Source organism: Nocardia sp. NPDC058658 (assembly GCF_042716665.1).
In the GTDB taxonomy this organism is placed as follows: Bacteria; Actinomycetota; Actinomycetes; order Mycobacteriales; family Mycobacteriaceae; genus Nocardia.
Genome location: NZ_JBHXRR010000012.1, coordinates 55,407 through 112,483 on the forward strand (window position 1 = coordinate 55,407; position 57,077 = coordinate 112,483).

Genomic DNA, 57,077 nt, shown 5'->3' on the forward strand with positions numbered 1-57,077 from the left:
TTCCCCCTTCGGGGAAGTAGACGCCGAGGCAGGTGTCCATGTTCGGGATCGCACCGTAGATCGCCAGCGCGTCATCCGGCGACATCCCCGCGTACAGCGCCTGAAAGGTGAACAACCTGGTCAGCCGCTCGTCGCGCAGATAGGACCGCACCCGAGGCCCCAGCTTGCCGAACCCCCCGAGCTTGGCGAGCGCGACCAACGCGGCCCTGGCACGCGGCGTGCGCACCATATCGAGTGGCGAATCGAAGTCCGCGTTCATGAACTCGTCGAATTCGGCGTCGTAGATGCGACCGAGCCAGTCGCGCAGGCGCCGGTAGTTGCGTGCTTCCGCCGGTCCGCAAGCACTTTCGACCTCGGCCGCCATCTGCTCGGCATCGTCGAAGACGCGGATGTCGGAACCGTCGGCGAACCGCGCGTGATAGGCCGGGGTGAGACGGTGGATGCGCAGGTCGACGCTCTCGCGAGTGCGCCCCACGGCAGCGAGCGCGTCATCGATCACCTCGGGCAACGTGAGTACCGTTGCGCCACTGTCGATCTCGTAGTCTTCGAACCGATACCGTCCGACCCGCCCGCCCGGATGATCGGCTCGTTCCAGCACCGTCACCTCGTGCCCGGCGCCCCGCAGATGCAGCGCGGCCGCCAGACCCGCCAGCCCGGCACCGACTACGACGACCTGATTCGCTTGTCCCACAACACTTTTCCTGTCAGGCCGCGCGACGAGTGGCAGCCAGTGCCATGTCGTGCAACAACTGCTTGGCTTCCGGCGTCGCGGAACTGGTCGCGACGGCGGCGAGCCCGGTGTCGGTCAGCTCGGTGATCCGCCGCTCCACCTCGTCGACCGCGCCGAGCTCGTCGAGCACCGTGCGCAACCGGTCGACGGCGTCATCGTCGAGATCGGTCCCGAGCCCCGTCCGGATCAGCTCGGCCGATGCCGGATCGGCCCGGCGCAACGCCTCCGCGATCAACACCGTCCGCTTGCCTTCGCGCAGGTCATCGCCGGAAGGCTTGCCCGTCACCACCGGATCCCCGAACACCCCGAGCAGGTCGTCACGCAGCTGGAACGCGATCCCCACATCGGTCCCATAGATCCGCAGCGCCTCCACCAGCGCGTCGTCGGCCCCGGCCAGCGCCGCACCCAGGTGCAACGGCCGTTCGATCGTGTACGCGGCGGTTTTGTACCGGTTGATGCGCAGAGCGGCCTCGACCGACTCGTCCCCACCGGCCTCGCCGTTGATGTCGAGCAACTGCCCGCCGAGCACCTCGGTCCGCATCCGCGCCCACACCGGCGCGAACCGGGCCAGCGCGTCCGGGTGCAGTCCGGCCGCGTGGACCAGATCGTCGGCCCAGGCGAGCGCGAGATCGCCGATCAGGATCGCGACGGCCGAGCCATACGAGGCACCGTCGCCGGGCCAGCCCGCCGCCCGGTGCCGATCCTCGAAGTCGATGTGCACCGTCGGGAACCCGCGCCGCGTTCGCGAGGAGTCGATGATGTCGTCGTGCACGAGCGCGCACGCCTGCACCAGTTCCAGCGCCGAACAGGCGGTGAGCACCGCGGCCGCGTCGGGCCCGGCCGGATCGCCACCGGCACCGAGCCAGCCGGTCCACGCGAACCCCGGCCGCGTCCGCTTGCCGCCGCGGACCACGAACTCTTCCATCGCCTCGACGGCGTCGACGAACACCGGCCCCAGCGGTTCGACGATCTCACGTCGGGTAGCGAAGAAGCTGGTCAGCACCTGTTCGACCGCGGCGACGAAGGCCGGCGTGCCCGGTGTCAGCGCGACGAAGTCGACCGAGGATGCGGCGTCGGCGGCGAACCGGGAGAGCGGGGTACCGATTCCGGCGGACAGGGCGGCCTCCAGGTGACGAAGTGGGCAAACGGCAGGACCGGGGTTTCGCACGCGGGGAGTGCGGTCATCCAGCGTTGCGTCGAACGATACGCGGGCGCCACGACGCGATGGCCAGCGCACTTGGCCGCTGCGACGGAGCCCACACCTGGCGTTTCGGCAGGTCCGGCCGTCGTCGGTTGGTGTCGGTCGATATCTGCGCTGATCCGGCCTCGGCGCGTAGGCCGAGCGTTCACAGGACTTGACGTGCGACGTGCCTCGTCCACGGGTCGCGCGCACCCGGCGGCACCGGTCGGCGCAGCAACGCAGGGGTGTCCCACTAGACTGACACGGTGACTTTCGACAATGGACGGGGACGTTCGACCCCAGATCGACCCGCCCAACAGCCGTCGATCGTCTCGAACACTCCCTCGGTGGTGCAGAGCCTGCGCACCCACTCGGGCAACGGCGTGCCGTTCTCCGTGGAATTCAACCCTCCACGTGACGAGGCGGGCGAGGCCCGGCTGTGGCGCGCGGTCCGCGAGTTCGAACGCATGCACCCCGCCTTCGTCTCCATGACCTACGGCGCCGGCGGCTCCACCCGCGACCGCACCGTCCGCATCACCGGCGAACTCGCGCAGGAAACCACCCTGCTCCCGGTCGCCCACCTCACCGCCGTCGGCCACAGCATCGCCGAACTGCGCTCCCTGGTCGGCTCCTACGCCGACTCCGGCATCTGCAACATCCTGGTCCTGCGCGGCGACCCGCCCGGCGACCCCCTCGGCGAATGGGCCAAGCACCCCGGCGGTGTCGAATACGCCGAGGAACTTGTCCGCATCGTGCGCGACCTCGGCGACTTCCATGTCGGCGTCGCCTCGTTCCCCCAGGGCCACCACCGCTCACCCGACCTCGACCACGACACCCACCACCTGGCCGCGAAACTCCGTGCGGGAGCCGAGTATTCGATCACCCAGATGTTCTTCGACGTCGAGCACTACCTGCGCCTGCGCGACCGCGTGATCGCCATGGACCCCATCGAGGGCGCCAAGCCGATCATCCCCGAACTGATGCCCATCACCTCCCTGCGCACCGTCGCCCGCGCCGAAGAACTCAGCGGCCGCCCCATCCCCCGCGACGTCGTCGCCCGCCTCACCCGAGCAGCAGGCACCGGCCCGGAAGAAGACCGCGCCGCCGTCCGCGCCGAAGGCATCCAGATCGCCACCGAAATGGCCCAACGCCTCACCGAAGAAGGCGCCCCCTGCCTCCACTTCATCACCTTGAACTTCGCCAAAGCCACCAGCGAAGTCCTCACCAACCTCGGCTACGGAGTAACCGCCGCACCACTCAGCGCGTAGAGCCGAGGTCTCTAGTGCTACTTTTCGCGCGAAAAGTAGCACTACGGGCTGGCGGTGCTACTTAAGTAGCACTACCCTTCATCAGTGATACTTTTCGGCTGAAAAGTATCACTGAGATGTCGATCCGAGGGGTTGATCCGGTGCTTCTGGAAGACTTCACCGCCGCGCAGCAGGCGAACGTCGTGCGTGCGGACAATGGATACCGCGCGTTCGTGCCGCCACCGCTGCCGCCGCCGATCGTTCAGATGTCCCCGAAACTCGTTCGAAAACTGTCCAGCGCGGATCGGGCGGTCGGTGAGCTGGCCGGTCTCGGTCGCGGGCTGCCCAGCCCTGAGCTGTTCGGCCGGGCGCTCGTGCGTCGCGAGGCTGTGTTGTCGAGCCGAATCGAGGGCACTGTCGCGTCCTTGTCGGACGTAGCGATGTACGAGGTCGAACGTCCTGCCCACCCACGGGGTGACGTCCAGGAAGTGTTCAACTACATGAGCGCGATGGATCATGTTCTCGATCCCGGTCGGCGCTTGCCGTTGAGTTTGTCGCTGTTGCGGGAAGCGCATCGGATTTTGATGACGGGCGTTCGTGGCGACTACGCGACCCCCGGCGAATTCCGGCGAAGCCAGAACTGGATCGGCCCACCCGGCTCCACCATCGACACCGCGAAATACGTTCCACCGCCACCGGAATCGTTGTGGCAGGGTCTGGATGCCTTCGAGAAGTTCCTGCATGCGGACGGGGATCTGCCGCCGCTGTTGGCGATCGCCGCGGTGCACTATCAGTTCGAGGCGATCCATCCCTTTATCGACGGCAACGGCCGCATCGGCCGGTTGCTCGCGGTGATGCTCCTGGTCGAGTGGGGGCTGTTACCCGGTCCCTTGCTCGACCTGTCCTCCTATATCGAGCCACGGCGAGACCGGTACTACGAAGGCCTGCTGCGTGTTTCGACCGACGGCGACTGGCTCGGCTGGTTCGACTTCTTTCTCGAGGTCATCGAGGAGCAGGCCCGCGACAGCCTCGCCCGCGCCGTACGGTTGGACGCGCTGCGAACCGATCTCAGGCTGCGCGTCGCCAGGGCTCGCTCGTCCGGTCTGCTGCCGATCCTGATCGACGAGCTGTTCCGCTCGCCGATCATCGGCATCGCCAACGCGATGAAGGCCCTCGACGTCACCCACCGCTCCGCCACCTTGAATGTCGAAAAACTAGTGGAGGCAGGGATTCTCGTAGAAGTAACCCGAGCCCGAACCCGCTTCTTCGCCGCTCCGGATGTGCTCGCGGTGATGAACGGCACCTGATTCAGCGTTGATTGCCGGTCGGCGCGCGTATGGGGCGGGAGTTGCGCGCGCTGTTCGACGCTCAGTCGAGCGGGGCGTAGAGCTCGTCGAGGCTGATCAGACGAACATCAGGCGTGTTGTCGATCTCTCGGCGGAGGGCGTCGCTGAAGCCTGCTCCGCTGAACAGGGCCAGCTTGCAGGCCGAGGTGTCCCAGCCACGTTCGTTCAGCAGGGTTCGGGCTCGGGTCAGTCGTTCCAGGTGCTTCACGCCGATGGTCGTTCCCCATTTCGCTTCGCCCAGTAGGGAAATCGACGGGACGCGGCCGCCGTCGCCGGGTTCGGTGACGGCGGCGTCGACCTGGATTTGGGATCGCTCGAGTTGATCGGTGACTACGCCGCAGCCGACCGTGCCGAAATCGGTGTCCACTTCCAGTTGATCCACTCCGCCGGTCAGCAGGAACGTCCGGCACATCTGTTCGAAGTGGGGGCCTGCTACCTGGGCGTTGAACCGTTCCGCCGATCTGCGCCAGACCTGTTGTGCCTGACCGGTTTCCAGGCGTGCCCACGCTGGTCGCATCACGGCTTCGTAGAACGAGATCAGTGGTTCGGTGATGCGGTAGATCGAGCGGCCCGAGCGAAAAACGTCCAGTTCGCGGCTGATCAGATGGCAGTCTTCGAGCACTGTCAGTGGGTGGGAGATGTCGACCGATTTGCGGCCGATGTATCCGGCGATCCCACCGCGTGTGTTGTGTCCCTGGGCGACGGCCGCCAGTACCGAGTGATAGAGCGCGGTGTCGCGGATCTCGGCTTCCTCGGCGAGGAGGTAGCGGGCCTCCCGGAACAGTGGACTCAACGGCGACAACACAGTGCGGCACAGCCAGTCGTCGAGGTCGGCGGCGGAAGTGGGGACGTTGTCGGCGAGAAACTGCCTGCGATACGCGGGAGTTCCGCCGACGATGGCGTGTAGACGCGCCGCCAGCGCGGGGTCGTGCCCGGCATCCCAGAACTCGGCGGCGGCGCGATATCCGAAGGGTTGCACCAGAAGTTCGAGCTGGGCTCGACCGCGCAGTGGTGCGTTGGCGGCCAACAAGCCCCCCATCACCGACATGGCGGACCCGCACAGCAAGAGGCGAATACCGCTCGACTCGGTCTGGTATCGGTCGATCTCCCGCTGCACGAGCGAAGGCAACTCGGGCACCGACTTCACCAGGTACGGAAACTCGTCGAGCACGACGAGTAGGGGTTTGCCCGACTGCTCCCGCCCGCCGAGCGCGAACAGGTAGGTGATCGCGTGATCCCAATTGTCGAACGCGATGGACGCGCCCGCACCGGTGAACTCGCCCAGCGCCGCCCCGAACTGTCGCAAAGACTCGGTGCTGGTTGCGGTCGTCGCCCCGAAGTAGAAGCCGTTCCGCTGCTCGGCCAGCGCGCGCAGGAGATACGTCTTGCCCATCCGTCGCCGACCACTGACGATCCCGAGTGATGCAGCAGAGGTTGTCCGCGCTGCGAACGTGACCAGGGCGTTCCACTCGACGTCGCGGTCGAACAGGTAGGCCGGTTTCGCCACGGTTCTCCCTGAAATAGTTAGGAGTGTAGTTCTTAGGAGTGTACTCCTAACTATTGTGCGGCCATCGTGCTGTGACGAGGTCGTTCCTGGATCCGGGTCATCACTGGTTGTTGCGGGCTGCGCGTAGTAGCCGCAACTGGCCGATCTCGGTGACGTTCTTCATCAGTTCGCTGTTGACCCAGGCGAGGGTGTGGGCGACGGACTTGTCCGGGTCGTCCTGCCACGGAAAGGCGGCTGGGGCGACGAGATCGGCCTCGGTGATCTGGTCCAGAATCGTCAGCCATTCCTCGCGCAGGCCGCGCAGCCAGTCCACAGTCGCGGGTCCAGGTCCCGGCCAGCCGATCTCGGTGCGGTCGCGTGGTGTGCGTGCTCGCAGGTGATCGATGGTGACGCTCCACCACCACCCGATATGCCAGGTGACCCAACCGATGGTCGGAACCGGAATCGGATCAGGCTCGGTGTCCGCCCAGTCCGGCTCCCATGCGCCGCGCTCATCCAGGTGCAGTGTCCAGCACAAATCCGCAGGCTCCCACAGGAAGTCGTCGACCTCCAGCCGATCGATATGGAACTCGAACAAGGCCCAGGTCAGCTCGAACTGCCAGCGCGGCACGCCGGTACACGATGCATCCACGCGCCACATCTTGCTCGAATCCCCAGACCGCAACCATTGGTTTTGCCGACCAGAAGTCATTGAGTTGCCGTACGTTCTGAACAGGGGTCGGCTCAACTCGCAGACCATTATGGGGAGAGGCCAGTCATGACACCGAGCGGCCCCTTTCCTCGACTGCTGCCGGACTCGACATCGGATCCGGCGGCCATCGCGCGAAACGATTGGAACGCCTTCGCCGAGATCGAGGTCCTTCGCGACCACTGGGCGGTGAAGCAGTGGGCGCCGGGGCGCACGGGCTATTACTGGTATCTGACGTTCGATGATGCTGAGCTGGTCGAACTCGCGGCCGAATGTCAGGATGCGCTCGGTGCTGACGGAGTCGATCTGGTTCCGTTGGACGCCTTGCACATCACCCTGATGGGGATCGGCTCCACCGACGATGTCGTATCGGGTGAGATCGATGGGCTGATTTCGGCTGCACGCGAAAGACTTTCGGATGTGAAGCCGTTCGTTCTCGCAGTCGGTCCGCTGAGCGGATCGCGCAGTGCGATCAGATTCTCCGTCGCACCGTGGGACCCACTCTTCGATCTGCACCAGCTTCTGTCGATGTGTACCTCCGAGTTGTTGTCGAACTTGTCGGAGTCTGCCCAGGCGAAATCCGCGCGATTTCGTCCGCACCTCGGTATCGCCTACAACAACACCGACCGCGCCGCAGCGGAGGTCATCGACACGGTCTCGAGGCTGCGGGCTCGAAGCGTCAACGTCCGTGTGCGCCGAGTCGAGTTGGTTGTTCTCCGGCGGGAAGGCCACGCCTACCGCTGGGACACCCGCGTGATCCTCCCACTCGGAGGCGAATGAGTCGCCACAAAAGTTAGGAGTGTAGTTCTTAGGAGTGCGCTCCTAGCTTTTGTGTGGGTGGTTCAGGGGGTGACGGCGAGGTTGGTCCAGGTTCGTTCCCAGCTGCGGGTCATCGCGGGGTAGACGATGCCGTAGCGGAAGGGCTTGATCAGGGCCATGTAGAGGCGGCCCAGGCGGCCGTTGGGTTTCACCAGGACTGCCATTTGGAGGTGGTAGCCGGTGGGGTCGGGGACCCAGCCGAGGTGCATGATGCCGTGCATCGTGCCGTTGGCGATTTCGGCGGCGTATTCGTTGTCGAGGACGTAGAGGCTGGTGAGGGGGCTTTCGTCCATGGGGGTGGCGGTGTTGCGGAGGTCGGTGGGGAGGCGGTCGACGAGGGAAGGGACTCGGGTGCCGGTGCCTGCGGCTTCGCGGTCCCAGCCGAACCGTTCGCCCAGCTTCCAGCGGGCTTTGAACAGTAGGCCGCTGAGGCCGGTGGATTCGGAGGCACGTTCGGCTCGGAGGGCGGCGAGTAGGGCGGGGAAGTCGTGGGGGCCTGCGCCGGGGGTGCGGAATTTCCAGATGTCTTCGACGTCGAAGTCGGGGGCGATCTCGTGGATGCGCCAGGGTTGGTCGGTGTGGGCCGATTCGGGTAGTCGCATGACTGGAACCTCCATCTGTACGGCAGCGTATAGATCGAGAATACTGCTGATATACGGCTACGTATAGATGGATGAGGTGTGACGAATGCGGCGTGGCGGCCACGGGAGATTTCGTGGCCGCCACGTCGTGTGGGAACTATTGTGTCGCTGCTTGTTTCGCGGGTTTGACGAAGGCGGTTGTCGCCAAGGCGAGGACGAGAAGCCCGGCGCACAAGTAGCTCGCTACTTCGATGCCTGCCGCCATGGCTGCACGAGCCGCTTGCGCGACGGGGAGCGTTGCAGGGTTCTCGGCGAAGGCTGGGATCACCGAGCCCGCGCTGTCGGTGACGGTGGACGACAGCTGGTCGACCTCGGATTCGGGCAGGCCCGAGTCGGTCAGCCGGTCACTCAGGTCGGCGCCGAGGGTGCTGAAATACAGCGTGGTGAGGATGGCGATGCCCAGTGCCGAGCCGAGTTCGCGTGCGGCGCTTTGGATTCCCGAGCCCTGTCCCGCGCTCTCGGCGGGAACATCGGCGAGCACCACATTGGTGACCTGAGCGGTCGCGAAGCCGACGCCGATGCCGTAGACGAACAGGGCGAGCGCGATCGACCACCAACTGCTGTCCGCCGCGGCGAACAAGCCGAGCATCGCCAAGCCGAACGCCTCGAGGAGCAGCCCGATCCGCACCTGCCCCAGCGCCGAAACAGACGCTGTCAGTGAGAAACTCGCCCCACTGGCGACGAAACTGCCGATCGCCAGCGGCACCAGCGCGAGTCCGGCCTGGAATGCGGTGTAGTCGAGCGCGAACTGCATCCACAGTGGCAACACCGCGATGATCCCGAACTCGCCGAGTCCGACGATCAACGTCACCACATTGCCCTTGCGGAACGAGTCGATCGAGAACAACCGCACATCGACCAGGGGTTCGCCACCGGCGCGGCCGAGCATCGCCTGCCTGCGCCAGAACAATCCGAGCACGGCCGCGGCACCGAGGAGCGCGACGAGCACCGGCGAAGGTCCACTGCGCCAGACGAATTCACCGACCTGCAGCGGTTCGGTCACTATCAGCCAGCCGTAGTGCCGCCCCTCGATCATGGCGAAGGAGAGCAGGCCGAGGCCGAGCGCGGACTGGGCGGCACCGAGCCAATCGACACGACCCGTGGTGGTCGGTGTGGAAGGCAGGTAGACCAGCACGGCCACCATGATCAGCGCGACCGCGGGGATGTTGATGCCGAACGCCCAGCGCCACGAGAAGTCGGCGAGCCACCCGCCCAACAGTGGGCCCACTGCCGCGGCCGCGCCGATCGTGGAGCCCCAGATCGCGAAGGCCTGCCCGCGCGCCTTGCCGGTGAATGCCGCGTTCACCAGGGCGAGGGAGGTCGGCAGAATCATCGCGCCGCCGACGCCTTGCAGGAAGCGGGCCGCGATCAGCAGGCCGCCGTTCGGGGCGAGCGCGGCGAGCAGGCTGGTGGCGCCGAACACGACCAACCCGATCAGGAACAGCTTGCGCGCGCCGTAGAGGTCACTGAGTCGTCCGGTGGCCAGCAGTAATGCCGCGAAAACGATCGCATACGACTCCTGGATCCACTGCGCCTGAATCGAGGTGATCCCCAGGTCGTCGACGATCGGCGCCAGGATCACGTTCACGATCGTCAGGTCGACCACGATCAACGCGACGCCGAGCGAGACGGCGATCAACCCCAACCACAAGCGCAGCGATGGAGTCTCGGTTTCTGTCCGCACTGTACCTCCGTCGTAAAGTAACTTTACGATGAAGGTAAATGGCGGGCGGTAAGTTGTCAATCGAGCGGTCGACGAGAGGACGAGATGGTGGAGCAGACATCCGATGTCGCGGTGCGGCGGCAGCGGCTCGCCGCGGGCCTCATCGACTACGGCGCGAGCTTCACCGAATTGGGTCGCCGGTTCGCCGAAACCTTGGGCGTGCACTCCACCGACGCCTTCGCGCTGATGGAGATCGCGGCCGCCGAACAGTCCGCCGAGCCGCTCTCGCCTGCGCTGCTGAGCAAGCGGATCACGCTGACGTCGGGGGCGATGACGACCCTGCTGAACCGGCTGGAGCAGGCCGGATACATCACCCGCAGCCGCGAGCACACCGATCGCCGGGTGGTGACATTGCGGTGCAGTGAGAACGCGCGCCGGCTGGCCGACGAGTTCTTCCAGCCGATCAATGCCGAGCAGGACGCGATCCTGGCCGACTACGAGCCCGCCCAGCTCGCGGAGTTCGAGCGGTTGCTCGGGCGGTTGCGCACGGCGATGGACGGACAGACCGAGGGCGCCCCGTAATCGAGACGCCCTCGGGTTGTCAGGCGGCGCGGGCGGCGCGCAGGCCCCAGGCGTCGGCCAGGAGGCGGTGGGATTCGAGGCGGTCGGCGTGGTGGTGGGTGATGGTGGTGACGAGGAGTTCGTTTGCGCCGGTGACTTTTTGGAGCGCGTCGAGCCGCTCGACCGCAGTGGCGGGGGAGCCGACGATCTGGGAGGCCAGGCGGTCGTCGACCAGGCGGAGCTGGTCGGGGGTGAGCGGGGAAGCTGTTGCGGGGTCGGGGTATTCAGCCGCGCCGCCGCTGCGGATGCTGTGTACCCAGTGTCCGTAGGTGCTCGCGTGGTGGCGGGCGGTGTCGTCGTCGGCGGCGACTACGACGTCCGCCGACACGATGACGTGCGGTTCGGCGAGCACCGCCGACGGCTGGAACGCCGCCCGATACGCCGCGACCGCGTCCAGGGCGGTGCCCGGAGCGACGTGATAGGCCGCCGCGAACGGCAGACCCCATGCGCCGGCCAACTCCGCGCTCTCACCCGCCGAACTGCCGAACAACCACAGCTCGGTATCGATGCCTTCACCCGGAACAGCGTGCAGCGCAACGCCGTCGGAGGTGAAGTAGCGGCCTTCGAGCAGTGCCTGAACCTCGGCTACCTGATCCGCGAAGTCCAGCGATTCCGCGCCCGGTTGCTGCAGTGCCTCGATCGAGGCGAGGAACTTCGAACGGTCGGTGACCCGGCGCGGGTCGAACGGTGGCGGCACCACCACGCCGTCGCGGATGGCGGTGCGCCCGGTCACCGTGTCGAGAACCGGATGCCCGCCCTTGGTCGTGGCCGCGGCGGCGCCGAACTGGCTGCGTCGATGCCCTGACCGGCCCAGACCCAGATCGAGTCGCCCCGGATGCAGCGCGTCGACGGTGCCGAACGCCTCCACGATCGAGGCCGAGGTGTGGTGGCCAACCTGCACCGCACCGGTCCCGACCCGGATGCGCGAGGTGGCCGCGGCGACCAGCCCGAGCAGGGTCAGCGACGACGAACTCGCCACCGACACGAAATGGTGCTCGGCCAACCAGTATCGGCGGTACCCCCACTGCTCGGCATGGCGTGCCAGGTCGATGGTGTTGCGCAATGCCTGTGCGGCATTCGACCCTTCGCTGATCGGTGACAGGTCGAGGATCGACAGCGGCACGCTCATAGCTTCGGATCCTGTTCTCCCGCTTCGATCGCCACGCGCAGCCGGTTCTCGCGTGGCGCCACCGGGCAGGTGGCGAAGTCGGTGAACGCGCACGGTAGGTTCACGGCCCGGTTGAAGTCGAGGGTGACGGTGCCGTCGGCCCCGACTGCCCCGACGGCGAGCGAGCGGGCGGCCGGGTAGGTGGTGACGCCGCTGGTCGCGTCGGTGAACAGCACCTTCAGATCGTCGGGGGCGCCGAAGGCGAGCAGCGCCTCGTGGCTGTCGCCGATCCGGAATTCGATGATCCCCGCGGCGCTGTGGTGGTGTTCCAGCCCGTCGACCACGGCACCGGTGGTGACCGTGCGTGCCTGCTCGAAGGCGGTGAAACGCCCGGTCACGACCCAGCGCGGGTCGGCCGGATAGGCGGCGACCCCGGTGAACGCGGTGAGGGTCGGCGCGGCCGGATCGTGCACGCGCACCGCGTACTGCCCGGAGCGCCGGATCACTTCGAAGACCTTCTCCTCGTTGAGCACGCTCACCCCCGGCGCGCCCTCCTCGGGCGTCACGATCCGCACGCCGGCGATCCGCTCACCGTCCACATCGAGCCGGTCGGCGGGCTGGGCGGTGATGAACACCTTTTCGTCGGTCACCCACCAGGTACCGGGGACGCCGTCCAGGCGCTGCGGGCTGTCGGTGAGCCAGTGCAGCCCGGCCAGGCTGAGCCAACCGAGGGGATCGCGCAGGCCGTCCTCGCGGGCCTCGTGCCAACGCGACCACTCGTCGGCGAATGTGGCGGTTCTGCTGAGGTTTTCGACGGTGATGGTCATGATGCGCGTGCTCCTTCGGCGACGGTGTGGTTGGGGTGGCGCAGACCGAGATGGTCGCGCAGGGTGGGGCCGGTGTATTCGGTGCGGAAACTGCCGCGTTCCTGCAGCTCGGGGACCACCTTGTCGACGAATTTGTCGAGGCCGGCGGGGGTGAGGTGCGGGACGAGGATGAAACCGTCGGCAGCATCGGACTGCACGTAGTGGTCGATCTGCTCGGCGACCTGGGCGGGCGTGCCGACGAACTGCTGGCGGGCGGTGACCTCGATGATGAGTTCGCGGATGCTGAGGTTCTCGGCCTCGGCCTTCGCGCGCCACGCTTTCGCCACGGCCAGTGGATCTTTCGTGTGCCGGACCCGGCCGCGGGTGATCTCGGCGGCGGCGTCGGGTTCGACATCGGGCAGCGGGCCGTCGGGGTCGTAGCCGGAAAGGTCACGGCCCCAGACCTGTTCGAGGAAGGCGATCGCGGTCTGCGGGCTCACCTGCTGGTAGCGGATGGTGCGAGCCCGCTCGTGCGCGTCGTCGGCGGTGTCGCCGAGGACGAAGGTGGCCGCCGGCAGCACCAGCAGATCACCTTGCGCGCGACCATATTTCGTCAGACGGCCCTTCACGTCGGCGTAGAACTTCTGGCCCGCCTCGAGGGTGCCGTGCCCGGTGAAGATGGCATCGGCGGTTTTCGCGCCGAACTCGCGCCCTTCGTCGGAATCGCCCGCCTGCAACAACACCGGGTGACCCTGCGGGCTCGGCGGCACGACGAACGGCGCCGCGAAATCGAACTGTGAACTGCGGAACGATGTTTCGGGAACCTCGCGGGCGAAGACCCCACGCTCCCGATCGATCACCAGCGAGTCGGTGGGCCAGCTGTCCCACAGCGCCCTCGTCGCGGCCACTACCTCCTCCGCGCGCCGATACCGCTCGCTGTAGTCGAGGTAGCCGCCGCGCCGGAAGTTCTCACCCGTGAAGGCATCCGAGGACGTGACCACGTTCCACGCGGCCCGGCCACCGGAGAGATGATCGAGCGAGGCGAACTGCTTGGCCACCTCGAACGGTTCGTTGTAGGTGCTGTTGATGGTGCCCGCCAGCCCGAGCCGCTGGGTCACCGCCGCCACCGCGTTGAGCACGGTGAACGTGTCGGGCCTGCCCACCACATCCAGGTCGTGGATCCGGCCGCGATGCTCGCGCAACCGCAGGCCCTCGGCCAGGAAGAAGAAGTCGAACAGGCCACGTTCGGCGGTGCGCGCCAGATGTTCGAAGGAGGAGAAATCGACCTGCGATTTCGAGGCCGGGTCGGCCCAGACGGTGGTGTTGTTGACGCCGGGGAAGTGTGCGGCGAGGTGGACTTGCTTGCGTGGTTTCGAGGTCACAGCGCTGCTCCTGTCGTGGCGTATCGGCTGGCGGGGCGGGGTAGACCCAGGTGGTCGCGCAGGGTCGCGGGCGATCGGCCCGCGCTCGAGTCGTCGGCGGGATCGCGACGGGCAGCGGGCGAGCGGAGCGCGCCCGAGTCGTCGGCGGGATCGCGACGGGCAGCGAGCGGTCGGAGCGCGCTCGAGTCGTTCGCGGGATCGCGAGGGGCGGCGGGCTCGACCGGCGTGCCGTCGTAGGGCGTGGCCGTCCGCCAAGGGGCGGTGATCGTGCTCAGCGTGGCCGGGAGCGCCAGTGGGCGCAACACCACGCCATCGGCGATGGCGTTGCGCGAGATGTCGGCGAGCAGTTCGTCGAGTTCGGCGACAGTGCCCACATGCCGGAGCTGAGTGGGAGCGGCCTCGCTGGGTGTGGTGCCGGGCAGATGTGACGAGGGAGTCTCGGCGGTTCCGGCCCAGCGGTCGAGCTCGAGTACTTCAACCTGGGCCGCATCGGCCGAATCTGCCAGGTGCACAGGCAGATCCAGCAGAACCCGCACGGTGTCGGGATCGCGCCCCGCGCCGGCGATGGCGGCGCGCAAGGCGATGCGGCGTTCACGGGCGGTGGCGAGATCCGGGGCGGTGATACGGATGAGGTCGGCCCGGTGGACGGCGACCTCGGTCGACGCCTCGTCGTCGGCGTGGATCGTGACGATCGGCTGGCCCTGGGGCGAGCGGGGCGTGATCGACGGGCCTTTGACCGAGAAGTGTTCGCCGACGAAGTCGATGTAGTGCAGGCGGTCGCGGTCGATGAACCGGCCGGTGGGCACGTCGCGGATCTCGGCGTCGTCCTCCCAGCTGTCCCACAGCCGGGTGACCACCTCGACCGCTTCGTCGGCCTCCTGCCACAGCGATGTCGAATCCTGAATTGCCTTGCGCCCGAATGCTTTCGCCTCGCCCGTGGATACCGTAACCTCCCAGCCCGCACGACCGAGACTCGCGAAGTCGAGCGCGGTCACCGCCTTGGACACGTGGAACGGTTCGGTGTGGGTCACCGGCACCTGCGGGATCAGCCCGATGCGGCTGGTCAGTGGGGCGGTGCGGGCCGCGATGGCGACGGCGTCGAGCCTGCCGCGGGTCACGGCCGCGCCACCGGATTGGATGCCGAACGAGTCGGGCAGGAAGACGGCGTCGAACCCGAGCTGCTCGGCCTCGGTGACCACGCGGATCCAGTAGTCGGCGGTGAACAGGTCTTCGGCGCCGGAGTCGGCCCGCCGCCAGGACGCGGGATGTATTCCGGTGCCTGCTGTTTCGAGGCCGAGGAACAGGCTTGGCTCGCTCATCGGGTGAGGTCCTTTCCGTCGAGAGGGTCGATCCGGGTACCGGGCGTGGGGATCGCCGCGAGCAGCTCCCTGGTGTAGGGGTGCTGTGGATCGGTGAACAAGGTTGCGGTGGGGCCGGTTTCGACGATGCGGCCGTGGCGCATCACCGCGACCCGGTCGCTGATCCGGCGCACGACGGCCAGGTCGTGGGAGATGAACAGGTAGCCGAGGGCGAGTTCGGTTTGCAGATCGTCGAGCAGGTCCAGGATCTGTGCCTGTACCGAGGCGTCGAGCGCGGACACCGGCTCGTCGAGTACCAGGAGATCGGGACGCAGGGCCAGTGCGCGGGCGATCGCCACCCGTTGGCGTTGTCCGCCGGACAGTTCGGCGGGCTTGCGGGTGGTGAAAGCTGCTGGGAGCGCGACTTGTTCGAGTAGTTCGGTGACCCGTTTCGCGCGGTCGCCGACGCCGTAGGCGCGCAGTGGTTCGGCGATGATGTCGGCGACATCCCAGCGCGGATCGAGGGAGGAGTACGGGTTCTGATACACCACCTGGAACCGTTTGCGCAGGGCGCGCAGCTGCTTGCGGCGGACACTGGTGAGGTTGTGGCCGTCGAAGGTGACCGTTCCACTGTCGGCCTCGGTGAGTTTCACCGCGATGCGTGCGGTCGTCGACTTGCCCGAGCCAGATTCGCCTACCAGCGCGAGGGTTTCGCCACGGTCGAGGCTGAACTCGACGTCGTCGACCGCGGTGATGGTGCCCGATCCGGCGTGGAATCGTTTGTGCAGGGCACGAACTGACAGCAAAGGTGATTCCGCTCTGAATCGCTGCGGCCGGAACTCGGTAGGGGACAGGGCGGGAGAGGCTGCCAGCAGTCGCTGGGTGTAGGGCTGTGCCGGATGGTTCAGAACCTGTGCGGTGGAACCGGATTCGACGACCCGACCCTGTTCGAGCACCACCAGCCGGTCGGCCCGCTCGGCGGCGACGGCCAGGTCGTGGGTGATCAGCAGCACCGCCGTCCCGCGCGCCGCGGTCCGTTCGGCCAGCCGGTCCAATACCTGCCGCGCCACGGTCGCGTCGAGCGCGCTGGTGGGTTCGTCGGCGATGATCAATTCCGGGCCGCAGGCCAGCGCGATGGCGATCAGTACTCGCTGTCGCTGCCCACCGGACAACTCGTGCGGGTACTGCCTGGCCCGGACCTCCGGGCGATCCAGCCCGACCTCCTCGAGCAGATCCAGAGCCTGCAGTGCGGCCCCGCGCCGGTCGGCCAGCCGATGGACGAGCAGGGCCTCCGCCACCTGATCACCCACCCGCAGTACCGGATTCAGCGACAGGCCGGGATCCTGGGGCACGAACCCCACCCGCGCGCCCCGTAGTCGCCGCAACGTCTTCTCGTCGTCGGGATCGACCTGCTCGCCGCCGAATTCGATCCGGCCCGAGGTGAGGTGCGCCGACGCGCCGAGGAGCCCGATCACCGCGTGCGCCAACGTGGATTTGCCCGAGCCGGACTCCCCGACGAGGGCGACGACCTCCCCGCGGTCCACCGTGATCGACACGCCGTCGAGTGCGGTGACAGCGCCCGCGCCGACCCGATAGTCGATGTGCAGGTCGTCGACTCCAAGCAGAGGATCGCTCATCGTGACGTGGTCCTTCCTGCGAAGCGCCCGACACGCTGGGCCGACAGCACCACGGCGACGATGACCAGGCCGGGTAAGGTCGTCAGCCACCAGGCGGAGGCGAGGAAATTGCGGCCCTCCGAAATCAGCGAACCCCATTCGGGGGTGGGCGGTTTGGTGCCGTAGCCGAGGAAACTGAGCGAGGACACCGCCAGCACCGCCATACCGAATTCGACTGCGGCCAAGGCGAGTACGGGCTGGCACGAATTGGGCAGGATGTGCCGGACGAGCACCGCGTACCAGCGCACCCCCGATGCGTGCGCGGCCTCGACATACGGCGCGTGCCGCACCCGCAGCACCTCAGAACGCATCACTCGCGCGAAATTCGCGATCAGCGACACACCGACGGCGACAGCCACATTGCGGGTTCCGAAGCCCAACGCGGTGACCAGTGCCAGCGCGAGCAACAGCGACGGAATCGACAGCAGCACATCGACAACCCGCATGATCGCGGTGTCGACGATGCCGCCCGCCGCGCCGGACAGCAGCCCGAGCGCCGATCCGACGACCAGGGCGATCCCGACCGCGGTGAGCGTGGCGGTGAGCGAGAGGCCCGCACCGTGCACCATCCGCGTGTAGAGGTCGCGCCCGAGATTGTCGGTGCCGAACCAGTGCGCCACACTGGGCGCCTGGAACTTCTCGGCGGGTACCCCGGTCAGCGGATCGCCGGAGGCGAACACCGAGGGTGCCACCGCCCAGCCGACGGCGATCACGAGCACGACACCGGCGAACACGAGTCCGAGATGTCCGCGTGTCCAGCCGAGCACCTGGGCACTGCGAAATCGGCGCGAGGAGACGGATCTCGCGACGGGTCGATCAGCGACTGACTCACGTCGAACCAGAACGTCAACCATGTTCGCTCCCTTCGGAATCGGTGGCGGGGGTCCGGGTGGATCGCCGCGTTCCGGTGATGCGCGGATCGAGCAGCGGATAGAGCAGGTCGACCGCGAGGTTCACCGCCACGAAGATCAGCGCCGACAGCAGCACCACCCCCTGGACGACGGGGATGTCCTGATTGAGCACCGAAGTCTGGGTGAGCCGGCCGACGCCCGCGCGGGCGAACACCGACTCCACCACCACCGACCCGGCCAGCATGGTGCCCACCAGCACGCCGGCGATGGTGAACGCGGGCACGCTCGCCAACCGGGCGATATGGCGGCGCTGCACCCACCACCGCGACGCCCCCTTGGCCAGCGCCACCTCGGTGAACGGCTGGCGCCACGTCTGTTCGAGCCCGGCGGCCAGTACCTGGGCCAGCACCGCCCCGATCGGCAGGGCCAGGGTCAGCGCGGGCAGCAGGGTGCCGCGCAGGCCGGTGCCGCCGAAGGCGGGGAACCAGTGCAGGCGGAACGAGAACAGTTGCAGCAGGAGCAGGCCGGTCCAGAACGTCGGCACCGAAACGCCCAGTGGGGGAAGCGCGCTCAGGGTGTTGCGCAACCACGGGCGCCGCGTGTAGGTGGCGGCGAAGGCGAGCATTGTGCCGCCGATGACGGCGAAAAGCAGCGCCAGCGCGGCCAATCCGAGCGTGTGGGGGAGCGCGTCGCCGAGGGCTTCGGTGACCGGTTGCCCGGTGTTGATGGAGCGGCCCAGATCACCGGTGACCGCATTGCCCAGCGCGGTCACATATTGCTCCCACAGCGGCTTGTCCAACCCGTAGCGGGCCTGCATTTCGGCGACCGCCGCGTGGTCGACCGGCGTGCCGGTGCCTGCGCTGTCGGCCGCCATCGACACCGGATCTGCGGGCAGCAGGTACAGCACCACGAACGAGATCGTGAACGCCGCCCACAACACCCAGACCGCCTGCAACACACGCGAACCCAGGTACCGGGCGGTCCCACTGCCTGCCGAGTTGCGTCGGCCGACGCGCAGACCCCGGAAACCGCCGCGAATCCCCGCGTCCCGCGAATCCACGTCCGAGCCGCTCATCAGTGCCCGCTCAACCAGGTGTCGAAGAACTGCAGTCGGGCCGAGGCCTCGAACTTCAGATCCTGCGTGTGCGCGGCCGCGCCGATCGCCTGGGACAGCTCGATCGTGGGGATGTAGAGCCCGTTGTCGAGGATCAACCGCTGAGCGGTTTTGATGAGTTCCGCGCGTGCGGCCGGATCGCTGGTGGCGAGTTGTTTGTCGAGGGTCTCGTCGAGTGCCGGAATCGGGCCTCGCGCATTGAGATTGCGTCCGGTCAGCGAGAACAAGGTACGCAGGATGTCACCGTCGGCGCGGGTGTTGTTGCCATAATTCGAATCGAAGTCCTTGGCGTTCTGGCGCGCCGTCCATTCCGGCGTCGACACCAGATCGAGCTTCAGTTCGACGCCCACCTGCCGCAATTGCTGCTGCACCAGTTCCAGGATCGCCTGATTGCCTGCGAAAACCTGGCTGAATGTCACCGAAAAGCTCAGTCGCTCACCGGCTTTTGTCCTTATTCCGTCGGGACCGGGAACCCAGCCCGCCTGCTCGAAGATCGACTTCGCCTTGGCCGGGTCGTAGGCCAGCGCGGCCGACAGATCCGTGTAGCCGGGGGTCGTCGCGGCCAGGATCGATGTGGCCGTTTTGAACTGCGGCCCGAGGACCGTGTCGACGAGCTGCTGACGATCCAGTGCCGGAAGCAGCGCCTGGCGCACCGCCGGATCGCGCAGTGGACCGCGAGTCACGTTGAGGGAGAACCCGAATGGCGTGCCGGGGTTGGAGGTGGACAGCACCCGGCCACCGGTCGCTTCGATCTGTGGTGCGTCCTGTGGCAGCGCGTCGCTGATCGCGTCGAGCTGGCCTGACGCCAGGCTGCCGGTGCGCACCCCTGATTCCGGGACGACGGTGAACTCGATCCGATCCAGGTAGGACTCGCCCTCGTGTGCGAAAACCGCGGAACCCCAGTGGTATCCGGCGCGTTTCGTCAGCGTGGCGGAGGTGTCCTGCTTCCATTCGGCGTAGGTGAACGGTCCGCTGCCGATGGTGTCGCCGGCGCAGCGAGCTTCCACCGGTCTGGCATTGGTCGACTGGCTCAGGATGCCGAGCTGCGAAGTCGAGGAAGCCTGGAGGAACTGGGCGTTGGGCTGACTGAATTCGACTCGCGCGGTGAGCTTGTCGACCGCCGTGGTGCCGACGTAGTTGGTGAGGTAGCTCGTCCCGAGTGGAGCCTTCGCCCCGCCAAGCTTGATCACCGCGTCGAACGTGTCGCGCACCGAGTCGGCGGTCAGCGGGGTGCCGTCGCTGAAGCTCACCCCGTCGGCCAGCTTGAACGTGAACACCTTCGAATCCGGGCTGACCTCCCAGCTTTCGGCCAACCACGGAGTGATGGCCCCGGTCTTCGGATCCTGGTCGGTCAGCGAATCGACGATCTGGCGAGTCACATAGATGGTCTGGTTCGAGCCGGCCTGCGCCGGGTCCGAGCAGGTGGGCGCCTGCGAGAGCCCGTAGCGCAGGGTGCCGCCGGGCTGCGGCGGACCGGCCTGGTCACCCTGATCTCCGGTGCCGCTCCCGCACGCCACCACAGTGGTCGCGGCGGCGAACACACCGGCGAACGCGGCGAGACGATGTCGAATCACTTGATAGCTCCAGACAATTCACGGCCTGCGGCCAGCGGACGGCTCGGAATGCGGCGGCGCAGCTCGGGCGCCACCTCGGCCTGGAACAGCTCGAGACTGTCCAGGTAATCGGCTTCGGTGCGGCCGTCGCGTTCGGCGGACAGGTGGATCACCTCGTGGCCGAACTGCTCGTGATAGCGGCCGACCTTGTCGATCACCTGCTCCGGGCTGCCGACCAGCGCCGACGAGCGGGCGATGAAGTCCTCGACGGTCTCGAACACCACCGGATTGCCGACCTTGCGCTGCAACGCGGTTCGCGCCTCGAACAGCGGGCGGAACACCTCGACGGCCTCCTGCGAGGTCCGGGCGACATGGAAACCCGCCGTGCCCGCGCCGACCAGGGCGTCGGCCGGGGCGTGACCATAGTGCGCCCAACGTTCACGGTAGTGGTGGATCAGCTCGGCGTACGGCTCGATCGGGTTGGTGACATTGGCCGAGAACACCGGATCACCGTGGCGCGCGGCCAGTTCCACCGACTCCCGGCTCGTCGCACTGCCGTGCCAGATCCGCACACGCGGCTGCAACGGTCGCGGCAGCGCCTTGGCCGAGGTGAGTGACGGCCGGAACTGTCCCGACCACGTCACCTCTTCGCTGTCCCACAGTGCCCGGAACAGTTCGTACCCTTCACGATTGCGCTCCCACTGGTCCTCGGTGGTGACGTGATAGAGCTGCGCCTGCGCCGCCCCGTTGCCCTTGCCGATGATCAGCTCGAGCCTGCCCTCGGACAGGTTGTCGAGCGTGGAGTAGTCCTCGAACGCGCGCACCGGATCGAGCAGGCTCAAGGTGGTGACCGCGGTGAACAGGCTGATCCGCGACGTGACCGCGGCGATATGGCTCAGCACCACCGGGGGAGCGGCGGACAGGAACGGGTCCTCGTGGCGCTCGCCGACGGCGAATCCGTCGTAGCCGAATTCCTCGGCGCGCCTTGCCTGTTCGATCACCTCGTGCAGGCGCTCACGCGTTGTCGGGACCACGCCGGTGACCGGATCGGGTACCCGGGTGATCAGTGTCATCAGCAGGAATTTCATGCGCGGGCTCCTGACCTGGAGAACGAACTCATGCGGTGGGCTTCTTCGGCAGGCCGGGCGGATTGACGCGCGACTCGGTGACCTTCTCCGAATCCAGGCCCCAGCGGTCGAGGACCTTCTGGTAGTTGCCGTCGGCGATGGCGTCGACCAGGGCCTTGTGCACGGCGGTATTGAGGCCGCTGTTCTTCTTGGTGAGCACCGCGATCTCCCCCTGCAGGGCGTCGCCTGCACCGGAGAAGGTGGCGATGAGCTTGGTTTCGCCGGTGGTCGTGGAGTGATAGACGCCGGTGGGATTGGGGCCGATGTAGCCGTCGAGGCGTTTCGAGGCCAGCGCCAGGTAGTAGTCGGTGATCTGCTGGTAGTAGGCGATGTCGATCGGCGCGAGGCCCTCGGCGACGTTCTGCTCGTTCCACTTCACGAGCAACTGTTCCTGATTGGTGCCCGCGCCGACACCGATGCGCTTGCCCACCAGGCTCTTGCGGTCGGTGAAGACCAGCGAACTGTCCTTCGGCACCTCGAGCGCGACATTGTCCTTGCGGTAGGTCGCGAAGTCGTACTTCTCTTTGCGCTCCTCGGTGACGGTCACGTTCGAGATGAACGCGTCCACCTCACCGGAGTCGACACGCACGAAGTTCTGCGTCCAATCGGCCACCTGCACATCCAGTTTCAGCCCGAGCTTGTCGGCGACCAGGGAGGCGAAGTCGACTTCGGATCCGACGACCGTCTTGTTGTCGGTGGCGTAGAACCGCAGCGGCGGCGCCGACGTACCCGCGCCGGTCACCACGAGGGTGCCGCGATCCCGAATCGCCTGCGGCACTTCGGCGGCGATCGCGTCGACCTTCGCCGCACGCACCCGTCCCTCCTGGGTCGGCGAAAGATCGAAGGTGACCGCGCCCGCCTGCACGGTGTCAGCGGACTCGGGATCGGCGCAGCTCGCGGTCAGCAGGGTGGCCGCGGAAATGATGCCGATCAGTGTGGAGAGCTTCATCAGTGTCGAAACCTGTTCGTGGGAAGGGTTACTCAGCGCACGCGCGACAGGAATGCCTGCGTGCGTGGATGTTCGGGATGGTCGAGGACCGTGGCGGCGTCGCCCTGTTCCACGATCTGTCCCTCGTCGAGGAAGACGACCGTGTCGGCGACCTCACGGGCGAACCCGATTTCGTGGGTGACGATCACCAGGGCGGTGCCGGTGGAGGCGAGATCGCGGATCACGGCAAGGACCTCGCCGACCAGTTCCGGGTCGAGTGCGGAGGTGGGTTCGTCGAACAGGATCAGCTGCGGTTTCAGAGCCAGGGCCCGCGCGATGGCGACACGCTGCTGCTGTCCGCCGGAGAGCCTGCGGGGGTAGGCATCCGCGAAATCGGCGAGTCCCACCCGGTCGAGGAGCTGTTTCGCCTCGGTGACCACCTCAGCGCGCGGACGACCCTGCGACGCGACCGGGGCCAGCACGACATTGTCGAGCACCGTGAGATGCGGGAACAGGTTGAACTGCTGGAACACGAAGCCGATCCGGCTGCGCTGGGCGCGCACCGCGTGGTCGGGCAGCGGACGCAGTGTGTTGCCGCGCTGCCGGTAGCCGATCAGTGTGCCGTCGACGTGCACGGTGCCCGCGTCCTGCGCCTCGAGGTGGTTCAGCACCCGCAGCAAGGTGGACTTGCCCGACCCGGACGGCCCGATCAACGCCACCACCTCGCCGGTGCGCACCGCCAGATCGACACCGCGCAACACCTCGGCTCCGTTGTAGGACTTACGGATTCCCCGTGCCTGTACCGCGGCGGTCATCGGGTGGCTCCTCGGGGTGCGACGGCGATCTCGGTGACCTTGGCGCGAACCCGCTGCCACGGTGTCGGCGGCAACTCACGCTGCGCGCCCTTGGCGTAATGGCGTTCGATGTAGAACTGGACGATCGTCAGCGCGGTGGTGAGCACGATGTACCAGGCGGTGGCCACCATCAGCAGCGGCACCACCCGGCCGTTGCGGCCGAAGATCACCTGCACCTGGTAGAACAGCTCGGCGATCGCCATCACCGACACGATCGAGGTGCCCTTGAACAGGCTGATCACCTCGTTGGCCGCATTCGGCAGGATCGAGCGCATCGCCTGCGGCAACACGATGGTGCGGAACTGCCGCCAGCGCGGAATACCCAGCGCCGCAGCGGCTTCCAACTGCCCGCCGTCGACGGCGAGCAGACCGGCCCGGATCAATTCGGCCGAATACGCTGCCTGATGCAGGGCCAAGCCGATTACCGCCGCGGTGAAACCGCTGATCACGCCGTTGACTTCGAAGTCGAAGAACGCGGGCCCGAACGGAATGCCCACCGACAGCCGGGGGTACAGGTAGGCGATGTTGAACCAGAACAGCAGCTGCACGATCAGCGGGATCGAACGGAACGCCCAGATGTAGGTCCAGGCGATCACCCGCAGCACGGGATTGTTCGACACTCGCCCGATCGCGAGCAGGGTGCCGATCGCGAAACCGAGGACGGTGCCCCACAGCGTCAGCTCGAGGGTGACCTGGAGGGCGGCCAGCACCGACTTCGCGGTGAAGTACTGGGCGAAAGTGCCCCAGTCCCAGCCAGGATTGGTGATCAGGCCGTGAGCGAACTGTGCCACCAGCAGCAGCGCGATCACCGCTACGACCCACCGCCACGGGTGCCAGGATCCGGCGATCCGGGGTAGGTCGCCTGCGGATTCCAGCTCAGCGGGCGCGTCGCCAGGCGGGGCGGTCTCGGCGCCGGAGACAGTGGACGCGGTCAGCACGAAAAACTCCTCCATCGATCCCGGCAGAAGCACCCGCACCCTCGAAGGGCGGGTTGCTGCGACGTCGTAGAGCCGGGTCTCTCGGTCGCTCTGGATGGTTGTGCTCGCCGGCCTCGCGGCCCGAGCTGAATCAGCATGTGACACAGGTGTCGTGGTCGCAACGGTAGAAATCAGCGTGAGCGCAGGGGTTGGAACCGGCCGCCGGGGTGGCCACAATTGCCCCGGTTCGGTTCGCTGTGGGATTGCGACGCGCCGAACGGTCGGTTACTTCACCTCTCCTGATTCACCCATCGCAGGCGGTAGCGTCGGCCTTCTCTGCGTCGATGAGGAGTACGTCGTGAACATGGGGCGTCGTTGCACCACACTGACCGCGCTGACGGCCTGCGCCGCCGCGCTGCTGCTGACCGCGCCATCGGCCGCCGCTGAACCGGCCGCGCCGGTGACGCCCGCCGTCACCAGGGACGCGCCGAGCACCACTCCAGCCGCGGGTCCGGGCGATCTCCTCGGCGCCTACCAGACCGTCGTCGAGACGCTGAAAGCCATGGGTATTCAGCCGTTCCTCTATCCGACGGTCGCCGCGAACTGCACCGGTGACGGCGCGGGCCTCGTCCCGGCGGTCGCGGGTGCGGTGCCGGGTCCGTGGCCGACGAACACGCTGCCCATCCCAGGCCTCGACCTGTCGGCGGTGAAGTCCGGCCAGACGCTGTTCACCTTCCTGCCCTACGGACTCGCCCCCGACACGGCCGCCACGAAGACCTCCGGGATGCAGGTGGCCTGGCTCAACATCAGCACCGGCCGCGGCGGGATGGCTTCGATGGGGCCCATCGCCGACATCGTGCGGGCGATGGTTCCGCCCGAGGTTCCTGTCGAACTGCGGCCGCTGGCTGAAAACGCGATTCGCGACTTTCTCTTCGCCGCTGTTCCCGTCGGTGGCGTGCGTGCGGTGCCTGTGGACACTGGGCGTGGCACTGTGCTGGCTGCCGTCTTCGGAACCACTGACAACGCGGGGCGGTCGTGCTTCTTCTTTCCGACCGTCGGCATCACTGAGGTTCCTTGAAACCTGCCAGGCGCCGTCGCGCGGTTGAGGCACCCTCCGTGGCGACAGTCGTTCGCTTATGGAGCGGTGAAGATGTCGTGTGTGCCTATTCGCCGCCAGATCACAGGGGCCTCACCCGTCGTCACCGAGTCGCCGTAACTGAACGTCGCGCGCCCGTCCGGCGCCCACGTCATCTCCCAGATGTTGTCGTAGCCCTTCATCTTCTTGACGCGCAGTCCAGGGCGGAACCCGGCTCCGGCGCGCAGATCTTCGACCAGGATCGACACCGATCGTAGGTAGGCTACTTGCTGATCGCGAGTCAACTTTTGCCAATCTCGGGTGAAGAGCGTCAACCAGGCATAGGGGGGCATCAGTGCCGCTCGGGCTGGATCTCGGCCAGGTCGATGCCTGCGGAGGCGGCCAGTCCTCGCAAGAACGAGTCACCGTCTTCGAAGACCTCGTGCGGGACGCCCGCGGCCAGTTCCTGGTCAGCTTCTTGCTCTTTGCGCTGCCATTCCGGGGTAAAGAACCATGCCTGATCGACCGGGATCGACCGATAGCCGCGCACCGTGACATCACCAGCCTCGCTGACCGTGAATTCCAGTTCGTCATCCTCGCGAACATGCAGGACGGCACGGATTTCCTGAGGCAGAGTCACTTGATGGCGACTGCCTCGGATGCGTGCACGGACGCTCATCGCGGTCATGCCACAGGGTAGCGCGGTGCAACGGTGCTACAGAAGTCGACGGCCGCCAATTGTGTCGACAAGCTGGTACTCGGTCAGGCGCGGCGGGCGATGGCCTCGTCGGGAGCGACCAGGGGGCGCTGCTTCCAGCGGAGGCGGCCGGTTTGGTGGCGGTGGTGGGAGCGGGTCCACAGGGATAGGTAGTGGGCCACTGCTACCGGGTGGGCCAGGGCTGAGGCTAGGTCGGAAGGTGTTGGGGGGCGGCGGGTTTCGATGGTGCGGGCGGTGAGGCGGCTGGTGACTGCGGCCAGGTAGCCGAGGATTCCCGCGCGGCGGGTTCGGCCGCGGCCGAGTAGGGCGGCCAGTGGGGGGATCCAGTAGGCGAGGGCGGCGAGGATGCCGATGACGGTGCCGGTGTCGCGGCGGCCGCCGTAGGCGGACCAGAGCCAGCGGGTGTAGCCGTCGGTGAGTTCGGCGGGGCCGGTGTACATGCGGGTGCTGGCGGCCGGGCCGGCGGTGACCAGGGCGGTGCGGTGGCCTGCTCGGCGCATCGAGCGGGCCAGGTCGAGATCTTCGGTGGCGCTGGCGGCTACGGCCGCGTGCCCGCCCGCGGCGCGGTAGGCCTCGGCGTCGACGGCGAGGAACTGGCCGCAGGCGACGGCGGTCGAGGGGCGCAGGCTGTGGTTGGCGGGGCCGACGGGCAGGGTCGATGCCCATGACCAGGCGAGCAAGGGCTGGACCAGGCGTTCGGTGGTCGAACCCGCTTCTTGGATCGGCCAGGCCGAGACCAAACCCGCTCCGCGCCTGCGCAATTCGGTGACCGCTGCCGCGACGGCGTGGGGTGCCAGGCGCACATCGGCGTCGACGAAGACCAGGGCCGCCGCGTCGGTGCGGGCGGCCAGGCGCGCGCACGCGGCGGCCTTGCCGGTCCAGCCGGGAGCGGGATGGGCGGCCGAACGCAGGACAGTAAAACGTTCGTCACCGGCGATCGCGGCCAGGGCGGCGTCGTAGGTGCCGTCGGTGGAGGCGTCGTCGAGGATCAGCACGTGCAGGCGGGGGACGCCGGTCTGGGCCCGCAGGTCGGCGATCAGGGCGGGCAGGCGCTCGGCTTCGTCGCGGGCGGGCACGCAGACAGTGACCGGTTCGATCACGCCTGCGACGCCGCGCGGCAGGGTACGCAGGGTGAGCAGGTTGTAGGCGGCGGTGCTCGCGCCGAGCGCGGCAAGGCCGGTGCCTGCCCAGGTCAGGTAGCGGGCCGCCGCGCCCATGTCAGCGGCCCAGTCTGCGTTGGGAGATCTCGCGCCACATCTCCGAGGGGGAGAAACCGCCGCGGGGGGCGTGTGGTGGGGCGGGGTTGCGGTCGCGGAACGCCAGCCCGGCGATCAGCGCGGCCACGGCGAGGGTGATGCCGCCGACGATGCCCGCCCAGCCCGCGAACGAGCGGGTGTTGGGGTCGGCGTATTTGACCTCGGCGCGCAGGGTGGACACCTCACCGGCGGGCAGCTTCCACGACACGGTGTTCTCGCTGTTGGCGGTTTCGCGGGTGCCGTTGGTCTTGGCGACGCGCGCGGGGAACGCGATGGAGAACTGCACGTCCGAGCCGTGCGGCGGCACCGATTCCAGATTGACCCGGCCGGTGAGACTCACCAGGTCACCACTGCGCTGGAACTCGAGGGTGAACATGCCCTGCGTCTGATCCGACAGTCCACCGAGCTGGCCCACCTCGCCGAAGGACAGATCGTCGAAGAACACCTGGGTGCCGACGTAGCCGTCCTGGTTGTAGTTCTCCACCCGCACTTTCGACGACAACTGGTCCGGCGACTTCAGCTGTGGTCCCTTGTCCTCGGGCCCGGTCGGCACCACCGCGGCGACGATCCGCCCCGACACGCGGTCGTTCGACGACACCCCCATCGACACCTGCACGCGCAGGCACCCGGCCAGCGCGGGCACCAGCAGTGCCAGCAGGACGGCAACGGCCGCGACGCGCCGCGCGGGCACGGAACGGCGTGGCGAAGGAGTGGGCATGTCGGCGACGGGACTCGGCTGCACGGTTGACATCGTGCCAGGCTCAGGCCGCAGAGCCCACACGACGGGCCCACCGACCGCGCCGATCAGGCATTTTCGGGTCGATCCGAGGTGTGTCGGGGCGGGTTCGGGCGCGCACACCGCATCAACAGGGGGATTCCGAGCACGCCCAGACCGCAGAAACCCCAGACCGCCGACGCGGGCAGACCGAGGAACGCCGCGTGCGCGAGGGTCGAGCCGAGCCAGGTCCACGCGAACACCGCGACCGGGACTGCCACCGACCGGTCATGCGGTGGTGCGAGAACTCGATCGAGCAGGGTGAGCAGCACCCCCATGACAGCGGCGACGAGCGCCCAGCCCAGATAGTTCGTGTACGGGATCTGGGGCAGACCGGGAAGCCCGGCGTCGGTGACCGCCCAGGTCCACTGGCCATCGGCGACCATCTGCGGATCGAGGAACAGATCCCACCCGACCGCGCCGAGGGCGAACAGACCCACCCGTCGCACGAGCCTGTCGGACACGAGGATGCCCGCGACGATCCAGATCGGGTACAGCCCACCGGTCCAGGCGAGCGGCACCACCAGCGGAACTTCGGCGAGCGCGGGTCCGAGCCGATCGACGGCGTAGGCATAGCTACCGAACGGGAATCCGGTCGCGGTGCCGATGATCTCGGCGGTGAGCCCCAGGCCGGACACGATGACGAAAAACCCGGTAGCCCACCGCAATCCGCGCGTCGTAGCCGCGTGCAGCAACGCGGTCGCGGCCGACAGCACCACGACAGCCACCGTGATCCGGTCGCGCACCACGCCCGCGCTCAACGGGTACGTGATCTGCACGAACACCAGCGCCAGCGCGGTGGCGGCGGGAATCGCTCGGCAGGGATTTACGCGTAGCCAGTCGCGGATCTCGACGACACCGCGACGCAGTGTCCTCACCCGCCGATCGCGGGCGGTGTCAGTCACCGACGCCACCGAACGACCGACCCGGCGCCCGCGTGCCGAACCGGTGCGCACCGCTGCGGGCACGCGAAGTCGGCACTCTCGGTCGACGGAGTCTGCTGCGACGCGCTCATCGTTTGCGTGGCAGCGTGAACCGGGACTTTCGGCGATCGCCGAGAACCAATCGCGCCGCGCTGCGACCGCTGGCTCCCGACACACCACCGCCGGGATGGGTGGACGCGCCGGTCAGATACAGGCCGGGCGCGCCGGGGACACGCTGTCCCGACAACTCGGGCAGCGGTCGCCACAGCATCATCTGATCCAGGGACATCTCCACGTGCATCACATTGCCGCCGCGCAACCCCATCTCCCGCTCGAGATCGACCGGCGTCTGCACGAATCGATGACGCACCGACGATGCGAAACCCGGTGCGTACCGGTCGACTTCGGCGATGATCCGATCCGCCTCGTGCTCGGCGTGTGCTGCCCAGTCGCTGCCGTCGGCGAGCTCGTAGGGATGCCACTGCGCCCACAGCGACAGCTGATGTTCGCCGGCGGGGGCGAGGGACGGGTCGAGCGCGCTGAAACTCATCGCCAGCACCACCGGGCGCGGCGGCAGCGACCCGGCCAGTGCGGCGCCGTGCGCCAGCCGGAGCTGTCGCCGGTCGGAGACGAGGAACTGCAGCCCACGGGCGGATTCGGCGGGGGAGGCGCCGGGGTATTCGGGTAGCCGGTCGGTCGCCAGCCGCACCACCATGCCGATGCCGGGGCCGACCCGGATGCGCCGCTGCCAGTCGTCGAGGATCTCGGGGTCGAAATCGCCCGCGCGCAACAGGTCGAGCGTCGACAGGATGTGGGAGCCCGCGATCACCGTGTCGGCGTGCAGGGTCCGGCCCGACGCGGTCGTCACCTGCCACCCACTGCTGGACCGGCGTAGCGCGGTGACGGCGTCACCGGTGTGCAGCTCGCCGCCGTCGGCCCGCAGCCGCGCGATCAACGCCGCGCTGAGCGCCCCACTTCCCCCCACAGCACGGCCGGGCGGCAAGGTGTGCATGAGCGCGGCGAATCCGGCCATCGGCGCGGTCCCCGGTTCCGACATCGGCGGACCCGACTGCGCGCCGAACCACGCCAGCGACGCCTTGAGCCGTTCGTCGTCGAACCAGAAGTCCAACAGCGCGTCACCGGCCTGCAGGAACTCCCGCGACAGTGCCGATCCACCGGCCCGCGCGTCCAGCCCCCAGAACGAGCGAACGAGCCTGCCCGGCGTCGGCGGGCCACCGAACGAGCGCATCACCCGCGCGCTGCGCTCGCCCCACACCCCGACGAACCGGCGATATGCGTCAGCGTCCTTGACACCACACGCCGTCGCGATCGACGCGCACGTCTCGTCGAGATCACGGTGGAAGACGATCGGCGGGCGCACACCGTCGGACGGGGTGAACCCCCACGGATCACAGTCGAGATAACGCAATCCGAACCGCTCGAGCTCGAGCTCCTCGATGATCCCGGTGTGCCGGATCATGATGTGCGCCGAAGAACCGCGATCCACAAGATGGCCGGGAAACCGTTCCACCGTCGACACCGCGCCACCGGGCACCTCATCGCGTTCGAGCACCTGCACCCGGTGCCCGGCCCGCGCCAGATAGCAGGCCGCGACCAGCGCGTTGTGGCCGGACCCGACCACCACCGTCGTCATGGGTTCGACGGCGGCATCGGCAGCCTGCGCCCGAGAATGGCGAAGGGCCTTGTATCGCCCGCGAACACGAAATTGCGGATCACATCGGTGAATCCCGCCCGTCGGTACAGATTCCAGGCCCGGTTCGCCTCCTCCGGGACCTCTGGCGTCGACAGCAGCACGGCGGCCTCGGTGCGATCCGCCAGTAGTCGCTCGAGCAATCGCGCGCCGATCCCGCGTCCCTGCGCGGCGGGATGGACGTGCAGCTCGGTGAGCTCGAAGTAGTCGGCCAGCAGGTCGCGCGCGGCCGCATCGGGCCACCCGCACCGGCGCATCCCGGTCTGGACCTGCTGATGCCACCACTGTCGCGGGGCGCCGCTGTAGCCGTAGGCGATGGCCAGAATCGGCGCGGTGCGCAGGTCGACGCCACCGGCATCGTCGGGCAGCACCGCGGCGACGGCGCGCCAACCGGTCCTTGTGGTGTGCTCGGTCCACATCGGGGCGCGATGGTGTTCGGTGCCGCGCGGGTACTCCATGGCGGCCACATAGACCGAGAGTGCGTCGTGCAGGCGCGCGCGCAAGGCGGCGACGCTCAGGTCGACGACGACGGGTGCGGGGGTGTGATTCGGCTTGACGGCTGTCATGGCTCTCGTCGATGGCGCGCGGACGGGGAAAGTTGTCAGTGGGTGTCCCTATATTCAATCTCAATTCAAACGTTCGAATGCTAGTTCGATCAGTGCGAGGGGCGAAAGGGGCAGCAGATGGCTGGTCACAACGATGGTCGAGCACACGCGAGCCACGACGGGCGCGCCGGTGGACTACTACGCCAGGCCGACGCGCTGCTCACCGATTCCGCCTGGGAGCACGAACCGGGGGAGCGATTCCGTACCGCCTACCTGGCCGCGCTACGCGGTGCGGGTTCGATGATCGCGCTCACCGGAGCCGACCGGGCGCCACGTGCGCGCTCGCGCAGCGCCTGGGTGTTACTGCGACGCGCCAGCCCGGAGTTCGTGATGTGGGCCGACTACTTCGAGGCGCACTCGCAATTACGGGCCGCGTTGGAGGCCGGATTGGACCGTGCGATCACCGACACACAAGCAGATGAGTTCTGCTCACGGGTGGGCGCATTCCTCTACGACGTCGACGATGCGCTGGTAGCCGCGGCCAAGAGCCTCCCGCAGCCGAGTCGTGGCCGCGACATGACCGCTTAGTTATGACCGAGTAGGTGGTACGCCACCGATCGAACTCGTATCATGGGGAGCAGATAGCCGCCAAGGTCGGCTACCCGTCGCCTACCCGGAGGCGACCAGCCACGCCTAGTGCCGGGGGAGGTACCGTGCCACTCTCCGAGCACGAGCAGCGCATGCTCGAACAGATCGAGAGCGCTCTCTATGCTGAGGACCCGAAGTTCGCCTCGTCCGTCCGCGGCGGACGACTTCGTTCCACGTCGAGTCGACGCAGACTCCAGGCTGCGGCGTTGTTCGCCGTCGGCCTTTTTCTGCTCGTCGCCGGCATCGCCGCCCCGTTCAAGCCGGGCGGTTTCCCGATCATCAGTCTCGTCGGATTCATCGCCATGTTCGGCGCTGGTGTCCTGTTGATGATCGGCAACTCGCGTCGCGCCGCCCCACCGGACGAGACCGAGCACCCCGCTGCGGGTAGCGGCCCGTCGAGCGGACCAACGGCCCGCGGTAGTCGCCAGCGCAAGTCCGGCGGCTTCTCCGAGCGCATGGAAGACCGATTCCGGCGACGGTTCGAGCAGGAATAGCTCACACCTAGCCGGACACGAAAGGCGGCGCCACACCCACCGCGGGTGCGGCGCCGCCTTCGTGCGTTCCGGGGCGCCGCACCCGGTCAGGGCGGTTCCCCCACCTTCCCCACCGCGCCCCACACTTCCCCCACCAGGGCACTCGACCTGTGCCGCACCTGCGATGTTTGCTGAACGTTGTCGGAACGACGGGTTGCCGACCCGCGCGGGTTGCCCGAACACGGGATAACCGCAAATCTCAGTGATAGCTGGGATGACCTGCGGAATTGTGTTGGCGGGGAGCAGGATCACGCAGGGTTTCGATTGAAAGTGGGGGAAAGTGGGGTAATGTGGGTCGCGCACTACAGGAGAGGCCGCACGGCGAGGTGAATCCAGTAGGGAGGTGGCCGAGATGTTCCTCGGTACCTACACCCCCCGATTGGACGACAAAGGGCGGCTGACGTTGCCTGCGAAGTTTCGAGACGATCTGGCGGGAGGGTTGATGGTCACGAAAGGCCAAGACCACAGCCTGGCCGTGTATCCCAAAGACGAGTTCACCGCGCTCGCGCGGCGGGCCGCGTCGGCGTCTCGAAGTAACCCGCAGGCAAGGGCTTTCGTCCGAGCGCTGGCGGCAGGCACCGACGAGCAACGTCCGGACGCACAGGGCCGGATCACGCTGTCGCCGGACCATCGGCGTTATGCGAACCTCTCGCGGGATTGCGTGGTGATCGGTTCGGTCGACTTCCTCGAAATATGGGATAAGCAGGCGTGGGAGACCTACCTCGAAGAACACGAGGAGGACTACGCGCAAGCCGGAGACGAGTCGCTGGGCGGAATCTTCTGACCCGGAGCACGCGAGTGCTGCGAGGCCTCTGCCCGGGCGTGGACCCTGACGTACTTCCCCGACGCCAGGTGCCTTGCCCCGGTCAGAGACCTCGAAGCATTCGCACCATCAACTTATTCGAAAAGCACTGTGTGGCAAGGCGACCCGTCTGCGACGCGAGGCAGTATCCCGGGAGGTCGAGGTGAACCATGACGCCGAGAACCCCCGTCATGTGCCGGTCCTGCTCGAGCGCGCCGACGATCTGCTCGGCCCCGCGCTGAGCGAACCGGGCGCCGTCTACATCGACGCGACGCTCGGATTGGGCGGGCACGCAGAACATTTCCTGCGCACCTACCCGCAGGCACGTCTGGTCGGACTCGACCGCGACACCACCGCGTTACGGATGGCAGGCGAGCGCCTCGCGCCCTACGCCGACCGGATCACGCTGGTGCACACCCGCTACGACGGCATCCCCGAGGCGCTGGCCGAAGCGGGACTCGACCAGTTCGGTTCCGTATCAGCGATTCTCATGGACCTCGGGGTGTCGTCGATGCAGCTCGACGAGGCCGAACGCGGCTTCGCCTACTCCGTCGACGCGCCCCTCGATATGCGGATGGACCCGACCACCGGCATCACCGCCGCCGACGTGCTCAACACCTACAGCCACGGCGACCTGGCCCGGGTGCTGAAAACCTATGGCGACGAACGGTTCGCGGGCAAGATCGCCTCCGAGGTGCTGCGCAGGCGGACGGTCAAGCCGTTCACCACCAGCGCCGAACTCGTCGAGGTGCTCTACGCGACCATTCCGGCCGCGGCGCGGCGCACCGGCGGACATCCGGCCAAGCGTTCCTTCCAGGCGTTGCGTGTGGAGGTCAACGGTGAGCTCGACTCGCTGCGGGCGGCACTGCCCGCGGCACTGGATTCACTGCGGGTGGGCGGACGGATCTGCGTCATGTCGTATCAGTCGCTCGAAGATCGGCTGGTCAAACACGAACTCGCACCACGGATCATCTCCCGGTCCCCGATGGACCTGCCGGTCGAACTGCCCGGCATGGGACCGGAATTCACGATGCTCACCCGTGGCGCGGAAAAAGCGACCGAAGCCGAGATCGAGGTCAATCCGCGATCCGCGCCGGTGCGGATGCGCGCGGCCGAACGAATCGCGGAGAGGTCAGGGAGGACACAGGAGGGGAAACGATGAGCGTGCGGACGAGCACAGTCGCGGTGCCGAGCAAGACAGCTCGGCGCGTCGAGGCGGCCGAACGAGTGAAGTCCGGTGCGGCACAGCGGGCCTACGCCCGCAAGCGCACCAGGGAGCAATTGCTCGACGGCATCGAACTGCCCGAACGTGACTCGACGATGGCGGGGCGGATCCCGTTCGTCACCGCGATCATCGGTTTGCTCGGCTGCGGCCTTGCCCTCACCCTGTTGCTCACCACCCGCGCGGCCGAGGACAGCTACCAGCTCAGCGACGTGCGGTCGACCAATCGCAAGCTCGCCGACGAGCGGGCCGCGCTCCAGCGTGAGGTCGCCGCCGCCGACTCTGCTCCCGAATTGGCTTCGCGTGCACGTGAACTCGGCATGATCCCCGCCAAGGACCCGGCCCGGCTTGTGGTCGGTGCCGACGGCGAGGTGACCGTGATCGGTGACCCGACACCCGCGCAGGGCGCACCGGCCCCACCACTGAACGGCCCGCCGACCACCACGCCGAACGGTCCCGCGCCCGGGCATGCCCAGGCGCAGGGTGAGCGCGTGGTGCCGGTGCTGCCGGGTGCGGCCACGCCCGCGCCCACCGGTGTCGCGCCGACCGTGCTCGCGTCCCCGCCCGCGCCGACGGTGAATTCGCCGCAGGCTCCGGCCGTTTCGCCGCAACCCGCCGCCGCTCCGGCTCCGGTCGCGCCGGCTCCGGTCGAAGCGGCCGTTCCCGTCGCGCCGAACGGGCAGGCCCCCGCGCCGACCGATGGTGCGCCTGCCCCGGTGACCGTGCCCGATCGGATCGACGTCGCAGCACAGGGCGAACCGCTGGCCTCGGCCGACACGCCGCCGGTCGCACCGGGTGACGCGCCGCTACCGGGTGCGCCGACTCCCGGCCTACGAGCCCCCGCGGCCGGACCGCCGAGCGAACAGCCGCAGGTCGTCGAATCGCAGGATGCTCCCCGATGAAGCGCAGTGGGCCCGCGTCGCAACAGCGACGCGGGCCGGTCTCGTCGAGGGCCCGCTCCGGCTCGCTCTCGCCGGACCGGCCGATCCGGCTGCGTCTCGGGGTCGGGCGGGTCACCCTGCTGGCGACGCTGGCCGTAGTCGCGTTGCAGCTGCTCTACATTCAGAGTTTCGCCGCCCCCGCGCTCTCGGCGCAGGCGGCCTCGCAGCGCACCATCAAGGCGACAGAGGCGGCCGTGCGCGGTCCCATCACCGACCGGTACGGCAGTCAGCTCGCCTTCACCCTCACTGTGAAGGCCCTGACCTTCCAGCCGGTGACCGAGCGCGAGAAGCTGGTCGAAGCCAAGAAGCTCAAGCCTGACGCACCGGATCCGGAGCAGCGGCTGACCGACATCGCGAAGTTCATTCACGACAAGCTCGGCGCACCCAGTGAGCAAGAACTGCTCGACAAGTTGAAGAGCGACAAGAAGTTCCACTATCTGGCCAAGAATGTCGATCCGCGGGTGGCCGCCGAGATCACCACGAAGTTCCCCGAGGTCGGTGCCGAACGTCAGGACCTGCGTGAGTACCCCGGTGGTTCGCTGGCGTCCAATGTGGTCGGCGCGATCGGCGGCGACCGGCACGGTCAGGTGGGCCTCGAGTCGGCGCTGGACTCGGTGCTCTCGGGCACCGACGGTTCGCGCACCTACGACCAGGGTTCCGACGGCGCGGTGATCCCCGGCAGCTACCGCGACCTGCAGCCCGCGGTGAACGGCCACGGCGTCGAACTGACCCTCGACGCGGACCTGCAGTACTACGTGCAGCAGCAGGTACAGCAGGCCAAACAGATGTCGGGGGCGTCCTCGGCGTCGGCGGTGGTGCTCGACGCCAAGACCGGCCAGGTGCTGGCCATGGCCAACGACGGCACCTTCAATCCCGCACTGGGACCGAACCATTGGGCCTCGGGCAAGATGGGTAATCCCTCGGTGGCCGAACCGTTCGAACCCGGCTCGGTCAACAAGATCGTCACCGCGGCGGCCGCCATCGAATACGGCGTGACCACCCCCGACGAGGTGTTGCAGGTGCCCGGCTCGATCCGCATGTCGGGCGTCACTGTGAACGACGCCTGGCAACACGACGTCGCGCCCTACACCACCACCGGAATCTTCGGAAAGTCGTCCAACGTCGGCACTCTCATGCTCGCCCAGCGGGTGGGGGAGGACCGGTTCGCCGATATGATCGACCGGTTCGGGCTCGGGCAGCGCACCGGCGTCGGCCTGCCCGGCGAGAGCGGCGGCCAGGTGCCCGCCCGCGACCAGTGGTCGGGTGGTTCGTTCGCGAATCTGCCCATCGGCCAGGGCCTTTCGATGACGACGCTGCAGATGACCGCCATGTACCAGGCCATCGCCAACGACGGTCTGCGGATCCCGCCGCGCATCGTGAAGGCCAAGGTGGCACCCGACGGCACTCGCGCCGAGGAGTTGCAGCCCGACGGTGTGCGCGTGGTCAGCCCGCAGACCGCGCAGACTCTGCGTCAGATGTTCCAGGCGACCGTGCAGAAGGACCCGATGGGCGTGCAGTCGGGCACCGGCGCACCCGCCGCGATCGAGGGATACCAGGTGGCGGGCAAAACCGGCACCGCGCAGAAGGTCGATCCCGCGTGCCGCTGCTACTCGACCTCGTCGTACTACATCACCTTCGCCGGCATGGCGCCCGCCGACAACCCCCGCTACGTGGTCGGCATGATGCTCGACGCACCCGTGCGCAGCTCCGACGGCACCGGTGGAGGCTCGGCCGCACCGCTGTTCCACAGCATCGCTTCCTGGGCCTTGCAGCGCGACCGGGTACCGCCGTCGCCGGAGCCGAAGCAGCTGGTGCTGGAGGCAGGGTCATAGCGGTTGGCGCCGCGGGTTCTCGGGGCGGGCCGAGAACAACAATTAACTCAACCCACGTTGTCCACCCGACACCGCGCGTCGGTAACCTGACTGCTCGTCTCGCCTACGCGCTCGATCACTCTCAGAGAGGAGCCTTGTGCCCGCGCAGTCCAGCCCGCACGCGCTCCGGCCAACCACTCCGCTGTCGACGTCGCTGCAGGCCGTAGCGGACCTCGTGGGCGCCACGACGGCGTCCCCCGAGGTGACGGTCACCGGCATCGAGCAGCGTTCCAACGCGGTGCGCCCCGGTGACCTGTTCGCCGCACTGCCCGGTGCGAACGCCCACGGCGCCCGATTCGCCGCCGACGCGATCGCGAGCGGCGCGGTGGCCGTGTTCACCGATGCCGCGGGCGCGGAGCTGATCGGTGACGTGGCGGTGCCCGTGCTGGTGCGCGAACAGCCACGCGCGGTCCTCGGTGAACTCTCCGCCACGATCTACGGACACCCCAGCGACCGGCTGCGCATCATCGGCATCACCGGCACCTCGGGCAAGACCACCACCTCGTATCTGGTGGAAGCGGGTCTGGCCGCGGCCGGGCTGTCCACCGGGCTGATCGGCACCATCGAAACGCGGATCGGCGGGCAGCGGGTGCCCAGCGCCCTCACCACGCCGGAGGCGCCGCAGTTGCACGCGATGTTCGCCGCGATGGTCGAGCAGGGTGTCGACGCGGTGGTGATGGAGGTGTCGAGCCACGCGCTCGCGCTGGGCCGGGTCGACGGCGTGCGGTTCGCGGTCGGCGCGTTCACCAATCTCTCGCAGGATCACCTCGACTTCCACGCCGACTTCGAGGACTACTTCGCCGCGAAACGTCGCCTGTTCGAAGCGGATTCGCCGGTCGCTGCGCGCACCGCGGTGGTCTGCGTCGACGACGAATGGGGCACCCGCCTGGCCGGTGACCTGGCCGAGCCGGTCACCGTGTCGACCACGGGGACCGGAACCTGGCAGGTCACCGGTGACATCAAATCCACCGGCGGCGAACAGGAATTCACCGCCGCCGGACCCGACGGCGAACTGACGGTGCGCCTGCGCCTGCCCGGCCGCTACAACGTCGCCAACGCGCTGCTGGCCGTCGCCACCTGCGCCGCGGCCGGGGTCGATCCCGCTGTCGCCGCGCCCGCGCTGGCCGTCGTGGACGTGCCGGGCCGGATGCAGCGCGTCGAGCGCGGCCAGGACTTCCTCGCCGTAGTCGACTACGCGCACAAGCCCGCCGCCATCGAATCCGTGGTGACCACCCTGCGCGGCCACCTCGTCGAGGCCGGTGTGGGCAGGCTGGCCGTCGTGCTCGGCGCCGGTGGCGACCGCGACGCGGGCAAACGCGCGCTGATGGGCGCCGCGGCGGCCCGCGCCGACCTGCTGATCGTCACCGACGACAACCCACGCACCGAGGACCCGGCGGCCATCAGGTCCGCCGTGGTGGCCGGTGCCACCGAACTCCCGGCCACCGACCGCGGCGAGATCCGCGAGATCGGTGACCGCGCGGTGGCCATCGCCGCCGCACTCGACTGGGCCCGCTCCGGCGACGTGGTACTCGTCGCGGGCAAGGGCCACGAGGCGGGGCAGGAGATCAAGGGCGTCAAGCATCCCTTCGACGACCGCGAGGTAGTCGCGGTGGCGCTGGATGCCCTGCGGACCCGACAGCGTCCGCACACGGACTCGGAGGACTTGACAGTTTCATGATCGAGATGACACTGCGGGAGATCGCGGACGTCGTCGGCGGCGAGCTGCACGACGTACCCGACCCCCAGGCACTGGTAACCGGTTCGGTCGAATTCGATTCGCGCCGAATCGGTTCCGGCGATCTGTTCCTCGCCCTACCCGGCGCCAACTCCGACGGACACGACTACGCCGCGCAGGCCGTCGCCGCCGGGGCGGTCGCGGTGCTCGCGGCCCGCCCGGTCGGTGTGCCCGCGATCGTGGTGGCACCGGAGCTCGGTTCGGTGCCTGCGACCTCGGTCGCGCTGAGCTCGGATGCCGACGGTTCCGGCGCCGCGGTGCTGGCCGCGCTGGCCGAGCTGGCGCGCGTGAGCACCGAGCGGCTCGCCGAGCGCACCGGACTCACCGTCGTCGGCGTCACCGGTTCCTCCGGCAAGACCTCGACCAAGGATCTCCTCGCCGCGGTGCTGGCGCCGCTGGGTGCGGTGGTCGCGCCGCCCGGCTCGTTCAACAACGAACTCGGCCACCCGTGGACCGCCCTGCGCGCGGGCCCCGACACCAAGTTCCTCGCCCTCGAACTCTCCGCGCGCGGCACCGGCCACATCGCCGAACTCGCCCGCATCGCCCCGCCCCGGATCGGCGTCGTGCTCAATGTCGGCACCGCCCACCTCGGCGAATTCGGCAGCCGCGAGGCCATCGCGCAAGCCAAGGGCGAGCTCGTCGAAGCGCTGCCCGCCGAAGGCCTCGCCGTACTCAACGCCGACGACCCGAACGTCTCGGCGATGGCATCGCGCACCAAAGCCCGCGTGGTGAAGGTCGGCCTGTCCGGCGACGCCGACATCCGCGCCACCGACGTGATCACCGACGACCAGGCCCGCGCCCACTTCACGATGCACGTCGGCGACGCATCGATCCCGGTGCGCCTGGCAGTGCACGGCGAACACCAGGTCGGCAACGCACTGGCCGCCGCCGCCGTCGCCCTCGAATGCGGCGCCGACCTGGCGACCGTGGCGCAGGCGCTGTCCGGCGCCACCGCGGCCTCGGTGCGCCGGATGGACGTCACGACCACTCCTGCGGGCGTCACCGTCATCAACGACTCCTACAACGCCAACCCCGACTCGGTGCGCGCGGCGCTCAAAGCGCTGGTCACCCTGGCCAAACCGGCCAATCGGCGCAGCTGGGCCGTGCTCGGCGAGATGGGTGAACTCGGCGACACCTCGGTGATCGAACACGACGCGATCGGCCGCCTGGCCGTGCGCCTCGACGTCGACCGTTTGATCGTGGTCGGCACCGGACGACCCTCCCACGGGATGCACCAGGGAGCGGTGATGGAAGGCTCATGGGGCGAGGAATCGATCCTCGTTCCCGATATCGACGCGGCGATCGCGCTGCTCGACGACGAGATCGCCGCAGGCGATGTGGTACTGGTCAAGGCGTCGAAGGCGGTCGGTCTCTGGGCCGTCGCCGAGCACCTGACCGGGGCAGCGGAAGGTAATTCAGCTCGATGAGGCAAATTCTGTTCGCGGCGGGGATCGCCTTGGCGGTGTCGATCCTGTTGACGCCGTTGCTGGTTCGGGTCTTCGCCAAACAGGGCTTCGGCCAGGAGATCCGGGTCGACGGCCCGGCCAGCCACCAGGCCAAGCGCGGCACCCCTACCATGGGCGGCGTCGCGATCCTGATCGGCATGTGGGCGGGCTACCTCGGCTCGCACCTGATCGGTATCGGCTACGACGCCGAAGGTCCGACCGCGTCGGGTCTGCTCGTGCTCGGGCTCACCACCGCGCTCGGCATCGTCGGCTTCCTCGACGACTTCATCAAACTTCGCAAACAGCGCAATCTGGGTCTGACGGCCGCGGGCAAGTACATCGGCCAGACCGCCGCAGCCGTCATCTTCGCGGTGCTCGCCCTGCAGTTCCGCAGCCCCGACGGGCTCACCCCGGCCAGCAAGCACCTGTCCTACGTGCGCGACTGGAACACCCTGTCGATGGGCGCGCTGATCTTCGTGATCTGGGTGCTGTTCCTGGTGATCGCCTGGTCCAACGCGGTGAACCTGACCGACGGCCTCGACGGTCTCGCGGCCGGTTCGATGAGCCTGCTGCTCGGCGCGTACGTGATCATCACCTTCTGGCAGTACCGCAATTCCTGCTCCACCAGCCCCGAAGCCGGCTGCTACAACGTGCGCGACCCCCTGGATCTCGCGTTGGTCTGCGCCGCAGCGGCCGCCGCGTGTATCGGTTTCCTGTGGTGGAACGCCGCGCCCGCGCGCATCTTCATGGGCGACACCGGTTCGCTGGCACTGGGCGGTCTGATCGCCGGTCTGTCGATCACCACCCGCACCGAGCTGCTGATGGCCGTGATCGGCGCGCTGTTCGTCGCCGAGGCGGCGTCGGTGATGCTGCAGGTGGCGGTGTATCGCACCACGCGCAATCGACTGTTCAAGATGGCGCCGTTCCACCATCACTTCGAGTTGAGTAAGTGGGCCGAAACCACGGTGATCATCCGATTCTGGATATTGGCGGGCATCTCCGCCGCAGTGGGTCTCGGTTTGTTCTACAGCGAATATCTGTCACAGGTCGGGTGAGTAGAGACATGGTCGAACACTCGCCCCGCGCCCTGCGTTCCCCGGGCCCCATGCTCGAATTCCTGCGTGGCCGCGACGTTCTCGTCGCCGGTTGGGGCGTCTCCGGACGCTCGCTGATCGAACCGCTGCGCGATATCGGCGCCCACCCGGTGGTCACCGACAACGGCGCCAAGGCACTCGCCGAGGCCGCCGAACTGGGCCTCGAGATCGCCACCAGCGTCGAACTCGAAAGCGCAGACCTGAGCCGGTTCGCGCTCGTGATCACCAGCCCCGGCTGGCGCCCCGATTCGCCGGTACTGGTCTCGGCCGTCACCGAGGGCGTGCCCGTGTGGGGTGATGTCGAGTTCGCCTGGTGGGTCGATCAGGCCCGCATCTACGGCCCGGTCCGCAAGTGGCTGGTGATCACCGGCACCAACGGCAAGACCACCACCACCCAGATGACGCACTCGATCCTGCGCGCCGCGGGCATCGCCAGCGTGGCCTGCGGCAATATCGGCCTGCCGATCCTGGACGCGCTGCGCCGCAACCCCGGCCCGCAGGTCCTCGCCGTCGAGCTGTCCTCGTTCCAGCTGCACTGGGCGCCCTCGGTGCGCCCCGAAGCCGGTGTGGTGCTCAATGTCGCCGAGGACCACCTCGACTGGCACGGCGGCCTCGACGCCTACGCCGCCGCGAAGGCGCGCGCGCTGACCGGTCGCGTCGGCGTGGTCGGCCTCGACGATCCCGTCGCGGGCTCGCTGGCCCGCAAAGCCAAGGCGCGTCGCACGGTCGGCTTCCGGATCGGCGTCCCCGCCGACGGTGAGCTGGGCGTGGTCGACGGCAAACTCCTCGACCGCGCCTTCACCAAGGCCGCGATCCTCGCCGAGACCAGCGACATCAGCCCGCCGGGACCCGCGGGCATCGCCGACGCGCTGGCCGCGTCCGCGCTGACCAGGGCCATCGACGTGGCACCGCAGTTCGTGAAAGAAGGCCTCGCCGAACACAAGGTGGGCCCGCACCGCACCGCGTTCGTGCGCGAACTGGGCGGCGTCGAGTTCATCGACGACTCCAAGGCCACCAACCCGCACGCCGCGCGCGCCGCGATCATGGCGCACCCGCAGGTGGTGTGGGTGGCAGGCGGTCTGCTCAAGGGCGCGAGCGTCGACGATCTGATCGAAGAAATCGGTGACCGGCTCGTCGGCGCGGTGCTCTTCGGGGCCGACGCGCCGGTGATCGCCGCCGCAATGGCGCGACACGCACCCGAAGTCCCGGTCATCGAGCTGGATGCGGGAGACGATGCAGACATGGAGTCGTCGAGATCCCAGCGTGCCGAGGCGGTCATGGGCCGCGCGGTGCGTGCCGCGGCGGGCCTGGCCAGTGCGGGCGACACCGTCCTGCTCGCGCCCGCGGCCGCGTCCCTGGACATGTACGACGACTACACCCATCGCGGACGCTGTTTCGTGGATGCGGTGACGGCACTGGAAGATGGTGACATCGGGCGGGCGCTGTGACGAACGCGCGCCCGGCCGAGAAGTCACCGCCCAAAAGGGGGCAGCGTGGGTAAGAGCCGGGGCAGCGTGACCGACAGCCGGGTCAAGAAGGACACTCCGCGCAAGAGTTCGGGGCAGCCGAACTGGGCGGGGGAGCGGTTCGGGGCGTGGTTGGCCCGGCCGCTCGCGTCGTTCCACCTGATCGTCACCATCGCGACCCTGCTCACCGTGCTCGGCCTGGTGATGGTGCTGTCGGCGTCGAGCGTCGAGGCCTATGCCGGTGGTGGTTCGGCCTACTCGCTGTTCATCCAGCAGGCGATGTTCGCCGGGCTCGGCGCGGTCGCGTTCTATGTGGCGTTGCGGCTGCCGTTGCGGTTCCTGCGCCAGTGGTCGTTCCCGATCTTCTCCATCTCGGTGATCGCGCTGGTACTGGTGCTCATTCCCGGCATCGGCTCGGTCCACGGCGGCGCGCGGCGCTGGTTCGACATCGGCCCGCTGTCGATCCAGCCGTCGGAGGTCGTGAAGGTGACCCTGATCGTGTGGGGTGCGCATCTGCTCGCCTCGCGCCGGGGCGCCCAACTCAAGGACATCCTCGTACCGCTGGTGCCCGCCGGTCTGCTGGTGTGTCTGCTGGTGGTGCTCGAGCCGAACCTGTCGACCACCATCGCGCTTGGCATCGTGTTGATGGCGTTGCTGTGGTTCGGTGGGCTGCCGGTGCGGTTGTTCGTGGGGATCATGGTCACCGGCCTGGTCGCGGCGTCGGTGCTGGCGCTGTCGGCCGGTTATCGCTCCGATCGGGTGCGCGCGTTCTTCAACCCCGGCGACGATCCGCAGGGCGTCAACTACCAGGCGCGCCAAGCCAAGTACTCCCTCGCCGACGGCGGTATCTGGGGCCGCGGCCTCGGCCAGAGCCGCGCGAAGTGGAGCTACCTGCCCAACTCGCACAACGACTTCATCTTCGCCATCATCGGCGAGGAACTCGGTTTCCTCGGCTGCATGCTGGTGCTGGCTTTGCTCGCCCTGTTCGTCTACGCGGGCATTCGCATCGCGTTGCGCTCGGTCGACCCGTTCCTGCGCCTGCTCACCGCCACCGCCACCACCTGGATCACCGCGCAGGCGCTGATCAACATCGGCTACGTCGTCGGCCTGCTGCCGGTCACCGGTCTGCAGCTGCCGCTGGTCTCGGCCGGTGGTTCGTCGCTGGCGATCACGCTGTTCATGTTCGGCATCATCGCCAGCGCCGCCCGGCACGAACCGGAGGCGGTGTCGGCGTTGAAGGCCGGTCAGGACGGCCGGCTCAGCCGACTGCTGCGACTGCCGGTGCCCGAGGTGTACACCCCGCCGAGCGCGCCACGAAAGCCGGCGCCGCGCGCGAGGACCGAACGCCCACGTCAGCCACCCCGCCGCCAGCCGCCCGCCGATCGCAGGCGACGCGCGCCGGAGAGCCGCGGCACGAGTTCGCTACGGTCGACTAGAGCGTGGGAGCCGACTTATCCCATGCCACACGCGAAAGAACGAGGTAGATCCAGGTGAGTAACCCGCGATCCGGGTTGTCGGTGATCGTCGCAGGCGGAGGAACCGCAGGCCACATCGAACCCGCGTTGGCAGTCGCCGACGCGCTGCGCAGACTCGACGATTCGATCCGGGTGACGGCCTTGGGTACCGAACGTGGACTCGAGACGAAACTGGTGCCCGAACGCGGGTACCCCCTGGAGCTGATCCCGCCGGTGCCGTTGCCGCGCAAGCCCTCCGCCGACCTGCTGCGGCTGCCCGGTCGGGTCCTCGCCTCGGTCAAGGCCACCAGGGCGGTGATCGACGACGTGCAGGCCGACGTGATCATCGGCTTCGGCGGTTACGTCGCACTGCCCGCCTACCTCGCCGCGCGCGGTGGACTGTTCGGCCGCAAGCGCAAGGTGCCGGTGATCGTGCACGAGGCCAACGCGAAGGCCGGTATCGCCAACAAGGTGGGCGCCAAGCTCGCGGCGAAGGTGCTTGCCGCCGTACCCGATTCGGGGCTGGCCGGGGCGGAGGTCGTCGGAATTCCGGTACGCGCCTCCATCACCGAACTCGACCGTCCGGCGCTGCGCGCACAGGCTCGCGCCCACTTCGGACTGCCCGCCGAAGGTCCGGTGCTGCTGGTGTTCGGCGGTTCGCAGGGCGCGCGCAGTCTCAACGAGGCCGTCTCCGGTGCCGCACCGCAACTCGCGGCCGCAGGCATCTCGGTGCTGCACGCACACGGCCCCAAGAACAGTGTCGAGGTGAGCACCGCCGACGCACCCGCGCCTTATGTCGCGGTGCCGTACTTGTCACGTATGGACTTGGCCTACGCGGCCGCTGACGCGGTGGTGTGCCGATCCGGTGCCATGACCGTGGCCGAGGTGTCGGCGGTGGGCCTACCGGCCTTCTACGTGCCGCTCCCGCACGGCAACGGCGAACAGGAATTCAACGCCAGGCCGGTGGTGGCCCAAGGTGGTGGCACAATTGTGGCCGACGCCGAGCTGACCCCGAAATATGTGATCGATGAGGTGATTCCGCTGCTGCTCGACCCCAGCGCACTCGCGCAGATGAGCCGCGCCGCCGCAGGCGCAGGCCATCGCGACGCTGCCGACACGGTGGCCAGGATCGTCACCGAGGTCGCCCGATGAGCGAGTCAGAGCGCGGCGCTTCGATCGCAGGCGATGCCGCCCTGCCGCCCGAACTCGAGCGCGTGCACATGGTCGGCATCGGCGGTGCGGGCATGTCCGGCATCGCGCGCATCCTGCTCTCGCGAGGTGGCAAGGTGTCCGGCTCCGATGCCCGCGAGAGCCGCGGCGTGCTGTCGCTGCGGGCCCGCGGCGCCGAGGTGCGCATCGGCCACGCCGCCGAGGCGCTCGACCTGCTGCCCGGCGGCCCGACCGTGGTCGTCACCACCTACGCCGCCATCCCGAAGACCAATCCCGAACTGGTCGAAGCGCATCGGCGCGATATCCCCGTCCTGATGCGTCCCACCGTGCTCGCCTCGCTGATGCGCGGGCACAAGACCCTGCTGGTCTCGGGCACCCACGGCAAGACCTCCACCACCTCGATGCTGATCGTCGCGCTGCAGCACTGCGGCGCCGATCCGTCGTTCGCGGTCGGCGGTGAGCTCAACGAGGCAGGCACCAACGCCCACCACGGCAGCGGCGACATCTTCGTCGCCGAGGCCGACGAGTCCGACGGCTCACTGCTGCAATACGACCCCGACGTCGCCGTGGTCACCAATATCGAATCCGACCACCTCGACTACTTCGGCACCGACGAGGCCTACATCCAGGTCTTCGACGACTTCGCCGACCGGCTGGCCCCGGGCGGGCTGCTGGTGGTGTGCCTCGACGATCCCGGTTCGCACGCGCTGGCCCAGCGGGTCGCACCGCGCATGGCCGAACGTGGAATCTCGGTCCTCGGTTACGGATCGGGCGACCTCACCGACGCACCGGTGACCGTCGGCGCGCGGATGCTCGACTGGCAACCGCGTGACGTCGGCGGCATCGTCGAATTCCAGCTCGACGGCGAAACCACCCCGCGCACAGTGCGCCTGTCGGTGCCCGGCAGGCACATGGCGCTCAACGCGCTGGCCGCGCTGCTGGCCGCCCGCGCCACCGGCGCCGATATCGACGAGATCGTGCAGGGCCTGGAGGGATTCGGCGGCGTGCACCGCCGGTTCCAGTTCACCGGCAGGGAGAACGGCGTGCGCGTGTTCGACGACTACGCCCACCACCCCACCGAGGTCAGGGCCGTGCTCGAGGCCGCCGCGCAGCTCGTCGCCCAGGAAGCGCGCGACGGCGCCCGCACCCGTCAGGGTCGGGTGATCGTGGTCTTCCAGCCGCACCTCTACAGCCGCACCGCCACCTTCGCCACCGAGTTCGGCACCGCGCTGAGCCTGGCCGACGAAGTGGTCGTGCTCGATGTCTACGGCGCCCGCGAGGACCCGCTGCCCGGCGTCAACGGCGCGCTGGTCGCCCAGTCGGTGACCAAACCCGTGCATTTCCAACCGGATATGTCGAAGGTGGGCAAGCAGGTCGCGGGCCTGGCCCACGACGGTGACGTCGTGATCACCATGGGCGCGGGCGATGTCACCATGCTCGGCACCCAGATCCTCGACGGACTGCGGGCCAGGCCGCAGCAGGGCGGCCGGTGAGGTTGCCGATGCCCGCCGCGCGCGGGTGGCACGGCTACCGGCTCTGGACGGTGGTCGCGGTGGTCGTGGTGAGCCTGCTGGCGGTGCTGGCCTGGTTCACCCCGGCGCTGTCGGTGCGCACCGTGCAGGTCGACGGCCTGTCGGCGGTGCCGGACGCCGAGGTGCGCGGGCGGCTCGAAATTCCCGACGGCCGTTCGATGTTGCGCATCGACACCACCGCGATCGCCCAGCGCGTCGCCGCGATCCCCAAGGTCCGCTCGGTCCGGGTGCAACGTCAATTCCCCTCGACGGTGCTGGTCACCGTCGTGGAGCGAACACCGGTGGTGTACTTCGAGGCACCCGACGGCGCGCACCTGATCGATGCGGAGAGTGTCGAATTCGCGATCGAGCCGGAACCGCCCATCGGGGTGCCGAAACTGCTCACCGAGGGCTCGTTCACCGGGCCCGCGGCGGCACGGGCCGCGGTGGATGTGCTGGTCACCCTGCCACCCGCGCTGTCGGTGCAGGTGGGTGAGGTTGTCGCACGGTCGATTTCGGACGTCTCACTGAGCCTTCGTGACGGCAGGAAGGTAGTGTGGGGCGGCACGGGCGATGGCGAGCGAAAAGCCGCCGTCGTGCTGCCGCTGCTGACCCGTGAGGGGACCGTGTTCGACGTTTCGAGTCCGAATCTGGTCACGGTAAAGTGAGCGACATTCTTTGTGGCACAAGATTCTGGCTCTCGTCTCGGCGCGCCTGCGCCGGGATCGCAGTGGCTGCGAATAGCGTTCCGCAGCAGTCGGATACTTGACATAACGCCAACCCTATGGTTGAGGTTGAGGGTTTAAGATCGAAGGAAGGCGAGAGCCCATGACGCCCCCGCACAACTACCTTGCAGTGATCAAGGTCGTCGGTATCGGCGGCGGCGGCGTGAACGCCGTCAACCGAATGATCGAACAGGGACTCAAGGGAGTCGAGTTCATCGCGGTCAATACCGACGCGCAAGCCCTGCTGATGAGTGACGCCGACGTCAAACTCGATGTCGGCCGTGAACTCACCCGCGGCCTCGGAGCCGGAGCCGATCCGGAAGTCGGCCGAAAAGCCGCCGAAGACCACAAGGACGAGATCGAAGAGGTGCTCAAGGGCGCCGACATGGTCTTTGTCACCGCAGGCGAGGGTGGTGGCACCGGAACCGGTGGCGCCCCCGTCGTCGCCAGCATCGCCCGCAAGCTGGGCGCGTTGACTATAGGGGTCGTCACCCGGCCGTTCTCCTTCGAAGGAAAACGGCGCGGGAACCAGGCCGAAGTGGGCATCAACCTGCTTCGCGAGTCGTGCGACACCCTCATCGTCATCCCCAACGACCGGCTGCTGCAGCTCGGCGACGCGGCGGTGAGTCTCATGGACGCCTTCCGCTCCGCGGACGAGGTGCTGCTCAACGGTGTTCAGGGCATCACCGACCTGATCACCACCCCGGGTCTGATCAACGTCGACTTCGCCGACGTCAAGTCCGTGATGTCGGGTGCCGGTTCGGCGCTGATGGGCATCGGTTCGGCGCGCGGTGAGGGCCGTTCGGTGAAAGCCGCGGAGACGGCGATCAATTCGCCGCTGCTCGAGGCCTCCATGGACGGCGCGCACGGCGTGCTGCTCTCGATCGCGGGCGGGTCCGATCTGGGTCTGTTCGAGATCAACGAGGCGGCCTCGCTGGTGCAGGAAGCCGCGCACATCGAGGCCAACATCATCTTCGGTACGGTCATCGACGATTCGCTCGGCGACGAGGTGCGGGTCACCGTCATCGCCGCCGGATTCGACGGTGGCGGTCCCTCGCGGCGCAGCCTCGAGAACACCGCGGCCCCGACGAGCCGCACCGGGGCAGGCCCGATCGGCTCCGGCCGCGCGGGCGAGATCGGCCAGGGGCGTGCCCCCGAAGCGCCGTCGCGGCCCACCGAGCCCGCCACGGCCGGGGTGTCCGGTGGCCGGGCCGCGGCGCCGAACTACCGTGACACCGAGCGGTACCGGGAGTCGGAGCGTCAGCGGGTCACCGAGGCGGCCATGAGTCGCGTCAACAACCCGGATGTTCGAGACGGCGACGATGACGACGAGATCAACGTCCCGGACTTCATGCGCCGATAGGCACTCGCGCAGACGAAAGCGCCCGAACTCCTGCCGAGTTCGGGCGCTTTCGCGTTGTGCGGGCGATCAGCCCTTCGCGCTGCCGAGGCAGTAGGTGATCTTCGGATCGTTGACCACCAGGACCGAGTCGGCGTCCTCGCCGCACAGCTGCTCGTCGACCTGGCCGTCGACCCGGCTCACGACCTTGAAGCTGGCGTCAGCGGCGGTGCACGGCACGAACTTGTAGCCGGTCATCATGCCCTCGTTGTAGCAGCTGCCCTCCTTGAAATTGGGGGCCAGACAGAGGAAGGCGAGTGTGCCGCCGCTGCCGTAGGTCTCCTCGTAGGAGGTGTAGTCCTCGTGGCAGTCGACCTTCTGCTCGTGGACCTGGACCACCTGGTAGACGGCGTTCTCGGCCGAGCAGGGGACCGGCTCGGTCTTGGAGTCGATCATCGACGCCGAGATCACGTTGATGCAGTCACCGACCTTCGAGCGAGCGGTATCGGACTTGCTCGCGTCCTTGGCCGCGTCGGCGACCTTGTCCACGGCCGAGCAGCCGGCGGTACCGAGTGCCGTAACCGCGAGCAGTGCGAGCGAGAAGCGGGAAACCACGCTCTTGCCGGTGAACATCATGCGAACCTTCTTTCTGCGCAACCGCACCGCGGACCCTTCAGCGGTGTCGGCCCCGACCACCCAACCCGAACCCGTCCCGGCGAGCATCCGGGAAACCACGGTATTTCCACGTCGGCGGCGCCCGTTAAGCTCTGATCCGGCCGTGTTCGGCCGATCTCGCCAGTGAAGGACGCCAGTGCCATGTTCGAACGCGCATTCGTCGGACGCGCCGCCGAACTGGCCGCGCTGACCACGACGTTCGCAGCCCCCGACGCGCCCTGGTTGCTGCTGGTCGACGGACCGGCCGGAATCGGCAAGTCCCGCTTGATCGCCGAGTTCGCGGGCGCGGCACGCTGCCGGGTGCTGATGGTGACAGGCGCCGAAGACGCCCGCGCCCAGCCGGGCTACCTCGCCGCCGACATCGTCGAGCAGTTGAACGACAGCAGGCCCGACGACGCCGCCGCATCGCCAGCGGACCGATCGGCGGAGCCGGGCCAGGCGAATTGTGCCGAGGGCGCGGGCTCCTCGGCGGACATGATCGCGCCAGGAGCGGTCGGCGACACCGGGGTCACGGCGGTGCGGCGCGCGCTCGGCGCGGTCGAGACCCTGCTCGTCGTCGACGATCTCCAGTGGGTCGACCCGGAGTCGTTGCGATTGCTGACCTTCCTGATCCGGAACCCACCCGCGCGCGGCTTCCGGCTACTGCTCGCCTTCCGCACGGGGACCTGTCCGCCGTCGATCGCGCGGCTGACCCGCGCGCCCCAGGTACGAACCGTGCGGATGCGGGTGCCCCCGTTCACCGAAGCCGATGTCGACCAGTTGTTGCCTGCCGAGGACCGGCGCCGGCGAGCCAGATTGTTCAGTGCCTCCCAGGGCAATCCGCTGTATCTGACACTGCTCGCCGACCTACCCGACCGCGAACTGGACCAGGCGATGAGCGGTGACGACCCCGCGTACAACGACGTGGTTGCGGTGGATCGCGCGTTGCCTGGTGGTGGCCCCGCGTCGAACGACGTGGTTGCGGTGGATCGCGTGTGGCCTGGTGGCGGCCCGTCGTCGAACGATGGGGTGGCGGCGAATCGCGCGTTGGATGGTGGCGGCCCGGCGTCGAACGACGTGGTTGCGGTGGATCGCGTGTGGCCTGGTGGCGGCCCGTCGTCGAACGATGGGGTGGCGGTGGATCGCCCGTTGCCTGGTGGCGGCCCCGTGACGTACGACGTGGTTGCGGCGAATCGCGCGTTGCCTGGTGGCGGCCCATCGTCGAACGACGTGGTGGCAGCGGTGGTTCGCCCGTTGCCCGATGACGGCCCCGCGTCGAACAACTATGCGGCGCTGGACCGGACGATTCGCGCCGAGCTGGCTCAGCTCCCGTCGACCGCGCGGCTGGTCGCGCAGGCCCTGGCGGTGTGTGGTGTCCCAACCGACTTCGAATTGCTGTGCGCGACGGCAGATCTCGATGTCGATTCGGTGGTCGAAGCGGTGGACGGCCTGGTCGAGCGCGGGGTTGTTGGTGTGTTCGACGGCGCGGTCACTTTCGCCCACCCGCTGATCCGAACCGCTGCCTACCGCCTGGCCGGGCACGGCTGGCGAGCCATGGCACACCGGCGCGCCGCCATCACCCTGCGCGCCCGCGACGCGCCGATGCCCGCGCGCGCCCGGCATCTCGAGCACGCACTGCTCGGCGCCGACGAGATCGCGGCCGCGGAGCTTCGAGTGGCCGCGGAGCAGGTGCTCGCCGACGCGCCCGCGGCCAGCGCGCGCTGGTTCACGGCCGCCGCGCGCATCTCCCGACCGGTCGCCGACCCACTGGCTGACGCGTTGTCGCTCGGCCGCGCGCAACTGCTGTCCGGCGCGGCCGCGGCAGCGGGGGAGACGCTCCGGTCGGCCGCCGCCACTGCAGGTCCGCACCAACTGGAAGCACTCCTGCTGTCGGCTCGATGCGCGCGCATGCTCGGCCGCGTCGACCGCGCGCGAACACTCCTCGCAGTGGGCGCCGACCTGCCCCGCCGCCCCGGCGACGGCCCGGTGCAACTGGAACTCGCGATCCTGGAAATGCAGGACCATCGCGATGTCGAAGGCCGCGCCCGCCTCACCGCCCTGTTCGACTCCGACGCCGTCGACGACCCCGCCGTCCGCGCCGCCGCACTGGCCCTGCGCTGCCTCGGCCTGCTCGCCGACGCGCGCATCGCCGACGCCGCCCAGCTCTTCGACCCCTGCGACCACGCCTTCGGCCGACTCTGCGACACCGACCTGCGCGAAATAGTCCACGCCGCACCGGCTTTCGGCTGGTGCGCCTACTTCCTCGACCGCGACGCGCAGGGCCTCGACCACCTCGACCGCGCGATCGCCGTGGCCCGTCGCTTCGGCCGCACCTACGCCCTCGCTGAACTCCACACCGTCCGCGCGTACTCCCTGGCGAAACTCGGTCGCCTGCACGACGCCATCGCCGCCGCCGACGAAGCTACCGACGCCGCGACCACCTTCCACTACCCCGACCTGCTCTCCTTCGCGGGCGCCCTGAAACTGCGCACCCTCCAACTCACCGCCCCGCCCGCAGCGGTCGCCGCCCAGTGGCTCACCGTCGCCGCCCTCCCACGCCCCACCATGCGCTGGTGGCGACAGGTCGTGGAAACAGCCCTCGCCGACACCGCAGGAACCCTCCCCACCTCGTCACCACCCGACCCCCAATCGCCACCGTTCGACAACCGCCCCGGCCCCCTCTACCCGACCCATCTCGCCCGAGCCGCACACGCCGCCATCGCCACCAGCGACTTCGCCGCGGCAGACGCCTTGATCACCCGAGCCGAGGCCGCAGCGGCAACCGGCGCTGTCCACGACGGTCGCGCCGACGACGGCCGCGTTGCGGTCGCTGCGGCGAAGGGCGCTGTCCACGACGCCCGCGTTGAGGTCGTTGCGGCGATGGGCGCTGCCGACGACGCCCGCGACCACGATGCCCGCGCCGACGACACCCGCGCCGACGACCCTCGTGAGGTATCGGCCCAGCTCGGTGCCGCGACCATCGACGCACAGTTGTCGCCGACAACCGACAAACGCGCGAGCGGCGGCGTCGAGCCGTTTGCCTCCTGCATGACCGGCGACCGGGCGGCCCCCGACGGTCCGCAGATCGACGCGCCGCCGAGTCAGCCGGTCCACGGTCTCGGCAGCCAGGTCGGCGCGGCAGCACTGGCACGCGCCGACCACGCGGCCGCCATCGGCGACACCGCCGGGGCTACGGTGGCCGCCGAGGTGGCGATCGCGGCGTTCGCGCGGGCCGGGATGGTGGTGAACGGTGCGCAGGCCGAGTTGTTCGCCGGTGTCGTCGCGGGCAGGCGCGGCGATTTCGGCGCCGCGACCAGCCGATTCGCTTGCGCGCGTGCGGTTTTCCTCGCGACCGGCGCCACCCGCCTGCTCGACGAGGTGACCATCGAACAACGACGACTCGCGGGCCTCCAGCGCGTCGGCACGCCAACCGCTCTGACCAGGCGCGAGCGCGAGGTCGCCGAGCTGGTCGCCCACGGCCACACCAACAAGGCCATCGCCGAGCACCTCTACCTCAGCCCCCGCACCGTCGAGGACCACCTCGGCCGAGTCCTGCGCAAGCTGGGATTGACCGGCCGCGCGGGCATCGGCCGCAAGCTCGGTGAACTCGACGCCGCGCAGTCGTTGGTGTGAGCGACGACCGGATCGGGTCACTGTCGTCGAATCCGGCGGCAGGCTGGGACTCGAACGCATCGGCTTGACCGAAGTCACTGTGCGCGGTGACCGGACGACCTCGTGACCGCACTACCCTCGAACCATGACTTCCGCACCTCCTACCGTGACCGTTCGCCGGGTGACCACCACCCGCGCCGGTGGCTTCTCCGCCGCGCCCTACGACTCGTTCAACCTGGGTGACCACGTCGGAGACGATCCGGAAGCGGTGCGCCGCAACAGGATCCGGTTGGCCGAGGGCATCGGCCTCGCCCCGGACCGCCTCGTGTGGATGGAGCAGGTGCACGGGCGCACCGTCGAGATCGTCGACGGGCCGCGCGCCGAACCGGTGCCGGTGACCGACGCACTGGTCACGACCGTGCCGGGCCTTGCGCTGGTGGTGCTCACCGCCGACTGCGTCCCGATCCTGCTCTCCGACGACGAGGCCGGCGTCATCGCGGCCGTCCACGCGGGCCGCATCGGCGCCCGTATCGGCATCGTGCCCCGCGTGCTGGAGGCGATGGTCTCGGTCGGCGCCCGCGTGGATCGCATCGGCGCCTTCCTCGGCCCGGCGGCCTCGGGTCGCCAGTACGAGGTCCCCGCCTCGATGCGCGCCGACGTGGAAGCCCACCTGCCGGGCAGCGCGACCACCACCGTCCGCAAAACCCCAGGCCTGGACCTGCGCGCGGGCATCCGCCGCCAGCTCACCGAAGCCGGCGTCGCCGGAATCGCCGTGGACCCGCGCTGCACCATCGAGGACAAAACCCTGTTCAGCCACCGCCGCGGCGCCCCCACCGGCCGCATCGCCGGCGTGATCTGGATGGAGCCCACCGCATGAGCCACCGCGCCATCGCAGGCCGCCGGATCGGCCACACGCCCGTGCTCGCTTGGGTGCAGCAGGACCACATCGGCATGACGGTGGCTGTTGCCACCCGCAGCGCACTCGGCGGCGCCTCATGAGCACGCCGGACCCGGCGCACACGGCGCGGACCACCGAACTCTCGGCCAGGCTCGACGGCCTGCTCGCCCGAATCGACGCAGCGGTCGAATCCGCGGGTCGCCAACAGGGTTCGGTCCAGCTCCTGCCGGTGACGAAGTTCTTCCCCGACTCCGACGTCGCCATCCTGCACGATCTCGGCCGCCGCGAATTCGGCGAGTCCCGCGAGCAGGAAGCATCGGCGAAGGTCGACGAACTCGCCTACGACGATGTCGAATGGCACATGATCGGCCGCTTGCAACGCAACAAGGCGCGCGCGGTCGCCCGCTGGGCGCACACCGTGCACTCGGTCGACAGCGAACGTCTGGCAAACGCCCTGGACAGAGCCGCGCAGGACGCACTGGCAGCCGGCGAGCGTAACGCGCCGCTGCGGGTGCTGCTGCAGGTGAGTCTCGACGCCGACCCCGGACGCGGGGGTGTCGCACCCGGCGATCTACTCGCCCTGTCAGACCTCGTAGCGAAGGCGCCCGGCCTGCATCTGGCCGGTCTGATGGCGATTCCGCCCCTTGACACCCCGGCGGATGTGGCGTTTGCGAAGCTTGCGAAGTTGCACACTTCGCTACTGGCGCAACACGCCGAAGCCACCGAACTTTCTGCAGGTATGTCGGGTGATTTGGAGATCGCGGTCGAACACGGTTCGACGTGTGTGCGTGTCGGAACCGCCTTGATGGGCGCCCGACCGATAACCTCGGCGTAGCAAAGAAACCTCATCAGTCACATTCGACACATACGATTGGGCCGAAGAGGCGCTGAGCAAGAACTTCAACACCCGGCCGCCACCGGGGCCGAAGGAAGGTCGACCAGATGAGTACCCTGCATAAGTTCAAGGCGTACTTCGGCATGGTTCCGCTCGATGAGTACGAAGACGACTACGTCGACGATCATGCCCCTCGCGGCGCCGAGGAGCGCGCGGACCGTGTCCGCCCGCGCAGCTACGACCGCTATGCCGAAGACCGGTACGGCGCAGACCGTTTCGCCGACGAGGTCGACGACTTCCCACAGCCGGCCTACAAGTCGGCCTACCAGGCGCGTCGCGACGATTATGTCGCCGACACCTACGCCGACGATCGCTATGAGACGCCGCGTCGCCCCACCAGGATCGAAACGGCGCCGTCGTCGGGCCGGTCCTTCCGGGCAGGCGGTGTCGCACCAGGTATGCGTGGCTCCACTCGTGGTGCGCTCGCGGTCGATCCCGATGCCGAGGAGCGCAGGATGGAGGAGCGCTTGCGCCCCGAGCCCGCGCCCGCCCGGCGTCCTGGGATCTTCGAGGACGGAGGTCCCTTGTCCAAGATCACCACGCTGCGTCCGCGCGACTACAGCGAGGCCAGGATCATCGGTGAGCGTTTCCGCGAAGGGAACCCGGTCATCATGGACCTGGTCGACCTGAGCAACGCCGATGCCAAGCGGCTGGTCGATTTCGCGGCAGGGCTCGCGTTCGCGCTGCGTGGTTCGTTCGACAAGGTGGCCACGAAGGTGTTCCTGCTCTCACCCGCCGACGTCGACGTATCAGCCGAAGAACGCCGCCGGATCGCCGAAAACGGCTTCTACAACCAGAAATAGCGACCGCATACCGACTGCCGAGATGGCCGCCCGCGCACCGCGCGGCGCGGCCATTTTGCACGCCGCCGGTTTTACGGCAGAGTTGTCGGCGTGGCCCTGTTCGCGGTTCTGTACCTCGTGCTCTTCATCTTCTGGCTGTTGTTGATCAGCCGGGTGATCGTGGAGTTCATTCGCAGTTTCGCGCGTGACTGGCGCCCCACCGGTGTGGTGGTGATCATCCTCGAGGTGATCTTCACTGTCACCGACCCCCCGGTGAAACTGCTGAGGCGCTTGATACCTCCTGTGAATCTTGGGGGGATTCGTCTCGATCTTTCGATAATGGTCCTGCTCTTCCTCGTCTTCATCCTGATGTCGATCGTGGGTAGGCTCGGGCAGCCCGTGACCTCCGTGTGACACAATGAATCGAGAAGACCGCTTGCTAGTTCTCCAAAAGACGCGTGAAGGGATCCTTCGATGCCGCTGACTCCTGCCGATGTGCACAACGTCGCGTTCAGCAAACCGCCGATCGGTAAGCGCGGCTACAACGAGGACGAGGTCGATGCCTTCCTGGATCTCGTCGAACAGGAGCTTTCGCGCCTGATCGAGGAGAACGCCGACCTGCGTCAGCGGGTCGCCGAACTCGACACCGAGCTGGCCGACGCCAAGAAGAACCGCGGGCCCGCCCCGGTCAACGCCGCGAAGGCGCCTGTCCAACAGGCTCCGCCGCCCGCACCAGAACCTGTTCCGCAGCCCGTTCCGGCCGCGCCGCCCGCTCCGATGCCCGTCGCGGCGCCGGTGCAGAACAGCGGCCCGGACGCGAACATGCAGGCCGCGAAGGTGCTCACCCTGGCGCAGGAGATGGCCGACCGCCTCACCACCGACGCCAAGACCGAGTCCGAGGGCCTGCTCTCGAACGCGCGGGCAAACTCCGAGCGACTGGTCGGCGACGCCCGCACCCGCTCGGAAGCGATGATCGCCGATGCCCGTCAGAAGTCCGACGCGATGCTGGCCGACGCGCAGAACCGCTCCGACACCCAGATCCGGCAGGCCAAGGACAAGGCCGAGGCGCTCACCGCCGACGCCGAGCGTCAGCACGCCGAGATCATGGCCACGATCACCCAGCAGCGCACGGTGCTGGAAAGCCGGATCGAGCAGCTCAAGACCTTCGAGCGCGAGTACCGCGTGCGCCTGAAGTCCTACCTGGAATCGCAGCTGGAAGAG

At 68.4% G+C, this 57,077-nt stretch carries 53 protein-coding genes and 1 riboswitch (2 of these 54 cut by a window edge); of the genes, 27 read left to right on the forward strand and 26 right to left on the reverse strand.

The window, feature by feature from the left end; translation table 11 throughout:
• Both crtI and ACFWUP_RS18655 read right to left on the reverse strand, forming a co-directional pair.
• Nucleotides 1–691, reverse strand: the 5' end (the start) of a protein-coding gene (crtI, locus tag ACFWUP_RS18650; protein WP_379235816.1) for a phytoene desaturase family protein. The gene continues 857 nt to the left of window position 1, outside the view; the window shows 691 of its 1,548 coding nt (coding positions 1–691); its start codon is at nt 689–691; its stop codon lies beyond the left edge, outside the window.
• A 13-nt stretch (nt 692–704) separates the two neighbouring features.
• A complete protein-coding gene (locus ACFWUP_RS18655) occupies nt 705–1,859 on the reverse strand; it encodes a polyprenyl synthetase family protein (RefSeq protein WP_379236030.1) in 1,155 nt (384 codons plus the stop codon).
• Between the two features lie 317 nt (nt 1,860–2,176).
• On the opposite strand from ACFWUP_RS18655, the gene ACFWUP_RS18660 reads away from it, so the two are divergent.
• Together ACFWUP_RS18660 and ACFWUP_RS18665 are read left to right on the forward strand one after the other, a co-directional pair.
• The gene (locus ACFWUP_RS18660) at nt 2,177–3,178 is read left to right on the forward strand and encodes a methylenetetrahydrofolate reductase (protein WP_379235818.1); all 1,002 of its coding nucleotides are present in this window, start codon (nt 2,177–2,179) and stop codon (nt 3,176–3,178) included.
• 140 nt (nt 3,179–3,318) lie between these two features.
• Nucleotides 3,319–4,464 (forward strand): Fic family protein, encoded by a 1,146-nt coding sequence (locus ACFWUP_RS18665; protein WP_379235820.1) that lies wholly within the window; start codon nt 3,319–3,321, stop codon nt 4,462–4,464.
• A gap of 61 nt (nt 4,465–4,525) precedes the next feature.
• Here ACFWUP_RS18665 and ACFWUP_RS18670 read toward each other — a convergent pair whose 3' ends face one another.
• Nucleotides 4,526–6,010, reverse strand: a complete 1,485-nt coding sequence (locus ACFWUP_RS18670; protein ID WP_379235822.1) for an ATP-binding protein — start codon at nt 6,008–6,010, stop codon at nt 4,526–4,528.
• 100 nt (nt 6,011–6,110) lie between these two features.
• Complete coding sequence (locus ACFWUP_RS18675; RefSeq protein WP_379235824.1) at nt 6,111–6,650, reverse strand: DinB family protein; 540 nt, start codon at nt 6,648–6,650, stop codon at nt 6,111–6,113.
• A gap of 117 nt (nt 6,651–6,767) precedes the next feature.
• Here ACFWUP_RS18675 and ACFWUP_RS18680 point away from each other — a divergent pair, with 117 nt between their 5' ends.
• The gene (locus tag ACFWUP_RS18680; protein ID WP_379235826.1) at nt 6,768–7,478 is read left to right on the forward strand and encodes a 2'-5' RNA ligase family protein; all 711 of its coding nucleotides are present in this window, start codon (nt 6,768–6,770) and stop codon (nt 7,476–7,478) included.
• Nucleotides 7,479–7,540: 62 nt separating this feature from the next.
• Here ACFWUP_RS18680 and ACFWUP_RS18685 read toward each other — a convergent pair whose 3' ends face one another.
• The gene (locus tag ACFWUP_RS18685) at nt 7,541–8,119 is read right to left on the reverse strand and encodes a DUF2867 domain-containing protein (RefSeq protein ID WP_379235828.1); all 579 of its coding nucleotides are present in this window, start codon (nt 8,117–8,119) and stop codon (nt 7,541–7,543) included.
• A 136-nt stretch (nt 8,120–8,255) separates the two neighbouring features.
• Nucleotides 8,256–9,842 carry a DHA2 family efflux MFS transporter permease subunit gene (locus ACFWUP_RS18690; protein WP_379235830.1) on the reverse strand — a complete coding sequence of 529 codons (1,587 nt, stop codon included), beginning with the start codon at nt 9,840–9,842 and terminating at the stop codon, nt 8,256–8,258.
• An 84-nt stretch (nt 9,843–9,926) separates the two neighbouring features.
• Between ACFWUP_RS18690 and ACFWUP_RS18695 the strand changes: the two genes are divergently transcribed.
• On the forward strand, nt 9,927–10,403 hold the full coding sequence (locus tag ACFWUP_RS18695; RefSeq protein WP_379235832.1) for a MarR family winged helix-turn-helix transcriptional regulator: 477 nt from the start codon (nt 9,927–9,929) through the stop codon (nt 10,401–10,403).
• A 19-nt stretch (nt 10,404–10,422) separates the two neighbouring features.
• Here ACFWUP_RS18695 and ACFWUP_RS18700 read toward each other — a convergent pair whose 3' ends face one another.
• Genes ACFWUP_RS18700 through ACFWUP_RS18755 form a run of 12 tightly spaced genes read right to left on the reverse strand, consistent with a single transcriptional unit; the run spans nt 10,423 to nt 23,987 of the window.
• On the reverse strand, nt 10,423–11,571 hold the full coding sequence (locus ACFWUP_RS18700) for an LLM class flavin-dependent oxidoreductase (protein ID WP_379235834.1): 1,149 nt from the start codon (nt 11,569–11,571) through the stop codon (nt 10,423–10,425).
• Nucleotides 11,568–12,377: a DUF1684 domain-containing protein gene (locus tag ACFWUP_RS18705; RefSeq protein ID WP_379235836.1), complete on the reverse strand. Its 810-nt coding sequence runs from the start codon at nt 12,375–12,377 to the stop codon at nt 11,568–11,570. Before ACFWUP_RS18705 ends, ACFWUP_RS18700 begins: the two co-directional genes overlap by 4 nt.
• On the reverse strand, nt 12,374–13,738 hold the full coding sequence (locus ACFWUP_RS18710; RefSeq protein WP_379235838.1) for an NtaA/DmoA family FMN-dependent monooxygenase: 1,365 nt from the start codon (nt 13,736–13,738) through the stop codon (nt 12,374–12,376). The genes ACFWUP_RS18705 and ACFWUP_RS18710 overlap by 4 nt, the downstream gene beginning before the upstream one ends.
• Nucleotides 13,735–15,057, reverse strand: a complete 1,323-nt coding sequence (locus tag ACFWUP_RS18715; RefSeq protein WP_379235840.1) for an LLM class flavin-dependent oxidoreductase — start codon at nt 15,055–15,057, stop codon at nt 13,735–13,737. The genes ACFWUP_RS18710 and ACFWUP_RS18715 overlap by 4 nt, the downstream gene beginning before the upstream one ends.
• Nucleotides 15,054–16,673, reverse strand: coding sequence for a dipeptide ABC transporter ATP-binding protein (locus ACFWUP_RS18720; RefSeq protein WP_379235842.1), 1,620 nt, complete (start codon nt 16,671–16,673; stop codon nt 15,054–15,056). The genes ACFWUP_RS18715 and ACFWUP_RS18720 overlap by 4 nt, the downstream gene beginning before the upstream one ends.
• Complete coding sequence (locus tag ACFWUP_RS18725) at nt 16,670–17,566, reverse strand: ABC transporter permease (protein WP_379235844.1); 897 nt, start codon at nt 17,564–17,566, stop codon at nt 16,670–16,672. Before ACFWUP_RS18725 ends, ACFWUP_RS18720 begins: the two co-directional genes overlap by 4 nt.
• Complete coding sequence (locus tag ACFWUP_RS18730) at nt 17,559–18,638, reverse strand: ABC transporter permease (protein ID WP_379235846.1); 1,080 nt, start codon at nt 18,636–18,638, stop codon at nt 17,559–17,561. The genes ACFWUP_RS18725 and ACFWUP_RS18730 overlap by 8 nt, the downstream gene beginning before the upstream one ends.
• Nucleotides 18,638–20,251 carry an ABC transporter substrate-binding protein gene (locus tag ACFWUP_RS18735; protein ID WP_379235848.1) on the reverse strand — a complete coding sequence of 538 codons (1,614 nt, stop codon included), beginning with the start codon at nt 20,249–20,251 and terminating at the stop codon, nt 18,638–18,640. The genes ACFWUP_RS18730 and ACFWUP_RS18735 overlap by 1 nt, the downstream gene beginning before the upstream one ends.
• Entirely contained in the window at nt 20,248–21,318 is a 1,071-nt protein-coding gene (locus tag ACFWUP_RS18740) for an LLM class flavin-dependent oxidoreductase (protein WP_379235850.1), read from the reverse strand. Before ACFWUP_RS18740 ends, ACFWUP_RS18735 begins: the two co-directional genes overlap by 4 nt.
• A 28-nt stretch (nt 21,319–21,346) precedes the next feature.
• A complete protein-coding gene (locus ACFWUP_RS18745; protein ID WP_379235852.1) occupies nt 21,347–22,306 on the reverse strand; it encodes an ABC transporter substrate-binding protein in 960 nt (319 codons plus the stop codon).
• 32 nt (nt 22,307–22,338) lie between these two features.
• The gene (locus ACFWUP_RS18750; RefSeq protein ID WP_379235854.1) at nt 22,339–23,100 is read right to left on the reverse strand and encodes an amino acid ABC transporter ATP-binding protein; all 762 of its coding nucleotides are present in this window, start codon (nt 23,098–23,100) and stop codon (nt 22,339–22,341) included.
• Nucleotides 23,097–23,987 (reverse strand): amino acid ABC transporter permease, encoded by an 891-nt coding sequence (locus tag ACFWUP_RS18755; RefSeq protein WP_379236032.1) that lies wholly within the window; start codon nt 23,985–23,987, stop codon nt 23,097–23,099. Before ACFWUP_RS18755 ends, ACFWUP_RS18750 begins: the two co-directional genes overlap by 4 nt.
• A 98-nt stretch (nt 23,988–24,085) precedes the next feature.
• Nucleotides 24,086–24,178: riboswitch (SAM riboswitch) on the reverse strand.
• Nucleotides 24,179–24,420: 242 nt separating this feature from the next.
• Between ACFWUP_RS18755 and ACFWUP_RS18760 the strand changes: the two genes are divergently transcribed.
• Nucleotides 24,421–25,134 carry a hypothetical protein gene (locus ACFWUP_RS18760; RefSeq protein WP_379236034.1) on the forward strand — a complete coding sequence of 238 codons (714 nt, stop codon included), beginning with the start codon at nt 24,421–24,423 and terminating at the stop codon, nt 25,132–25,134.
• A gap of 56 nt (nt 25,135–25,190) precedes the next feature.
• Here the strand turns inward: ACFWUP_RS18760 and ACFWUP_RS18765 are convergent, their stop codons facing one another.
• From ACFWUP_RS18765 to ACFWUP_RS18795, 7 genes are all read right to left on the reverse strand, one after another.
• The gene (locus tag ACFWUP_RS18765; protein WP_379235856.1) at nt 25,191–25,400 is read right to left on the reverse strand and encodes a hypothetical protein; all 210 of its coding nucleotides are present in this window, start codon (nt 25,398–25,400) and stop codon (nt 25,191–25,193) included.
• Between the two features lie 83 nt (nt 25,401–25,483).
• Nucleotides 25,484–25,819: an AbrB/MazE/SpoVT family DNA-binding domain-containing protein gene (locus ACFWUP_RS18770; protein ID WP_379235858.1), complete on the reverse strand. Its 336-nt coding sequence runs from the start codon at nt 25,817–25,819 to the stop codon at nt 25,484–25,486.
• 74 nt (nt 25,820–25,893) lie between these two features.
• The gene (locus tag ACFWUP_RS18775) at nt 25,894–27,066 is read right to left on the reverse strand and encodes a glycosyltransferase (RefSeq protein ID WP_379235860.1); all 1,173 of its coding nucleotides are present in this window, start codon (nt 27,064–27,066) and stop codon (nt 25,894–25,896) included.
• Between the two features lies 1 nt (nt 27,067).
• Nucleotides 27,068–27,823, reverse strand: a complete 756-nt coding sequence (locus tag ACFWUP_RS18780; protein WP_379236036.1) for an LppM family (lipo)protein — start codon at nt 27,821–27,823, stop codon at nt 27,068–27,070.
• Nucleotides 27,824–27,909: 86 nt separating this feature from the next.
• Nucleotides 27,910–28,728: a carotenoid biosynthesis protein gene (locus ACFWUP_RS18785; RefSeq protein WP_379236038.1), complete on the reverse strand. Its 819-nt coding sequence runs from the start codon at nt 28,726–28,728 to the stop codon at nt 27,910–27,912.
• Nucleotides 28,729–28,891: 163 nt separating this feature from the next.
• The gene (locus ACFWUP_RS18790) at nt 28,892–30,457 is read right to left on the reverse strand and encodes a phytoene desaturase family protein (protein ID WP_379235862.1); all 1,566 of its coding nucleotides are present in this window, start codon (nt 30,455–30,457) and stop codon (nt 28,892–28,894) included.
• Complete coding sequence (locus ACFWUP_RS18795; RefSeq protein WP_379235864.1) at nt 30,454–31,080, reverse strand: GNAT family N-acetyltransferase; 627 nt, start codon at nt 31,078–31,080, stop codon at nt 30,454–30,456. The genes ACFWUP_RS18790 and ACFWUP_RS18795 overlap by 4 nt, the downstream gene beginning before the upstream one ends.
• A gap of 117 nt (nt 31,081–31,197) precedes the next feature.
• Between ACFWUP_RS18795 and ACFWUP_RS18800 the strand changes: the two genes are divergently transcribed.
• From ACFWUP_RS18800 to ftsZ, 15 genes are all read left to right on the forward strand, one after another.
• Nucleotides 31,198–31,647 (forward strand): SAV_6107 family HEPN domain-containing protein, encoded by a 450-nt coding sequence (locus ACFWUP_RS18800; protein ID WP_379235866.1) that lies wholly within the window; start codon nt 31,198–31,200, stop codon nt 31,645–31,647.
• A 125-nt stretch (nt 31,648–31,772) separates the two neighbouring features.
• A complete protein-coding gene (locus tag ACFWUP_RS18805) occupies nt 31,773–32,201 on the forward strand; it encodes a DUF3040 domain-containing protein (protein ID WP_379235868.1) in 429 nt (142 codons plus the stop codon).
• Nucleotides 32,202–32,592: 391 nt separating this feature from the next.
• Entirely contained in the window at nt 32,593–33,024 is a 432-nt protein-coding gene (mraZ, locus tag ACFWUP_RS18810; protein ID WP_056816815.1) for a division/cell wall cluster transcriptional repressor MraZ, read from the forward strand.
• A gap of 181 nt (nt 33,025–33,205) precedes the next feature.
• Complete coding sequence (gene rsmH, locus ACFWUP_RS18815) at nt 33,206–34,204, forward strand: 16S rRNA (cytosine(1402)-N(4))-methyltransferase RsmH (protein ID WP_379235870.1); 999 nt, start codon at nt 33,206–33,208, stop codon at nt 34,202–34,204.
• Nucleotides 34,201–35,166 (forward strand): hypothetical protein, encoded by a 966-nt coding sequence (locus ACFWUP_RS18820; protein ID WP_379235872.1) that lies wholly within the window; start codon nt 34,201–34,203, stop codon nt 35,164–35,166. The genes rsmH and ACFWUP_RS18820 overlap by 4 nt, the downstream gene beginning before the upstream one ends.
• The gene (locus ACFWUP_RS18825) at nt 35,163–37,037 is read left to right on the forward strand and encodes a peptidoglycan D,D-transpeptidase FtsI family protein (protein WP_379235874.1); all 1,875 of its coding nucleotides are present in this window, start codon (nt 35,163–35,165) and stop codon (nt 37,035–37,037) included. The genes ACFWUP_RS18820 and ACFWUP_RS18825 overlap by 4 nt, the downstream gene beginning before the upstream one ends.
• Before the next feature lie 136 nt (nt 37,038–37,173).
• Entirely contained in the window at nt 37,174–38,754 is a 1,581-nt protein-coding gene (locus ACFWUP_RS18830) for a UDP-N-acetylmuramoyl-L-alanyl-D-glutamate--2,6-diaminopimelate ligase (protein ID WP_379235876.1), read from the forward strand.
• Entirely contained in the window at nt 38,751–40,238 is a 1,488-nt protein-coding gene (murF, locus tag ACFWUP_RS18835; RefSeq protein WP_379235878.1) for a UDP-N-acetylmuramoyl-tripeptide--D-alanyl-D-alanine ligase, read from the forward strand. The genes ACFWUP_RS18830 and murF overlap by 4 nt, the downstream gene beginning before the upstream one ends.
• On the forward strand, nt 40,235–41,311 hold the full coding sequence (mraY, locus tag ACFWUP_RS18840; protein WP_379235880.1) for a phospho-N-acetylmuramoyl-pentapeptide-transferase: 1,077 nt from the start codon (nt 40,235–40,237) through the stop codon (nt 41,309–41,311). The genes murF and mraY overlap by 4 nt, the downstream gene beginning before the upstream one ends.
• Nucleotides 41,312–41,361: 50 nt before the next feature.
• Nucleotides 41,362–42,798: a UDP-N-acetylmuramoyl-L-alanine--D-glutamate ligase gene (gene murD / locus ACFWUP_RS18845; protein WP_379236040.1), complete on the forward strand. Its 1,437-nt coding sequence runs from the start codon at nt 41,362–41,364 to the stop codon at nt 42,796–42,798.
• A gap of 45 nt (nt 42,799–42,843) precedes the next feature.
• A complete protein-coding gene (ftsW, locus tag ACFWUP_RS18850; protein ID WP_379235882.1) occupies nt 42,844–44,310 on the forward strand; it encodes a putative lipid II flippase FtsW in 1,467 nt (488 codons plus the stop codon).
• Entirely contained in the window at nt 44,307–45,422 is a 1,116-nt protein-coding gene (murG, locus tag ACFWUP_RS18855; protein WP_379235884.1) for an undecaprenyldiphospho-muramoylpentapeptide beta-N-acetylglucosaminyltransferase, read from the forward strand. The genes ftsW and murG overlap by 4 nt, the downstream gene beginning before the upstream one ends.
• Nucleotides 45,419–46,933 (forward strand): UDP-N-acetylmuramate--L-alanine ligase, encoded by a 1,515-nt coding sequence (gene murC, locus ACFWUP_RS18860; RefSeq protein WP_379235886.1) that lies wholly within the window; start codon nt 45,419–45,421, stop codon nt 46,931–46,933. Before murG ends, murC begins: the two co-directional genes overlap by 4 nt.
• Nucleotides 46,934–46,941: 8 nt before the next feature.
• Nucleotides 46,942–47,619 carry a cell division protein FtsQ/DivIB gene (locus ACFWUP_RS18865; RefSeq protein ID WP_379235888.1) on the forward strand — a complete coding sequence of 226 codons (678 nt, stop codon included), beginning with the start codon at nt 46,942–46,944 and terminating at the stop codon, nt 47,617–47,619.
• A 160-nt stretch (nt 47,620–47,779) separates the two neighbouring features.
• Entirely contained in the window at nt 47,780–49,039 is a 1,260-nt protein-coding gene (gene ftsZ, locus ACFWUP_RS18870) for a cell division protein FtsZ (protein ID WP_379235890.1), read from the forward strand.
• 66 nt (nt 49,040–49,105) lie between these two features.
• Here the strand turns inward: ftsZ and ACFWUP_RS18875 are convergent, their stop codons facing one another.
• A complete protein-coding gene (locus ACFWUP_RS18875) occupies nt 49,106–49,738 on the reverse strand; it encodes a hypothetical protein (protein WP_379235892.1) in 633 nt (210 codons plus the stop codon).
• 93 nt (nt 49,739–49,831) lie between these two features.
• Between ACFWUP_RS18875 and ACFWUP_RS18880 the strand changes: the two genes are divergently transcribed.
• From ACFWUP_RS18880 to ACFWUP_RS18910, 7 genes are all read left to right on the forward strand, one after another.
• Nucleotides 49,832–53,302 (forward strand): AAA family ATPase, encoded by a 3,471-nt coding sequence (locus tag ACFWUP_RS18880; protein WP_379235894.1) that lies wholly within the window; start codon nt 49,832–49,834, stop codon nt 53,300–53,302.
• A 124-nt stretch (nt 53,303–53,426) separates the two neighbouring features.
• On the forward strand, nt 53,427–54,158 hold the full coding sequence (pgeF, locus tag ACFWUP_RS18885; protein ID WP_379235896.1) for a peptidoglycan editing factor PgeF: 732 nt from the start codon (nt 53,427–53,429) through the stop codon (nt 54,156–54,158).
• Complete coding sequence (locus ACFWUP_RS18890) at nt 54,155–54,280, forward strand: hypothetical protein (RefSeq protein ID WP_379235898.1); 126 nt, start codon at nt 54,155–54,157, stop codon at nt 54,278–54,280. Before pgeF ends, ACFWUP_RS18890 begins: the two co-directional genes overlap by 4 nt.
• The gene (locus ACFWUP_RS18895) at nt 54,277–55,014 is read left to right on the forward strand and encodes a YggS family pyridoxal phosphate-dependent enzyme (RefSeq protein WP_379235900.1); all 738 of its coding nucleotides are present in this window, start codon (nt 54,277–54,279) and stop codon (nt 55,012–55,014) included. Before ACFWUP_RS18890 ends, ACFWUP_RS18895 begins: the two co-directional genes overlap by 4 nt.
• Before the next feature lie 107 nt (nt 55,015–55,121).
• On the forward strand, nt 55,122–55,877 hold the full coding sequence (locus tag ACFWUP_RS18900) for a cell division protein SepF (RefSeq protein ID WP_379235902.1): 756 nt from the start codon (nt 55,122–55,124) through the stop codon (nt 55,875–55,877).
• Between the two features lie 90 nt (nt 55,878–55,967).
• On the forward strand, nt 55,968–56,270 hold the full coding sequence (locus tag ACFWUP_RS18905; RefSeq protein ID WP_379235904.1) for a YggT family protein: 303 nt from the start codon (nt 55,968–55,970) through the stop codon (nt 56,268–56,270).
• Nucleotides 56,271–56,330: 60 nt separating this feature from the next.
• Nucleotides 56,331–57,077: the 5' portion of a DivIVA domain-containing protein gene (locus ACFWUP_RS18910; RefSeq protein ID WP_379235906.1), read on the forward strand. The gene runs 111 nt beyond the window's last position; only the first 747 of its 858 coding nucleotides appear in the window; the start codon lies at nt 56,331–56,333; its stop codon lies beyond the right edge, outside the window.

Coding starts and splice junctions, on each gene's coding strand:
- ACFWUP_RS18770 (WP_379235858.1), bottom strand. CDS start 25,819: ATGACCGCGATGAGCGTCCGTGCACGCATCCGAGGCAGTCGCCATCAA.
- ACFWUP_RS18695 (WP_379235832.1), top strand. CDS start 9,927: ATGGTGGAGCAGACATCCGATGTCGCGGTGCGGCGGCAGCGGCTCGCC.
- ACFWUP_RS18875 (WP_379235892.1), bottom strand. CDS start 49,738: ATGCTCGCCGGGACGGGTTCGGGTTGGGTGGTCGGGGCCGACACCGCT.
- ACFWUP_RS18790 (WP_379235862.1), bottom strand. CDS start 30,457: ATGACGACGGTGGTGGTCGGGTCCGGCCACAACGCGCTGGTCGCGGCC.
- ACFWUP_RS18705 (WP_379235836.1), bottom strand. CDS start 12,377: ATGACCATCACCGTCGAAAACCTCAGCAGAACCGCCACATTCGCCGAC.
- ACFWUP_RS18720 (WP_379235842.1), bottom strand. CDS start 16,673: ATGAGCGATCCTCTGCTTGGAGTCGACGACCTGCACATCGACTATCGG.
- ACFWUP_RS18775 (WP_379235860.1), bottom strand. CDS start 27,066: ATGGGCGCGGCGGCCCGCTACCTGACCTGGGCAGGCACCGGCCTTGCC.
- ACFWUP_RS18715 (WP_379235840.1), bottom strand. CDS start 15,057: ATGAGCGAGCCAAGCCTGTTCCTCGGCCTCGAAACAGCAGGCACCGGA.
- ACFWUP_RS18700 (WP_379235834.1), bottom strand. CDS start 11,571: ATGAGCGTGCCGCTGTCGATCCTCGACCTGTCACCGATCAGCGAAGGG.
- ACFWUP_RS18900 (WP_379235902.1), top strand. CDS start 55,122: ATGAGTACCCTGCATAAGTTCAAGGCGTACTTCGGCATGGTTCCGCTC.
- ACFWUP_RS18725 (WP_379235844.1), bottom strand. CDS start 17,566: ATGGTTGACGTTCTGGTTCGACGTGAGTCAGTCGCTGATCGACCCGTC.
- mraY (WP_379235880.1), top strand. CDS start 40,235: ATGAGGCAAATTCTGTTCGCGGCGGGGATCGCCTTGGCGGTGTCGATC.
- murC (WP_379235886.1), top strand. CDS start 45,419: ATGAGCGAGTCAGAGCGCGGCGCTTCGATCGCAGGCGATGCCGCCCTG.
- ACFWUP_RS18880 (WP_379235894.1), top strand. CDS start 49,832: ATGTTCGAACGCGCATTCGTCGGACGCGCCGCCGAACTGGCCGCGCTG.
- ACFWUP_RS18745 (WP_379235852.1), bottom strand. CDS start 22,306: ATGAAGCTCTCCACACTGATCGGCATCATTTCCGCGGCCACCCTGCTG.
- ACFWUP_RS18820 (WP_379235872.1), top strand. CDS start 34,201: ATGAGCGTGCGGACGAGCACAGTCGCGGTGCCGAGCAAGACAGCTCGG.
- murD (WP_379236040.1), top strand. CDS start 41,362: ATGCTCGAATTCCTGCGTGGCCGCGACGTTCTCGTCGCCGGTTGGGGC.
- ACFWUP_RS18795 (WP_379235864.1), bottom strand. CDS start 31,080: ATGACAGCCGTCAAGCCGAATCACACCCCCGCACCCGTCGTCGTCGAC.
- ACFWUP_RS18895 (WP_379235900.1), top strand. CDS start 54,277: ATGAGCACGCCGGACCCGGCGCACACGGCGCGGACCACCGAACTCTCG.
- pgeF (WP_379235896.1), top strand. CDS start 53,427: ATGACTTCCGCACCTCCTACCGTGACCGTTCGCCGGGTGACCACCACC.
- murF (WP_379235878.1), top strand. CDS start 38,751: ATGATCGAGATGACACTGCGGGAGATCGCGGACGTCGTCGGCGGCGAG.
- ACFWUP_RS18750 (WP_379235854.1), bottom strand. CDS start 23,100: ATGACCGCCGCGGTACAGGCACGGGGAATCCGTAAGTCCTACAACGGA.
- ACFWUP_RS18740 (WP_379235850.1), bottom strand. CDS start 21,318: ATGAAATTCCTGCTGATGACACTGATCACCCGGGTACCCGATCCGGTC.
- ACFWUP_RS18675 (WP_379235824.1), bottom strand. CDS start 6,650: ATGTGGCGCGTGGATGCATCGTGTACCGGCGTGCCGCGCTGGCAGTTC.
- ftsZ (WP_379235890.1), top strand. CDS start 47,780: ATGACGCCCCCGCACAACTACCTTGCAGTGATCAAGGTCGTCGGTATC.
- ACFWUP_RS18760 (WP_379236034.1), top strand. CDS start 24,421: ATGGGGCGTCGTTGCACCACACTGACCGCGCTGACGGCCTGCGCCGCC.
- ACFWUP_RS18680 (WP_379235826.1), top strand. CDS start 6,768: ATGACACCGAGCGGCCCCTTTCCTCGACTGCTGCCGGACTCGACATCG.
- ACFWUP_RS18685 (WP_379235828.1), bottom strand. CDS start 8,119: ATGCGACTACCCGAATCGGCCCACACCGACCAACCCTGGCGCATCCAC.
- ACFWUP_RS18730 (WP_379235846.1), bottom strand. CDS start 18,638: ATGAGCGGCTCGGACGTGGATTCGCGGGACGCGGGGATTCGCGGCGGT.
- ACFWUP_RS18865 (WP_379235888.1), top strand. CDS start 46,942: ATGCCCGCCGCGCGCGGGTGGCACGGCTACCGGCTCTGGACGGTGGTC.
- ACFWUP_RS18800 (WP_379235866.1), top strand. CDS start 31,198: ATGGCTGGTCACAACGATGGTCGAGCACACGCGAGCCACGACGGGCGC.
- mraZ (WP_056816815.1), top strand. CDS start 32,593: ATGTTCCTCGGTACCTACACCCCCCGATTGGACGACAAAGGGCGGCTG.
- ACFWUP_RS18780 (WP_379236036.1), bottom strand. CDS start 27,823: ATGCCCACTCCTTCGCCACGCCGTTCCGTGCCCGCGCGGCGCGTCGCG.
- ACFWUP_RS18890 (WP_379235898.1), top strand. CDS start 54,155: ATGAGCCACCGCGCCATCGCAGGCCGCCGGATCGGCCACACGCCCGTG.
- ACFWUP_RS18825 (WP_379235874.1), top strand. CDS start 35,163: ATGAAGCGCAGTGGGCCCGCGTCGCAACAGCGACGCGGGCCGGTCTCG.